At 63.5% G+C, this 57,671-nt stretch carries 50 protein-coding genes (2 of these 50 running past the window's edge); 36 read left to right on the top strand and 14 right to left on the bottom strand.

What is annotated here, in order from left to right; genetic code table 11:
- The 19 genes from U0O11_RS17465 to rluF all read left to right on the top strand — a co-directional run.
- Positions 1-572 carry the 3' portion of an amino acid ABC transporter ATP-binding protein gene (locus U0O11_RS17465; protein ID WP_324690935.1) on the top strand. 175 nt of this gene lie to the left of the window's left edge, so only the last 572 of its 747 coding nucleotides appear in the window; its start codon lies beyond the left edge, outside the window; its stop codon occupies positions 570-572.
- 1,074 nt (positions 573-1,646) lie between these two features.
- Complete coding sequence (locus U0O11_RS17460) at positions 1,647-1,931, top strand: hypothetical protein (RefSeq protein ID WP_324690933.1); 285 nt, start codon at positions 1,647-1,649, stop codon at positions 1,929-1,931.
- Positions 1,932-1,948: 17 nt separating this feature from the next.
- A complete protein-coding gene (gene mnmG / locus U0O11_RS17455; RefSeq protein ID WP_324690931.1) occupies positions 1,949-3,871 on the top strand; it encodes a tRNA uridine-5-carboxymethylaminomethyl(34) synthesis enzyme MnmG in 1,923 nt (640 codons plus the stop codon).
- Positions 3,868-4,518 (top strand): 16S rRNA (guanine(527)-N(7))-methyltransferase RsmG, encoded by a 651-nt coding sequence (rsmG, locus tag U0O11_RS17450; RefSeq protein ID WP_324690929.1) that lies wholly within the window; start codon positions 3,868-3,870, stop codon positions 4,516-4,518. Before mnmG ends, rsmG begins: the two co-directional genes overlap by 4 nt.
- Before the next feature lie 149 nt (positions 4,519-4,667).
- A complete protein-coding gene (locus U0O11_RS17445; protein WP_043331702.1) occupies positions 4,668-5,435 on the top strand; it encodes a ParA family protein in 768 nt (255 codons plus the stop codon).
- 18 nt (positions 5,436-5,453) lie between these two features.
- Positions 5,454-6,401, top strand: coding sequence for a ParB/RepB/Spo0J family partition protein (locus U0O11_RS17440; RefSeq protein WP_043331703.1), 948 nt, complete (start codon positions 5,454-5,456; stop codon positions 6,399-6,401).
- A 405-nt stretch (positions 6,402-6,806) separates the two neighbouring features.
- Positions 6,807-7,211 (top strand): ATP synthase subunit I, encoded by a 405-nt coding sequence (locus U0O11_RS17435; protein ID WP_043331819.1) that lies wholly within the window; start codon positions 6,807-6,809, stop codon positions 7,209-7,211.
- A 9-nt stretch (positions 7,212-7,220) separates the two neighbouring features.
- Positions 7,221-8,084 (top strand): F0F1 ATP synthase subunit A, encoded by an 864-nt coding sequence (gene atpB / locus U0O11_RS17430; protein ID WP_043331706.1) that lies wholly within the window; start codon positions 7,221-7,223, stop codon positions 8,082-8,084.
- Positions 8,085-8,185: 101 nt separating this feature from the next.
- Positions 8,186-8,434, top strand: coding sequence for a F0F1 ATP synthase subunit C (gene atpE / locus U0O11_RS17425; RefSeq protein WP_011508579.1), 249 nt, complete (start codon positions 8,186-8,188; stop codon positions 8,432-8,434).
- Positions 8,435-8,498: 64 nt separating this feature from the next.
- The gene (locus U0O11_RS17420) at positions 8,499-8,969 is read left to right on the top strand and encodes a F0F1 ATP synthase subunit B (protein WP_043331708.1); all 471 of its coding nucleotides are present in this window, start codon (positions 8,499-8,501) and stop codon (positions 8,967-8,969) included.
- A gap of 13 nt (positions 8,970-8,982) precedes the next feature.
- Positions 8,983-9,525 carry a F0F1 ATP synthase subunit delta gene (locus tag U0O11_RS17415; RefSeq protein WP_043331710.1) on the top strand — a complete coding sequence of 181 codons (543 nt, stop codon included), beginning with the start codon at positions 8,983-8,985 and terminating at the stop codon, positions 9,523-9,525.
- A 16-nt stretch (positions 9,526-9,541) separates the two neighbouring features.
- Entirely contained in the window at positions 9,542-11,086 is a 1,545-nt protein-coding gene (atpA, locus tag U0O11_RS17410; protein WP_043331712.1) for a F0F1 ATP synthase subunit alpha, read from the top strand.
- Positions 11,087-11,153: 67 nt separating this feature from the next.
- A complete protein-coding gene (gene atpG, locus U0O11_RS17405) occupies positions 11,154-12,020 on the top strand; it encodes a F0F1 ATP synthase subunit gamma (RefSeq protein WP_043331714.1) in 867 nt (288 codons plus the stop codon).
- 56 nt (positions 12,021-12,076) lie between these two features.
- Positions 12,077-13,450, top strand: a complete 1,374-nt coding sequence (gene atpD, locus U0O11_RS17400; RefSeq protein ID WP_043331716.1) for a F0F1 ATP synthase subunit beta — start codon at positions 12,077-12,079, stop codon at positions 13,448-13,450.
- A 29-nt stretch (positions 13,451-13,479) separates the two neighbouring features.
- On the top strand, positions 13,480-13,902 hold the full coding sequence (locus U0O11_RS17395) for a F0F1 ATP synthase subunit epsilon (RefSeq protein ID WP_054556360.1): 423 nt from the start codon (positions 13,480-13,482) through the stop codon (positions 13,900-13,902).
- A gap of 327 nt (positions 13,903-14,229) precedes the next feature.
- Positions 14,230-15,600, top strand: a complete 1,371-nt coding sequence (gene glmU / locus U0O11_RS17390) for a bifunctional UDP-N-acetylglucosamine diphosphorylase/glucosamine-1-phosphate N-acetyltransferase GlmU (protein ID WP_324690918.1) — start codon at positions 14,230-14,232, stop codon at positions 15,598-15,600.
- A gap of 221 nt (positions 15,601-15,821) precedes the next feature.
- Positions 15,822-16,601 carry a DeoR/GlpR family DNA-binding transcription regulator gene (locus U0O11_RS17385; protein ID WP_253063544.1) on the top strand — a complete coding sequence of 260 codons (780 nt, stop codon included), beginning with the start codon at positions 15,822-15,824 and terminating at the stop codon, positions 16,599-16,601.
- Positions 16,602-16,612: 11 nt separating this feature from the next.
- Entirely contained in the window at positions 16,613-18,460 is a 1,848-nt protein-coding gene (gene glmS, locus U0O11_RS17380; RefSeq protein WP_324690915.1) for a glutamine--fructose-6-phosphate transaminase (isomerizing), read from the top strand.
- Positions 18,461-18,629: 169 nt separating this feature from the next.
- Positions 18,630-19,910 (top strand): 23S rRNA pseudouridine(2604) synthase RluF, encoded by a 1,281-nt coding sequence (rluF, locus tag U0O11_RS17375; RefSeq protein ID WP_324690913.1) that lies wholly within the window; start codon positions 18,630-18,632, stop codon positions 19,908-19,910.
- Here rluF and U0O11_RS17370 read toward each other — a convergent pair.
- The gene (locus U0O11_RS17370) at positions 19,907-20,593 is read right to left on the bottom strand and encodes a YitT family protein (protein WP_082388683.1); all 687 of its coding nucleotides are present in this window, start codon (positions 20,591-20,593) and stop codon (positions 19,907-19,909) included. The genes rluF and U0O11_RS17370 overlap by 4 nt on opposite strands.
- A gap of 230 nt (positions 20,594-20,823) precedes the next feature.
- Between U0O11_RS17370 and U0O11_RS17365 the strand changes: the two genes are divergently transcribed.
- Entirely contained in the window at positions 20,824-21,726 is a 903-nt protein-coding gene (locus U0O11_RS17365; RefSeq protein WP_324690911.1) for a DUF72 domain-containing protein, read from the top strand.
- Between the two features lie 350 nt (positions 21,727-22,076).
- A complete protein-coding gene (locus U0O11_RS17360) occupies positions 22,077-23,444 on the top strand; it encodes a sodium-dependent transporter (RefSeq protein ID WP_043331727.1) in 1,368 nt (455 codons plus the stop codon).
- A 604-nt stretch (positions 23,445-24,048) separates the two neighbouring features.
- On the opposite strand, the gene U0O11_RS17355 is transcribed toward U0O11_RS17360, so the two are convergent.
- Positions 24,049-24,273 carry a PA3496 family putative envelope integrity protein gene (locus tag U0O11_RS17355; RefSeq protein WP_043331728.1) on the bottom strand — a complete coding sequence of 75 codons (225 nt, stop codon included), beginning with the start codon at positions 24,271-24,273 and terminating at the stop codon, positions 24,049-24,051.
- A 166-nt stretch (positions 24,274-24,439) separates the two neighbouring features.
- Between U0O11_RS17355 and hexR the strand changes: the two genes are divergently transcribed.
- From hexR to U0O11_RS17340, 3 genes are all read left to right on the top strand, one after another.
- Positions 24,440-25,306 carry a transcriptional regulator HexR gene (hexR, locus tag U0O11_RS17350; protein ID WP_043331730.1) on the top strand — a complete coding sequence of 289 codons (867 nt, stop codon included), beginning with the start codon at positions 24,440-24,442 and terminating at the stop codon, positions 25,304-25,306.
- A gap of 173 nt (positions 25,307-25,479) precedes the next feature.
- Positions 25,480-27,702 carry a DNA helicase II gene (gene uvrD, locus U0O11_RS17345; protein ID WP_043331731.1) on the top strand — a complete coding sequence of 741 codons (2,223 nt, stop codon included), beginning with the start codon at positions 25,480-25,482 and terminating at the stop codon, positions 27,700-27,702.
- A 203-nt stretch (positions 27,703-27,905) separates the two neighbouring features.
- Entirely contained in the window at positions 27,906-29,006 is a 1,101-nt protein-coding gene (locus tag U0O11_RS17340; protein ID WP_043331733.1) for a TRAP transporter substrate-binding protein, read from the top strand.
- A gap of 162 nt (positions 29,007-29,168) precedes the next feature.
- Here the strand turns inward: U0O11_RS17340 and U0O11_RS17335 are convergent, their stop codons facing one another.
- Positions 29,169-29,603: an acyl-CoA thioesterase gene (locus U0O11_RS17335; RefSeq protein ID WP_043331734.1), complete on the bottom strand. Its 435-nt coding sequence runs from the start codon at positions 29,601-29,603 to the stop codon at positions 29,169-29,171.
- A 440-nt stretch (positions 29,604-30,043) separates the two neighbouring features.
- Here U0O11_RS17335 and U0O11_RS17330 point away from each other — a divergent pair, with 440 nt between their 5' ends.
- The 6 genes from U0O11_RS17330 (at position 30,044) to cysZ (ending at position 38,048) form a co-directional block, all read left to right on the top strand.
- Positions 30,044-31,144 carry a PstS family phosphate ABC transporter substrate-binding protein gene (locus U0O11_RS17330; RefSeq protein WP_324690906.1) on the top strand — a complete coding sequence of 367 codons (1,101 nt, stop codon included), beginning with the start codon at positions 30,044-30,046 and terminating at the stop codon, positions 31,142-31,144.
- 113 nt (positions 31,145-31,257) lie between these two features.
- Positions 31,258-33,543: an ABC transporter permease subunit gene (locus U0O11_RS17325; protein ID WP_324690904.1), complete on the top strand. Its 2,286-nt coding sequence runs from the start codon at positions 31,258-31,260 to the stop codon at positions 33,541-33,543.
- Complete coding sequence (gene pstA, locus U0O11_RS17320) at positions 33,540-35,336, top strand: phosphate ABC transporter permease PstA (RefSeq protein ID WP_324690902.1); 1,797 nt, start codon at positions 33,540-33,542, stop codon at positions 35,334-35,336. The genes U0O11_RS17325 and pstA overlap by 4 nt, the downstream gene beginning before the upstream one ends.
- Positions 35,333-36,178 (top strand): phosphate ABC transporter ATP-binding protein PstB, encoded by an 846-nt coding sequence (gene pstB, locus U0O11_RS17315; RefSeq protein WP_084589238.1) that lies wholly within the window; start codon positions 35,333-35,335, stop codon positions 36,176-36,178. The genes pstA and pstB overlap by 4 nt, the downstream gene beginning before the upstream one ends.
- A gap of 219 nt (positions 36,179-36,397) precedes the next feature.
- Complete coding sequence (gene phoU, locus U0O11_RS17310; protein ID WP_043331737.1) at positions 36,398-37,123, top strand: phosphate signaling complex protein PhoU; 726 nt, start codon at positions 36,398-36,400, stop codon at positions 37,121-37,123.
- A 196-nt stretch (positions 37,124-37,319) separates the two neighbouring features.
- Positions 37,320-38,048, top strand: coding sequence for a sulfate transporter CysZ (gene cysZ, locus U0O11_RS17305; protein WP_043331739.1), 729 nt, complete (start codon positions 37,320-37,322; stop codon positions 38,046-38,048).
- A gap of 176 nt (positions 38,049-38,224) precedes the next feature.
- Here cysZ and phoR read toward each other — a convergent pair whose 3' ends face one another.
- The 4 genes from phoR to U0O11_RS17285 form a co-directional block, all read right to left on the bottom strand.
- On the bottom strand, positions 38,225-39,547 hold the full coding sequence (gene phoR / locus U0O11_RS17300; RefSeq protein WP_324690899.1) for a phosphate regulon sensor histidine kinase PhoR: 1,323 nt from the start codon (positions 39,545-39,547) through the stop codon (positions 38,225-38,227).
- A gap of 7 nt (positions 39,548-39,554) precedes the next feature.
- Positions 39,555-40,244, bottom strand: a complete 690-nt coding sequence (gene phoB / locus U0O11_RS17295) for a phosphate regulon transcriptional regulator PhoB (RefSeq protein ID WP_043331741.1) — start codon at positions 40,242-40,244, stop codon at positions 39,555-39,557.
- Positions 40,245-40,467: 223 nt separating this feature from the next.
- Entirely contained in the window at positions 40,468-41,358 is an 891-nt protein-coding gene (ubiA, locus tag U0O11_RS17290) for a 4-hydroxybenzoate octaprenyltransferase (RefSeq protein ID WP_279836526.1), read from the bottom strand.
- A 66-nt stretch (positions 41,359-41,424) separates the two neighbouring features.
- Complete coding sequence (locus U0O11_RS17285) at positions 41,425-41,982, bottom strand: chorismate--pyruvate lyase family protein (protein WP_324692532.1); 558 nt, start codon at positions 41,980-41,982, stop codon at positions 41,425-41,427.
- A gap of 339 nt (positions 41,983-42,321) precedes the next feature.
- Between U0O11_RS17285 and U0O11_RS17280 the strand changes: the two genes are divergently transcribed.
- From U0O11_RS17280 to U0O11_RS17270, 3 genes are all read left to right on the top strand, one after another.
- Complete coding sequence (locus U0O11_RS17280; RefSeq protein ID WP_324690896.1) at positions 42,322-43,521, top strand: NAD(P)/FAD-dependent oxidoreductase; 1,200 nt, start codon at positions 42,322-42,324, stop codon at positions 43,519-43,521.
- 250 nt (positions 43,522-43,771) lie between these two features.
- Positions 43,772-44,047: an HU family DNA-binding protein gene (locus U0O11_RS17275; RefSeq protein ID WP_024952843.1), complete on the top strand. Its 276-nt coding sequence runs from the start codon at positions 43,772-43,774 to the stop codon at positions 44,045-44,047.
- A 173-nt stretch (positions 44,048-44,220) separates the two neighbouring features.
- Complete coding sequence (locus U0O11_RS17270; RefSeq protein WP_324690893.1) at positions 44,221-44,577, top strand: hypothetical protein; 357 nt, start codon at positions 44,221-44,223, stop codon at positions 44,575-44,577.
- A gap of 155 nt (positions 44,578-44,732) precedes the next feature.
- Here the strand turns inward: U0O11_RS17270 and U0O11_RS17265 are convergent, their stop codons facing one another.
- Positions 44,733-45,149 (bottom strand): DUF2780 domain-containing protein, encoded by a 417-nt coding sequence (locus tag U0O11_RS17265; RefSeq protein WP_054556347.1) that lies wholly within the window; start codon positions 45,147-45,149, stop codon positions 44,733-44,735.
- Between the two features lie 190 nt (positions 45,150-45,339).
- Here U0O11_RS17265 and yccS point away from each other — a divergent pair, with 190 nt between their 5' ends.
- Positions 45,340-47,592 (top strand): YccS family putative transporter, encoded by a 2,253-nt coding sequence (yccS, locus tag U0O11_RS17260; protein ID WP_043331749.1) that lies wholly within the window; start codon positions 45,340-45,342, stop codon positions 47,590-47,592.
- 191 nt (positions 47,593-47,783) lie between these two features.
- On the opposite strand, the gene recG is transcribed toward yccS, so the two are convergent.
- Both recG and U0O11_RS17250 read right to left on the bottom strand, forming a co-directional pair.
- Positions 47,784-49,925: an ATP-dependent DNA helicase RecG gene (gene recG / locus U0O11_RS17255; protein WP_324690890.1), complete on the bottom strand. Its 2,142-nt coding sequence runs from the start codon at positions 49,923-49,925 to the stop codon at positions 47,784-47,786.
- Positions 49,922-50,887, bottom strand: a complete 966-nt coding sequence (locus tag U0O11_RS17250; protein ID WP_052384315.1) for a hydrogen peroxide-inducible genes activator — start codon at positions 50,885-50,887, stop codon at positions 49,922-49,924. The genes recG and U0O11_RS17250 overlap by 4 nt, the downstream gene beginning before the upstream one ends.
- A gap of 71 nt (positions 50,888-50,958) precedes the next feature.
- Here U0O11_RS17250 and U0O11_RS17245 point away from each other — a divergent pair, with 71 nt between their 5' ends.
- Positions 50,959-51,846, top strand: a complete 888-nt coding sequence (locus tag U0O11_RS17245; protein ID WP_043331750.1) for an SDR family oxidoreductase — start codon at positions 50,959-50,961, stop codon at positions 51,844-51,846.
- Between the two features lie 227 nt (positions 51,847-52,073).
- On the opposite strand, the gene U0O11_RS17240 is transcribed toward U0O11_RS17245, so the two are convergent.
- The 4 genes from U0O11_RS17240 to gmk form a co-directional block, all read right to left on the bottom strand.
- The gene (locus U0O11_RS17240) at positions 52,074-52,463 is read right to left on the bottom strand and encodes a RidA family protein (protein WP_043331752.1); all 390 of its coding nucleotides are present in this window, start codon (positions 52,461-52,463) and stop codon (positions 52,074-52,076) included.
- A gap of 261 nt (positions 52,464-52,724) precedes the next feature.
- The gene (locus tag U0O11_RS17235) at positions 52,725-54,890 is read right to left on the bottom strand and encodes a RelA/SpoT family protein (RefSeq protein WP_192838998.1); all 2,166 of its coding nucleotides are present in this window, start codon (positions 54,888-54,890) and stop codon (positions 52,725-52,727) included.
- 112 nt (positions 54,891-55,002) lie between these two features.
- Positions 55,003-55,254, bottom strand: coding sequence for a DNA-directed RNA polymerase subunit omega (gene rpoZ, locus U0O11_RS17230; RefSeq protein ID WP_043331755.1), 252 nt, complete (start codon positions 55,252-55,254; stop codon positions 55,003-55,005).
- Between the two features lie 409 nt (positions 55,255-55,663).
- Positions 55,664-56,320, bottom strand: coding sequence for a guanylate kinase (gene gmk / locus U0O11_RS17225; RefSeq protein ID WP_303568629.1), 657 nt, complete (start codon positions 56,318-56,320; stop codon positions 55,664-55,666).
- Between the two features lie 611 nt (positions 56,321-56,931).
- Here gmk and U0O11_RS17220 point away from each other — a divergent pair.
- Positions 56,932-57,671: the 5' portion of an MFS transporter gene (locus U0O11_RS17220; protein WP_043331757.1), read on the top strand. It continues 448 nt past the right edge of the window; 740 of the gene's 1,188 nt are visible here — the first part of the coding sequence; its start codon is at positions 56,932-56,934; the stop codon falls past the right edge of the window.

Here is a 57,671-nt window from a genome sequence, read left to right as displayed (position 1 = left end):
GCAACATCGAGGTGGATGGGCATTCGCTGATCCCCCACGGCAAGAGCCACCGGGCGCTCAAGGCGATACGCACCGAAGTCGGCATGGTCTTCCAGCAGTTCAACCTCTTCCCGCACATGAGGGTGCGTGACAACGTCAGCCTGGCCCCCATCAAGGTCCGCGGTACCTCGCGACCGGCGGCCGAGCAGCAAGCCGATACGCTGCTCGAGCGGGTCAATATCCTCGAGCAGGCCGACAAGTACCCGGGGCAACTCTCCGGTGGCCAGCAGCAACGCGTGGCCATTGCCCGCTCACTGGCGATGGAACCGCGCCTGATGCTGTTCGATGAGCCCACCTCGGCACTGGACCCGGAAATGATCGGCGAGGTGCTCGATGTCATGCGCAAGCTGGCCCGCGAAGGCATGACGATGATGATCGTCACCCATGAAATGAGTTTTGCCCGTGAAGTGGCAGACCGGGTGGTGTTCATCCATCAGGGCAGCATCGTCGAGGAAGGCACGCCAGAGCAGGTCTTCGATACGCCGCAACATCCACGTACCCAAAGCTTCCTGGCCCGCGTACTGTCCCACTGAGCGCCTTCCACAAGGCTCGCTGAGCCACTGGTCAGACAAGCGTTGAGCACGTGAAGACCCTACCCGCTGCCATGCGTACAGCGGGCATGCCCCGACCGTCAGGTCGGGGCATTTTTTTGTCCTCAGAGGCCCTCGCGAGCCCTGCGGATCGCCAAACGATGAAAAATCTTCTCCCTCCACGCCATCTGTCGGCATTTCGAGAAGAAAAAAACGAATTTTTTTGGCCCCGGCCACCCCCTTGCCAGGTCACGCAAACACGCCTTGGCGCTCGAAGGAATGACGCTTTCCCCGCCTGGCAGTCCTCGCTGAGGCGTCGCTTTAGCGTGTGAAAAACAGGGATAAATCAGGGGCCTAGCCGGAAAACCACACGAGGATAGCGCGCGCCGCCAGTCGCTGGAGCAGTGTTCAGGCAGTCTCAGCGGCCGACACGGGCAAAACAAGCGAAAAAGTATCCACAGGCTGGGTCGCGTCGCGTCATTGGCACCATTGGCGAGGGCTGTAGCCATTCACGCACCACTTATCCCATGACTGTCTACAGCCTTGGGCAGCGCAGGAAATCGACATTTGCCTCTGTGGACATTTTCCGGCATTATCCGCGGCCTTCTTGCCGTCAGGCCATGCAGCACTAGGGGTTGTGGGTAACAACGCCACTTGTGCACAGCAGGGCAGAAAAGTCGGGTACCAGCTCGGTATGAATCAGGGGATAATCGGTGCTGTGGACAAGGGCGCATTTCATCCACAGGAAGCGACCGGTGGCGTCCTCAGGTACTCCGCATTTTCTCCCCAACTATATCAACATCGTAAGCTTTTGATTTGTAACAGATAAAGTCGATTTCCCACTGATTTTGTCCACAACAGTAGTTACAACATCAACAGAACCCCTTTTTCTTTTCTTTATATAATCTTGTTATCCGGAAACCCGAAGGACGGACCGAGACCTCACGATCGACCTGACGTGAACTCGCCGAATCCGAAGTGTTCGGGATAACGAACGGCTGTCTGGGTAGCGCATCCCTCGCCGGAAAATCGACGCGTCGTCTCCGCAAGACTCGTGAATCGCCGCGGCGTGGATTGATGCCCCAGAAGAAACAACCCGGGCATTCGCTCATGGGCTGCCAGGGCAAGGCGCTGTGGAAAACTCCTGACGCTTACCCACAGGCGGTTTATACTGTGCGGCCCGGACGTCATCCTGCTGGCTTGCAAGCTCCCTCACCGGTCGAGCACATGCCTTCGGCGACGGACATCATTCGCCATACCGTCTGGCAGTTCTTGATTCATCCAGGCATCGATTCATCGCCCTGTCTGGCCGATTTGCCTGCTTCGCCAACCAGCGAACAGCGCTTCACCCAAGTTTCGTGATACCCCGAGGTGCCAACGTGGATTACCCGAACCGCTTTGACGTGATCGTCATCGGCGGCGGTCATGCCGGTACGGAAGCCGCACTGGCTGCTGCCCGCATGGGCCGTCAGACCCTGCTGCTGACCCATAACATCGAGACGCTGGGCCAGATGTCCTGCAATCCCGCCATCGGCGGGATCGGCAAGAGCCATCTGGTCAAGGAGATCGATGCGCTGGGCGGTGCCATGGGCCTGGCCACCGACATGGCGGGTATCCAGTTCCGCACCCTGAATGCCCGCAAGGGGCCGGCAGTGCGTGCCACTCGCGCACAGGCTGACCGGGCGCTGTACAAGGCCGCGATCCGCAACGTGCTGGAAAACCAGCCGAACCTGACGCTGTTCCAGCAGGGTGCGGAAGACCTGATCGTCGAAGGCGAGACCGTGCGGGGTGTCGTCACCCAGACCGGGATCCGCTTCCACGCCACCACGGTGGTGCTGGCGACCGGGACCTTCCTCGGCGGCGTGATCCACATCGGTCTGGACAACCATGCCGGTGGCCGTGCCGGTGATCCTCCCGCCAATGGCCTGGCATCGCGTCTGCGTGAACTGCCGTTCCGGGTCGATCGCCTCAAGACCGGCACCCCACCGCGCATCGATGCCAAGAGCGTCGACTTCAGCAAGATGGAAGCCCAGCCGGGTGACACGCCGCGTCCGGTGATGTCCTACATGGGCAGCCGTGAGATGCAGCCGGAGCAGGTCAACTGCTACATCACGCACACCAACGAGCGCACTCACGAGATCATCTTCGCCAATCTCGACCGCTCGCCGATGTACTCCGGCGTCATCGATGGCATCGGGCCGCGTTACTGCCCGTCCATCGAGGACAAGGTGCATCGCTTCGCCGACAAGAACAGCCACCAGGTCTTCATCGAGCCGGAAGGCCTGAATACCCATGAGCTGTATCCCAACGGCATCTCCACCTCGCTGCCCTTCGATACGCAGCTCGAGGTGGTGCGCTCGATCCGTGGCATGGAGAACGCGCATATCACGCGTCCCGGCTACGCCATCGAGTACGATTTCTTCAATCCCCAGGACCTGCATCACTCCCTGGAGACGCGTTTCATCAAGAACCTCTACTTCGCCGGTCAGATCAATGGCACCACCGGCTATGAAGAAGCCGGTGCCCAGGGGCTGCTGGCGGGCGTCAATGCCGCCTTGCGCGCCACTGACGACGAGTCCTGGCATCCGCTGCGTGACGAGGCCTACACCGGTGTGATGGTCGATGACCTGATCACCCTCGGCACGCGCGAGCCGTACCGCATGTTCACCTCGCGTGCCGAATATCGCCTGCTGCTGCGTGAGGACAATGCCGATCTGCGTCTGACCGCCAAGGGTCGCGAGCTGGGCCTGATCGATGACGCCCGCTGGGAAGCCTTCGATCGCAAGCGTGAAGCCATCGCCCGCGAGACCGCGCGTCTCGAGAGCACCTGGCTGACGCCGAAGAGCCCGGAGCTGGCCCCGTTGAGCGACAAGCTCAGCTCGCCGCTCAAGCGCGAAGCCAGCCTGATGGAGCTGCTCAAGCGCCCGGAGCTCGAGTATCCGGATGTGGCAGGCCTGAAAGGGGGAGGGGTCGACGACTGGCGCATCGCCGAACAGGTACAGATCACTGCCAAGTACGCAGGCTATATCCAGCGTCAGCAGGAAGAGATCGACCGCCTGCGTCGTCACGAGCACACCGAACTGCCGACCAGCCTCGACTATGATTCCGTCGATGGTCTCTCCAACGAGATCAAGCAGAAGCTCAACGAAGCGCGCCCGGCGACGCTGGCCCAGGCCGGTCGCATTTCCGGTGTCACGCCGGCAGCTGTCTCTATCCTGTTGATTCACTTGAAGAAGCGTCAGCTGATCAAGGCGGAGACACCCGCAGATGCCGCAACGGCTGACACGGGAGCCGCGCAATGAGCCAGACGCTCAACGAGACACAGAGTGAACGTTGCGCTCAGCTGCTCAGTCGTGGTGCCAGCGCCATGGGAGTGGCGCTGAGCGAGGAACAGCACGCCCAGCTGATGACGTTGCTGGTGCTGTTGCACAAGTGGAATCGCGCCTATAACCTCACCGCGGTACGTGAGCCGGAGGCGATGGTGACTCGTCATCTGCTCGACAGCCTCAGTGTGCTGCCTTATATCAGTGGGCCACGCCTTCTGGATGTCGGCGCCGGCCCGGGCCTGCCCAGCATCGTGATCGCGATCATGCGTCCCGACATCGCCGTCGTGCCGCTGGATTCGAATGGCAAGAAGGTGCGCTTCCAGATTCAGGCCGGCCATGAGCTGGGCCTCAAGAATCTGAGCCCGACCCAGGTCCGTATCGAAGCCTATGATGGCGCGCCGTTCGAACAGATCATCTCGCGTGCCTTCGCCGATACCGATGCCTTCGTCAATCTGTCGGCGGCCGTGCTCGCCGAGGGCGGCGAATGGCTGGCCATGAAAGGGCGCATCCCCAGTGATGAGATTGCCCGCCTGCCGATGGGTGTCTCGCTGGTCGAGACATTGGTGCTGGAAGTGCCGGGCGAGGAAGGGGAGCGTCACCTTCTGCGCCTCAAGCGCGACTGATAAAGCGCCTCAAGGCGTGCGCAGGGATTGTGCCGGGCGCAAAAGGCAGGCAGCCTGATGTTTTCACGAGGGCAGATCATTGATCTGTCCTCGTGAGCATGTGGCTGGTGCCAATGGCCCCGCTTCTCAAGGAACCAAGGAAGTCGCTCGTGACCAAGATCATCGCGCTGACCAACCAGAAGGGTGGCGTCGGCAAGACCACCACTGCCGTCAATCTGGCGGCGTCGCTGGCGGCACTCGATCGCCGCGTTCTGCTGATCGATCTCGACCCGCAGGGCCATGCCACCATGGGCAGCGGCATCGACAAGCACGACCTCGAAGGCAGCGTGCTGGATGTGCTGCTGGGTGAGCTGCGTGCCAGTGACGTGATTCTCGATTGTCCCGATGCCGGCTACGCCCTGTTGCCCGGCAATGGCGACCTTACCGCCGCCGAGGTCGATCTTCTCGGTGTCGAGGGGCGTGAGCGCCGCCTCACGGAAGCTCTGGCGCCGATCGCCGCGGAATATGACGTGGTACTGATCGACTGCCCGCCCTCGCTCAACATGTTGACCGTCAATGCCCTGACCGCCGCCCATGGCGTGCTGATCCCGCTGCAGTGCGAGTTCTACGCGCTGGAAGGTCTGTCAGCGCTGCTCGATACCGTCGAGCAGATTCAAGGCAACGTGAATCCGGCCCTCGACGTGTTCGGGATCGTGCGTACCATGTACGACGCTCGCAACAGTCTGACCCGCGATGTCAGCAAGCAACTTTCCGATTACTTTGGCGATACCCTGATCAAGGCGACCATTCCGCGCAACGTGCGTGTGGCGGAAGCGCCGAGCCACGGCCTGCCGGTGACCAAGTATGCGCGTCTGTCGCGTGGCAGCCAGGCCTATCGGGTGCTCGCCAAGGAATTGATTCGTCGTCTCTCGCTGTAACTTCACCGAGGAAGGTCCATGACGCGTAAGCGTGCCCTGGGAAGGGGCCTGGATGCCCTGATTGGCGCCGGAAACCGCCGCCGCCATGTCGAAGCCGATATAGAAGCTGTCGATGGCGACGCCATCGATGCGTCACCGGATGCCGCGCTGGCCGCGAATCCGGCCGCTGCCACGGCGGAATTGCCCAGCGAGCGCCTCGAGCGCCTGCCGCTCGGGCAGCTGCAGCGTGGCAAGTATCAGCCACGGCGTGACATTCAGCCGGAGGCGCTCGAGGAGCTGGCGGATTCCATCCGGGCTCAGGGCGTGATGCAGCCCATCGTGGTGCGGCCGGTGGGGGAGGGGCGCTACGAGATCATCGCCGGCGAGCGCCGCTGGCGTGCCTCGCAGCTGGCGGAGCTGGATACCATTCCTGCCGTCGTCCGCGAAGGCATCAGCGATGAGATCGCGCTCGCGCTGGCATTGATCGAGAATATCCAGCGCGAGAACCTCAATCCGGTCGAGGAAGCCCTGGCGCTCAAGCGCCTGCTCGAGGAATTCGAGCTGACCCAGCAGCAGGTGGGCGACGCCGTCGGGCGTTCACGCGCCCAGGTCACCAACCTGCTGCGACTGCTGACGCTGGAGCAGGAAGTGCAGACCCTGCTGGAGCGCGGTGAGCTCGATATGGGGCACGCCCGTGCCCTGATCGGCCTGACTCCGGCACGCCAGCGCAAGCTGGCCCATGAAGTGGTCGAGCGTGAGCTGACCGTGCGCCAGACCGAAGCGCTGGTGAAAAGCGTGCAGAAGGGTGAGCAGCCCAAGCCGGCACCGGCACGACCGGACGCCGACATCCAGCGTCTGGAAACGCGCCTCTCGGAGCAACTGGGCGCTGCCGTCAATATCCGTCACGGCAAGAGCGGCAAGGGCAAGGTCACCATCTCCTACACCAGTCTGGATGAGCTGGATGGCATTCTCGGCCATATCCACTAGTGGGTGAGCAGGGGAGGGCTGACCGTGCGTCACACCTTCCCTGACGGCAATTTTCCGCGTGACGGATCACGATCCTCTTTCGCGCCCCTGTGACTCATTGTCGCAGGGGCGCGAAATGCATCTGACATTCAAGATATTGAAGGATGTTGCTGACGTCAGGTTGTGATTCATGCAACCCTGTGTCGCTCGCACCGCAAGCGACTGTCAACGTAAGCAAACTGTCATCGGTTTCCCGCAAGATAGTGAGGCTTTGGTCGTAAGCTTGCGAAAGATCAAGGAATTTAGCTTGTCGTTTGGTTGATGGCGGTGAAGCGCTCCCCTATAATCCGGCGAGTTTGCTCCCGGGCTGTGTCCAGCGCAGCGCCAGAAATGGCGAAGGCCATCATTGCGAGACACAGGTCCAAGATGCACAAGACGACACCCGCTGCTCTACAACGCCCTCAGGTGGCTCGATTGCTCTGGGGCCAGGCGCTGGTCATCGTGATTGCCGTCTTGCTGGCGGGAGTGATGAAAGGCAGTGGTGCGGCGCTTTCCGCGCTGTGTGGTGGGCTGGTCTGCCTGCTGCCCAATCTGTTTTTCGCCTGGCGTTCACTGCGTGTGACCGGTGCACGCTACGCCCAGGCAATGGTCAAGGCCTTCTATCAGGCCGAGGCCGGTAAGTTCGGTTTGACGGCCGTATTGTTTGCGTTCTTCTTCATTGCAGTGCCGCCCTCAAACCCCGCTTTATTTTTTTGCGCTTACGTGGCGGCAATGGCGGTTCACTGGCTGGGCCCCTGGCTGGTGAAGCGAACACCGTACACACGAACCTGAGGCAGAGTCATGGCAGGCACCAACCCGAGTCCCTCCGAATATATTCAGCACCACCTGCAGAATCTGACGTACGGCAACCACCCGGAACACGGATGGTCACTGGCGCACAGCGCTCAGGAAGCGGCCGACATGGGATTCTGGGCCATCCACCTGGATACCATGGGCTGGTCGATCGGTCTGGGCCTGATCTTCCTGTGCCTGTTCCGCAAGGTCGCCAAGTCCGCCACCACTGGCGTTCCCAGCGGTCTGCAGAACTTCGTCGAATTGATGGTCGAGTTCGTCGATCAGTCCGTGCGTGAGACCTTCCACGGTCGTTCACGCCTGATCGCACCGCTGTCACTGACGATCTTCTGCTGGATCTTCCTGATGAACCTGATGGACTTGATCCCCGTCGACTGGCTGCCTGGCGTTGCTGCCAAGGTCGGTGAGATGTTCGGCGCCGATCCGGCTCACGTGTTCTTCAAGGTGGTGCCGTCCACTGACATCAATGCCACGCTGGGCATGTCACTGTCCGTGTTCGCGCTGATCATCTTCTATTCCATTCGCGTCAAGGGCCTCAAGGGCTTCCTGGCCGAACTGACGCTGCACCCGTTCAACACCCCGAACAAGCTGGCACAGATCGCGCTGATTCCGGTCAACTTCCTGCTTGAGTTCGTGACGCTGATCGCCAAGCCGATCTCTCTGGCGCTGCGTCTGTTCGGTAACATGTATGCAGGCGAGCTGATCTTCATCCTGATCTCGCTGGTCGGTATCTGGCAGCTGCCCCTGCACTTCCCGTGGGCGGTCTTCCATATCCTGGTCATCACCCTGCAGGCATTCATCTTCATGATGCTGACCATCGTCTACCTGAGCATGGCCAGCGAAGACCACTGATGTAATTCGCCCCACGCCATCCGTGGCGTGGGGCAAGATTTCCGAGCTCTGCTCACACCCTCAACCCTTGACTTAAACTTGACTAAAACTGGAGTTCCACAATGGAAGCACAAGTTCTTGGCATGACCGCTATCGCCGTCTCCCTGCTGATCGGCCTGGGCGCCCTGGGCACCGCCATCGGTTTCGGTATCCTCGGTGGCAAGTTCCTGGAAGGCGCAGCGCGTCAGCCGGAAATGATCCCGCAGCTGCAGGTCAAGATGTTCATCGTCGCTGGTCTGCTGGATGCCGTGACCATGATCGGTGTTGGTATCGCGCTGTTCTTCACCTTCGCCAACCCGTTTGTCGGTTAAACATCGGCTGGCCTCCGGCCTACCGTGTTTTTGACCCAACAATCGTGAAGCGAGAGGTGCTGGCGTGAATCTGAACTTAACCCTGATTGGTCAGGCCATCGCCTTTGCGGTCTTCGTTTATTTCTGCATGAAGTATGTCTGGCCGCCGGTCACACAGGCTCTGGCAGAACGTCAGAAGAAGATTGCAGATGGTCTGGATGCTGCCAGCCGTGCTACCCGTGACCTCGAACTGGCGCAGGAAAAAGCCACCGAGACTCTGCGGGAAAGCAAGGATGAAGCAGCACGCATCATTGAGCAGACCCATAAGCGCTCCAACCAGATGATCGAGGAAGCACGTGAAACTGCACGTGCGGAAGGCGAGCGTCTCGTTGCGCAGGCCCGTGCCGAAATCTCCCAGGAGATCAACCAGGCCAAGGACGAGCTCCGTGGTCAGGTCGCTGCTCTTGCAGTGGTCGGCGCCGAGCGCATCCTGGAATCCTCCATCGACGAAGCCAAGCACCGCGAGCTGATTGACAAGCTCGCTGCCGAGCTCTGAGGAGACTGATTCCATGGCTGAAACGTCTACCTCCACCGCGGCTCGCCCGTACGCCAAGGCGGCGTTCGAGTTTGCACGCGGCCAGCAGGCGCTAGAGGCCTGGTCCGGCATGTTGTCGACAGCGGCGCTCGTCGCTGTCGACGCAAACGTCAAGGCGGTGCTCGACAACCCCAAGCTCTCCACCGAGCACAAGGTTGGCACCTTCCTGGACGTGTGCGGTGAGGCGCTGGATGACAGCGCCCGCAACTTCATCCGGACTCTCGGTGAGCAGGACCGCCTTGCGGCCCTGCCCTCCGTGGCCGAATTGTTCGAGGCCCAGAAGGCCGAGCAGGAACAGCGTGTCGAGGTGACCCTGGTGTCTGCCTTTGCACTGGAGAGTGAGCAGGAAGAAAAGCTCGCCACTGCCCTGCGCAAGCGTCTGAACCGCGACATCTCCATTACCACTCAGGTGGATAGTACGCTGCTCGGCGGCGTCATCATCCGTGCCGGAGATACCGTCATTGACGGCTCCGTGCGCGGCAAGCTGGCCCGGCTTTCCGAAGCACTGAACTCCTGAGTCCGAGGGACATGGCATGCAGCAACTGAATCCTTCCGAGATCAGCGACATCATCAAGCAGCGTATCGAAAAGCTTGACGTCGCATCCGAAGCCCGTAATCAGGGCACCATCGTCAGCGTCTCCGACGGCATCGTGCAGATCCACGGCCTCGCAGACGTCATGTTCGGTGAGATGATTGAATTCCCGGGTGGCGTCTTTGGTATGGCGCTTAACCTTGAGCGCGACAGCGTCGGTGCTGTCGTTCTGGGTGACTACCTCCAGCTCGAAGAGGGCATGACCGCGCAGTGCACCGGTCGTATCCTCGAAGTGCCGGTAGGCCCGGAAATGGTCGGCCGTGTGGTCGACGCGCTGGGTAACCCGATTGACGGCAAAGGCCCGATCGACGCCAAGCTGACTGACGCGGTTGAGAAGGTCGCTCCGGGCGTCATCGCCCGTGAGCCGGTCGACCAGCCGGTGCAGACAGGTCTGAAGTCCATCGATGCCATGGTGCCGATCGGCCGTGGTCAGCGCGAGCTGATCATCGGTGACCGTCAGATTGGTAAGTCCGCCATCGCGATTGATGCCATCATCAATCAGAAGGGCAAGGGCATTACCTGCGTCTACGTCGCCGTCGGCCAGAAGCAGTCCACCATTGCCAACGTCGTGCGCAAGCTCGAAGAGCACGGCGCGATGGAACACACCATCATCGTCGCTGCTGGCGCTTCCGATCCGGCTGCCATGCTGTTCCTGGCACCGTACGCCGGTTGCACCATGGGTGAGTACTTCCGCGACCGCGGTGAAGACGCGATGATCGTCTATGACGATCTGACTAAGCAGGCATGGGCGTATCGTCAGATCTCCCTGCTGCTCAAGCGTCCGCCGGGCCGTGAAGCCTACCCGGGTGACGTCTTCTATCTCCACTCCCGTCTGCTTGAGCGTTCCGCACGCGTCAACGCCGATTATGTCGAGCAGTTCACCAAGGGTGAAGTGAAAGGCAAGACCGGCTCCCTGACTGCGCTGCCGATCATCGAGACCCAGGGTGGCGACGTGTCTGCGTTCGTTCCGACCAACGTGATCTCCATCACCGACGGTCAGATCTTCCTCGAGACCAGCCTGTTCAACTCCGGCATCCGTCCGTCCATCAACGCGGGTCTGTCTGTTTCCCGTGTCGGTGGTGCTGCTCAGACCAAGATCATCAAGAAGTTGGGTGGTGGTGTGCGTCTGGCACTGGCTCAGTACCGTGAGCTGGCAGCTTTCTCCCAGTTCGCCTCTGATCTGGACGAAGCGACCCGCAAGCAGCTCGAGCATGGTCAGCGTGTCACCGAGCTGATGAAGCAGAAGCAGTACTCTCCGATGTCCGTGGCCGACATGGCGATCTCGCTGTTCGCGGCCAACGAAGGCTACCTGGACGACGTCGACGTCGCCAAGGTGCTGGGCTTCGAGAAGGCGCTGCTGGACTTCATGCGCTCCGAGCACGCGGATCTTCTGGACAAGATCAATCAGTCCGGCGGCTACGATGACGAGATCAAGAATGGTCTCAAGGCTGGCGTCGAGAAGTTCAAGGCGACTCAAAGCTGGTAAGTGGCATGGCCCGGCCAGTCCGGGCCCTGTCGTTTCCCTTCGGGTGGCATGAATAAGGCAGATCGCTATGGCAGCTGCAAAAGAGATTCGCTCCCAGATCGGGAGCATCAAAAATACGCAAAAGATCACCAGCGCCATGGAAATGGTGGCTGCGTCCAAGATGCGTAAAGCGCAGGATCGCATGGCGGCCAGCCAGCCTTATGCTCATCAGATCCGCAAGGTTGTAGGACACATCGCCCGGGCCAACCCGGAATATCGCCATCCGTATCTGATGGAACGCGATGTGAAGCGTGTCGGTTATATCGTGGTCTCCAGTGATCGCGGCCTGTGTGGTGGCCTGAACGCCAATCTGTTCAAGGCTGTCACCAAGCATGCGAAGAGCTGGCGCGACCAGGGTGTCGAGGTGGACTTCTGTGCCCTCGGCTCCAAGGCCGGTACCTTCTTCCGCAACTACGGTGGCAACCTGCTTGCCGCCAAGTCCGGTCTCGGGGATTCCCCGGGTACCCAGGATCTGATCGGTAGCGTCAAGGCCATGCTGGACGCATTCGACGAGGGCAGCCTCGACCGTCTGTACGTGGTGTTCAACGAGTTCGTCAACACCATGACGCAGAAGCCGGTCGTGCGTCAGCTGCTTCCTCTCGAAGCTGATCTGAATGACGAAGAAACCGGTCCCACTACATGGGACTACCTGTATGAGCCGGATGCCGTCTCGTTGCTCGACAAGCTGCTCAAGCGCTATGTCGAGGCCCAGGTCTACCAGGCCGTGGTCGAGAACATCGCCTGCGAACAGGCAGCGCGAATGATCGCAATGAAGAGTGCGACCGATAACGCCGGCGACCTGATCGACGACCTTCAGCTGGTCTACAACAAGGCCCGCCAGGCAGCGATCACTCAGGAAATCTCCGAGATCGTATCCGGTGCCGCCGCCGTCTGATGACAGCGTGGCAACAGGCAAGCAGGTTTCAATCGCAGGTTTAAGAGGAACCAGGAATGAGCGGACGTATCGTACAAATCATCGGCGCGGTGATTGACGTCGAGTTTCCGCGGGACGCAGTGCCCAAGGTCTACGACGCCCTGAACGTCGCCGATAGCGAGACCGTACTCGAAGTCCAGCAGCAGCTGGGCGACGGCGTGGTCCGTACTATCGCAATGGGTTCGACCGAAGGCCTCAAGCGCAGTCTCGCAGTTGAGAGCACCGGTGCTCCGATCTCCGTGCCGGTCGGCACGGCGACTCTGGGTCGCATCATGAACGTGCTGGGTCAGCCGATCGACGAAGCTGGCGACGTGGGTGCTGAAGAGCACATGCCGATTCACCGTGCAGCCCCGAGCTTCGCGGAACAGGCAGCGTCCAACGAGCTTCTGGAAACCGGCATCAAGGTCATCGACCTGGTCTGCCCGTTCGCCAAGGGCGGCAAGGTCGGTCTGTTCGGCGGCGCCGGTGTCGGCAAGACCGTCAACATGATGGAGCTGATCCGCAACATCGCCACCGAGCACAGCGGTTATTCCGTGTTCGCGGGCGTGGGTGAGCGTACTCGTGAAGGTAACGATTTCTTCCACGAAATGAAGGAATCCAACGTTCTCGACAAGGTTGCCCTGGTCTATGGCCAGATGAACGAGCCGCCGGGTAACCGTCTGCGCGTGGCGCTGACCGGTCTGACCATCGCCGAGAAGTTCCGTGACGAAGGTCGTGACGTTCTGCTGTTCGTCGACAACATCTATCGTTACACCCTGGCGGGGACCGAAGTGTCCGCACTGCTGGGTCGTATGCCGTCCGCGGTAGGTTATCAGCCGACTCTGGCGGAAGAGATGGGCGTCCTGCAGGAACGCATCACTTCTACCAAGACTGGCTCGATCACTTCCGTGCAGGCCGTCTACGTCCCCGCGGATGACTTGACCGATCCGTCTCCGGCGACCACCTTCTCGCACCTTGACGCGACTGTCGTACTGTCCCGTCAGATTGCCGAGCTGGGTATCTATCCGGCCGTTGACCCGCTCGACTCCACCTCTCGTCAGCTCGACCCGCTGGTCGTTGGCGAAGAGCACTACAACACTGCCCGTAACGTTCAGGGTGTGTTGCAGCGCTACAAGGAGCTGAAAGACATCATCGCCATCCTCGGGATGGACGAGCTGTCTGACGAAGACAAGCAGACCGTGGCACGTGCGCGCAAGATCCAGCGCTTCCTGTCACAGCCGTTCTTCGTTGCGGAAATCTTCACCGGCGCGCCGGGCAAGTACGTGTCCCTCAAGGACACCATCCGCGGCTTCCAGGGTATCCTGGACGGCGAATATGACGCACTGCCGGAGCAGGCGTTCTACATGGTCGGCACCATCGACGAAGCTGTCGAGAAAGCCAAGGGCATGTAATTTCCCTGTTCAGGCATGAGGAAACAGGTATGGCTATGAGCGTCCATTGCGACATCGTCAGCGCTGAGAAAGGCATCTTTTCCGGCCTGGTCGAACGTCTCGTGGCTGCCGGCAGCGAAGGTGACCTCGGCATCATGCCGGGTCACGCTCCGCTGCTGACCGAGCTGCAACCCGGCCCGATTCGCGTTCAGCGTCAGGGTGGGGCCGAGGAAATCTACTACGTCAGTGGCGGATTCCTCGAAGTGCAGCCGAACCTCGTTTCAGTCCTCGCCGACACCGCAGTACGTGCCGACGATCTGGATGAGGCGGCAGCCCAGGAAGCCAAGGAAGTGGCCTTGAAGGCCATGAACGACCAGGCTTCCGAACTGGAATACTCACGCGCCACGGCCGAACTGGCCGAGGCGATGGCCAAGCTGCGCACCGTGCAGCAGATGCGTCGTCACACGCGCTGAGATGCACTGGGCCATGACGGCCAGTGACAGGAAAGAGGCGACCTTCGGGTCGCCTTTTTTTGTGCTCGTCACCAGAGGATTACCCGTCTTGCCGCTGGGGTAGCCTGGCGCGATTCAAGGTTGAGCGAGCTCATCCGTCAGCACCTTGAGCGCTGAGCCGGTTGGCTGAGAGCCCTTGCGGGAGCACTGCTACTTTATCGGGTCTGTTCTCGGCGACAGTCCCGTGGGTAAACCTCGTCACTGGCAGGTCACGGATCAGCTGCTATCATGGCGCCACTATTTTCAGGGCTTCAGGTATGAAGACCCGCTTTCTACAGGAGTTCACCGATGAGCAGCGCAGAGCGTACCGACGTCGTCATTCTTGCCGCAGGCCAGGGCACCCGCATGCGTTCCAAATTGCCGAAGGTGCTGCACCCGTTGGCAGGCAAGGCGATGGTGCGTCATGTGGCTGACACCGCTGCAGGCCTGGACGGTGCGCATCTGAATGTCGTCATCGGTCATGGTGGTGAGCGCGTCCAGCAGCAGCTGGCCGATACCGGCGCCAGCTTCGCGGTGCAGGCAGAGCAGAAGGGCACCGGCCACGCCGTGGCCCAGTCACTGGACGCCATCGGTGATGGCAAGGTGCTGATCCTGTATGGCGATGTGCCGCTGATTCGTCGCGAGACCCTCGAGGCGCTGCTGGCCGAAGTCAGTGAGCAGACTCTGGGCCTGCTGACGGTGATTCTGGAAGACCCGACAGGCTATGGCCGTATCGTGCGTGACGCCGAAGGTCGCGTCAGCGCCATCGTAGAGCACAAGGATGCCACGCCGGAGCAGCTGGCCATCCAGGAAGGCAACACCGGTATCCTCGCCACCACTGGTGCCCAGCTCAAGCGCTGGCTGCCGGCGCTGTCCGCCGACAATGCCCAGGGCGAGTACTACCTGACCGACATCATCGCCATGGCAGCCAGCGAAGGCGTCAACATTGCCACCGCCCAGCCGGCGGCGGTCGAGGAAGTGCAGGGCGTCAACAACCGCCTGCAGCTGGCCGATCTCGAGCGTGCCTTCCAGCGTCGTGAGGCCAACCGCCTGATGACCGAAGGCGCCAGCCTGGCCGATCCGGCACGCATCGACGTGCGCGGCAAGCTGATCATCGGCACTGACATCAGCATCGATGTCGGCTGCATCTTCGAAGGCGACGTCACCCTGGCGGATGATGTGGTCATCGGTGCCCACTGCGTGATCCGCAATGCCACCATCGGTGCCGGCGCCAACATCGCGCCGCACAGCGTCATCGACGGCGCCGTGCTGGAAGGCGACAACAACGTCGGTCCGTTCGCGCGTCTGCGCCCGGGCACCGAGCTTGCGCGTGGCGCACGCATCGGCAACTTCGTCGAGACCAAGAATGCCCAAGTCGGTGTCGATGCCAAGATCAATCACCTGAGCTATGTCGGCGATGCCACCCTCGGTGAGGCCGTCAATGTCGGCGCCGGCACCATCACCTGCAACTACGATGGTGCCAACAAGTTCCGCACCGAAATCGGCGCCAATGCCTTCATCGGCTCCAACTCGGCGCTGGTGGCACCGCTCAAGATCGGTGCCGGTGCCACCGTGGGTGCCGGCTCTACCCTGAGCCGCGATGTCGCCGAGGGCGCGCTGAGCGTGGCGCGTGGCAAGCGTATCGACAAGCCTGAATGGCCGCGTCCGACCAAGAAGTGATCGGCAGTTGTGATCGGCAGTTGTGGTAGCGATGCTTGCCCCTGAGGGGAGATGAGCATCACCGGCGGGGAGGCACCGACAGGTGTCTCCCCGTTTTTCGTCACGGCTGATTGTGCTGGACGACCTGCCGGGAGTGAATCGTCTCATCCTCTAGCGTCTTTCACTTGATGTTTCGATTCATCTCTCTTATCTTTCGGTTCGAAACTTTATGGGAGTCCCCGATGTCAAAGCGACTGACACCACAACGGCGTCACCAGATCCTTGATCAGCTGGCGCGTGACGGTGAGGTCAGTGTCGAGGCACTGGCGCGGGAGCTTGCCACCTCGGAGGTCACCATCCGCAAGGACCTGGCCTTCCTCGAGAAGAGTGGCCTGCTGCTCAGACGCTATGGCGGCGCCGTGGCCATGCCGCGTGAGCTGCTGGTGCATGACGAGCCGGTCAGCGCCGCCAAGCAGGCCATCGCCCGCCTCGCCGCGAGCCGTATCCGTGCGCATCAGCGCATCATCATCGACAGTGGCACCACCACGGTGGTGTTGATTCCCGAGCTCAAGGGCCGGGATGACCTGATCGTGATGACCAACTCGCTGAGCGTGGCCAATGCCATCCGCGAGCTGGAAAACGAGCCGGTGCTGCTGATGACCGGTGGCACCTGGGACCCGCACTCCGATTCCTTCCAGGGGCAGGTGGCGGAGCAGGTGCTGCGCAGCTATGACTTTGATCAGGTGTTTCTCGGCGCGGATGGTCTCGATCTCGAGCGTGGCACCACCACCTTCAACGAGCTGATCGGCCTGTCGCGCGTGATGGCCGAGGTGTCGCGTGAAGTGGTGGTGATGGCGGAATCCCACAAGCTGGGCCGCCGCATTCCCAACCTGGAGCTGGCCTGGTCCAGCGTCAGTACCCTGATAACCGATGACGCGTTGCCTGATGCTGCGCGTGACCAGATTTGTGCTCATGGCGTCGAGGTGTTGATCGCCCCGCTCATCGAGCCAGCAACTGCATAAGGAGATCGCTCATGTGTGGCATCGTCGGCGCCGTCGCCAGTCGTAACGTCCAGAACATCCTGCTCGAGGGCCTGCATCGCCTCGAATACCGTGGCTACGACAGCGCGGGCATGGCCGTCCTCTCCGAAGAAGGCCGCCTGAACCGCGTGCGTGCGCTGGGCAAGGTCGGGGCGCTGCAGAGCCGCCTCGAGGAAGCCCCGCTCAAGGGCCGTGTCGGCATCGCGCACACCCGTTGGGCCACCCATGGCGCGCCGAGTGAAGCCAATGCCCACCCGCACCAGTCCGGCGATAGCCTGGCCGTGGTCCACAACGGCATCATCGAGAATTACGAGACCCTCAAGCGCGAGCTGGAAGGTCAGGGCTACGTCTTCACCTCCGAGACGGACACCGAGGTTGTCGCCCACCTGCTGGCGCGGGAATACACCCTGAGTCAGGACCTTCTGACCGCGGTGCAGAAGGCCGTGGCGCTGCTCGATGGCGCCTTCGCGCTGGGCGTGGTGCATCGTGCCCAGCCGGACGTGCTGATCGGCGCGCGTCAGGGCAGCCCGCTGGTGATCGGTGTCGGGATCGACGAGCACTTCCTGGCCTCCGATCAGCTGGCGCTGCTGCAGGTCACCGATCGCTTCATCTACCTGAAGGAAGGCGATCTGGTGCGCATGACCGCCGAGCAGATCGAGATCTTCGAGCAGGGCGAGCGTCTGGTCACCGAGGCCAGCGAGCGTCCGGTGCAGACCTTCGAGCACGCGCAGGATGCCGCTTCCAAGGGCGATTATCGTCACTTCATGCTCAAGGAAATCCACGAGCAGTCGCGTGTGCTGGCCGCCACGCTGGAAGGCCGCCTGAACGGTGATCACGTGCTGGTGCGCAGCTTCGGCAGCGAGGCGGAAAACCTCTTCCGCCAGGTCAAGCAGGTACAGATCGTCGCCTGTGGTACCAGCTACCACGCCGGCATGGTCGCGCGTTACTGGATCGAGCGTCTGGCCGGCATTCCGGCGGCGGTCGAGGTTGCCTCCGAGTTCCGCTACCGTCCGGTGGTGGTCGCCGATGGCACCCTGTTCGTCACCCTGTCCCAGTCCGGCGAGACCGCCGATACGCTGTCCGCGCTGCGTTATGCCCAGTCGCTGGGTGGCTTCCTCGGCAGCCTGGCGATCTGCAACGTCCCGGGCAGCTCGCTGGTGCGGGAATCAGACCTCAGCCTGATGACCATGGCCGGCCCGGAAATCGGCGTCGCCTCCACCAAGGCCTTCACCACCCAGCTGGTCGGCCTGATGCTGCTGACACTGTCGCTGCGTCGTGTGCGTGGCGGTGATGAGGCGGGTGAAGCCGAGGTGGTGCGCGAGCTGCGTCAGCTGCCGTCGCTGGTCACCAAGGCACTGGCCATGGACAGCGAGATCGAGCGTCTCTCCGAGGCCTTCGCCGACAAGCACAATGCGCTGTTCCTCGGGCGTGGCACCCAGTTCCCCATCGCACTGGAAGGCGCGCTCAAGCTCAAGGAAATCTCCTACATCCACGCCGAGGCCTATCCGGCGGGTGAGCTGAAACATGGCCCGCTGGCACTGGTCGATGCTGACATGCCGGTAGTGGCGGTGGCGCCGAACGACGAGCTGCTCGAGAAGCTCAAGTCGAACCTGCAGGAAGTGCGCGCGCGTGGCGGCGAGCTTTACGTGTTCGCTGACGAGAACATCAGCCTTGAAGAGAGCGAAGGCGTGCGCGTGCTGCGCATGCCGCATGTCAGCGAAGTGCTGGCGCCGATTCTCTACACCCTGCCGCTGCAGCTGCTGTCCTATCACGTCGCCGTGCTCAAGGGCACCGATGTCGATCAGCCGCGCAACCTGGCCAAGAGTGTCACGGTCGAGTAATTTGCGATGCAAGACGGCTGCGCCATATCTGGCGCAGCAGTAGATGAGCCCAGTCTCATTGTGCCAACGGCAGCCTCAGGGCTGCCGTTTTTGGTATCCTGTGCGCCTGCCTTCTTATCCCCTTCCGTCCGCTGCGCGTTCATCGCCCGGCGCACGCACGTGACCTGCCATGACTGATCGCGACGCATCGCTTACCCGCCTCAACAAGTTCATCAGCGAAACGGGCTTCTGCTCGCGGCGCGAGGCGGACCGCTACATCGCCGAAGGACGAGTGACCATCAATGGTGTCGTGCCCGAAATGGGCACCAAGGTCGCGCCGGGCGATGAGGTGCTGGTCAATGGCAAGCCATTGAAAGCCAAGCAGGAAGCGGTCTACCTGGCCTTCAACAAGCCGGTGGGCATCACCTGTACCACCGAGCGCCATGTCGATGGCAACATCATCGATTACATCGGTCATCCCAAGCGCATCTTTCCGATCGGTCGCCTCGACAAGCCCTCCGATGGCCTGATCTTCCTGACCAGTGACGGCGATATCGTCAACAAGATCCTGCGTGCCGGCAATGCCCACGAGAAGGAATACGTGGTGCGGGTCGACAAGCCGATCAACGGCGACTTCCTCAAGCGCATGGCCGCTGGCGTGCCGATTCTGGACACCATCACCCAGCCGTGTCGCATCGAGCAGATCTCGACCTATGTGTTCCGCATCATCCTGACCCAGGGCCTCAACCGTCAGATCCGTCGCATGTGTGAGGCGCTGGGCTATGAGGTCTTCAAGCTCAAGCGGGTGCGCATCATGAATGTCAGCCTGGACGGGCTGGGAGTCGGCGAATGGCGGTATCTCACCCAGCGCGAGATGGCGGATATCCAGCAGATGATCGAGGGCTCCAGCGGCACTGAGGAAGCCTCGCGCCTGGCGGCGGCACCGCCTCCTTCCCAGCATGCGACGGCCGCGCGCCATCAGCGCGCCGCCCAGGATACGGATGCTGGCCGGCGTAGCGGGACTCGGCGCCAGGAAGGCGGCAAGAGCGGATCCGGCCAGCGCGACACACGTCAGCGCAGTTCAGATCAGCGCAGCCCTGATAAACGCGAGACACGTCAGCGCGGCGCTGATCAACGCCATCCGGGCCATCGTTCAGGAGCCAAGCAGGAGGGTGCAGGGCGTCGCGAGCGTTCTGACGAGCGCACCACGGGGCGTGGCAATCAGGAAGGCAGAAGCGACGGCAAGCTTGCCAGCGGACTCAAGCCGCGCACGCGTGGCAATGCCAGTGATGGCCGCAATGAGCGTGGCGCGGGCAACAGCAAGGCCTCTGCCAACAGCAAGACCTCTGCCAACAAGGGCGGCAGCAGCAAGAGTTACGGCAACACGAGCTCGGGGAAAAACAGCTCGGCCGGCAAGGGCGCCTCGTACAAGGGTGGCGGTTCTTCCAACGGGGGACGCGGTCGCCGCTAGTGAGCCGTCTGCACCTGCTTGTCATGCGCCGGTGAGGCAGGCTGTGCGGTCTGAGGCGTGCGGCGATGATAGCGGCCCAGCACGAAGGACAGTGTCGCGAATGCCAGCGCCGAACAGATGACCTGTGGCCAGGGGTAGACTAGCGCGGCGATCGCGATCAGCAGCAGGTCGAAGGCGAAGGTGGTGCGACCGGCATGGATGCCGAAGCGTCGCTCCAGATGCAGCGCCAGAATGTTCAGGCCGCCCAGCGAGGCGTTCTCGCGAAACAGCAGCGTGATGCCCAGGCCGATCAACAGGCCTGCGGCAATTGCCGCGACCGGCAGGCTGACGGCACCCAGCGGCAAGCTGACCGCCAGCACATCGGACAGCACGGAGAGCAGGCTGACGCAGCCCAGCGTGCGCAGGGTGAAATTCAGCCCCAGCTGTTTCCAGGCCAGGCCGTAGAAGGGCAGGTTGATCAGGAAGAACAGGCTGCCGAAGCTCAGTGCTGTCAGGTCGGCACCCAGCAACGACATGCCGGCAGTGCCACTGACCAGCAGGCCACCGGCCTGCAACAGGCGTACGCCGAGCGCCACCAGCAGGCAGCCCTCGATGAGCGTGATCAGGCTGCGCAGGGTGATGGCATTTGCCGCGCGAGAGCGGCTGCCGCTGGCGCGCAGAATGAGTCGTTGGAAAGCAGTCATGACAGGCTCCGGGGTATGGGCAGTCAACAAGAGTGTCTTCCGGCCCGGCTTGTGGCTGGCAGGAAGCGGAGTCAGGGCGGTGGGTGGACCGCCTGCTGACGTGTCATGCAGGATGCGGACCATAGCACGCCGTGATGACAGTTTTTATTGTGCTTACGTCGCTCTGGCAGACGATATTCTTCGGCTTGTTGGCTATTTGACCCTTATATTCCTCTAGTTCTGGCCTCTTCATGCACCATTTTCATGCAGCCTCCGCACCGTCGGATGCCTCGCACTCGGCGGGGCATCTTCATCTCGGGCTCGCGATGTGGGCCAATGACGACTGGCGCGGCAGCCTGTTGCCGGGCAGCGGCCCGCGGGAACATCTGGCGGATTACGCCCGGGTCTTCGATAGCGTCGAGGGCAATACCAGCTTCTATGCCCAACCCACGCCTGCTGCCATCGCCAGCTGGGCACGTCAGGCGCCGGCCAATTTTCGCTTCTGCTTCAAGTTGCCGGGCCGACTGACTCATGAATGGCGCCTGCAGGGTATCGAGCACGAGCTGGCGGCGTTTCTCGATTGCCTGGCGCCGATAAAGGACCGCCTCGGTCCGCTCATGATTCAACTGCCGCGTGACCTCGGGGCGGAAGTCCTGCCACGCCTCGAGCAATTCCTGCAGTCGGTGAAGGGAGCAGGGCTCGCCTGGTCGGTGGAGCCCCGCGACCCGGTATTCTTCGCCAAGGGCGAGGCGGAACGACAGTTGAATCGCTTGTTGATAACTCACGCAGTCGATCGCGTGATGCTGGATGTGCGTCCACTCTTCAGTGGCCCTACCACCGCACATCCGGGCCTTGCGGTGGCGCGCTCGGAAAAGCCTCACCGCCCATTGCATGTGTTCTCCAGCGGACAACATCCCGTGGTGCGTTTCATCGGTCATTACGATGAAGCCACCAACCGGGCACTGTTCGCTCCTTGGGTAGAGCGACTTTTCTTGTGGATAAGTCAGGGGAAAAGCCCGTTTCTCTTTGTGCATACACCGGACAACAAGGCAGCGCCCGCGCTGGCACGCCTGTTGGCCAATCAGGTGCTGGCGAAACTGGACCGCCCCTTGATCGGGGCCTTTCCGGGAGAGGGGCAGGGCAGCCTGTTCTGACGCTCCACCTGGCCGTGAGGTTTCTCCTGTGAGGCCATGGTCTGATGGTGGCTTGCTGGCAGATGGCCCCTCAATCGAGTAGCTTTAGCCACATGTTGCCGTTACCGCGGCGATATTTACCGGAGATGGGCAGTCTGCCCGTTTCAGCGTGCCTATCGGCACTTGCCTGTCATTCCCCACGACCTACCCGGTCAGCGTGAATGCCGGGAGCACTACAGCAGTGATCCTGCGACGCCATCGTGTTGGCCACGGATGATCCGTCCGCATTGGCAGCATGATGCAACAAGCACAACAAGGTGCCCGAAGTCGCTACCAGCGACTGGCACCCTCGCGACGAATCAGGGATTCACATGTCATCCAAACCGCATTCCCACGCACAGTGGTCTTCTCGCCTGGCCTTTACCCTGGCTGCCGTCGGTTCATCCGTCGGTCTGGGCAATATCTGGAAATTCCCCTACATGACAGGTGAGAGCGGCGGCGGTGCCTTCGTCCTCGTCTATCTGATCTGCATCCTGCTGATCGGTCTGCCGATCCTGATGTCGGAATGGCTGCTGGGTCGTCTGGGGCAGAAGAACCCCATCTCGACCATGAGCCACATCAGTGCCCGGCTCAAACGCAGTCCCGCCTGGGTCTTGATCGGGGTGGCCGGCGTGCTCGGCGCCTACCTGATCCTGTCCTTCTACAGCGTCATCGGCGGCTGGGCGCTGGCCTTCATCGCCGACGCGGCCAGTGGCAGTTTCGAAACCCTGACCTCTGACACGGCCGGTAGCCTGTTCGGCGGTCTGCTGGGGGACCCGACCACACTGCTGGCCTGGCACAGTGCCTTCATGCTGATGGTGATCCTGGTCGTGGCCGGCGGGGTCGCCGGTGGCCTGGAGCGTGCCGCCAAGATCCTGATGCCGCTGCTGGCGGTGATGTTGATCGTGCTGGTCGGCTACGCCGCCACCACCGATGGCTTCGCTGATGCCGCCGCCTGGCTGCTGACGCCGGACTTCTCCAAGCTCGACAAGGATGGCGTGCTGGCGGCCATGGGGCATGCCTTCTTCACCCTGTCACTGGGCATGGGCATCATGATGGCCTACGGCTCCTACCTGTCCGATGACGTCAATATCGGGCGTACCGCGCTGGTCGTGGTGGTGCTGGATACCGTCATCGCCTTGCTGGCCGGTCTGGCCATCTTCCCGGTGGTGTTCTCCAACGGCCTTGACGCCGCCGCGGGCCCGGGCCTGATCTTCCAGACCCTGCCGCTGGCCTTCGGCCACATGCCGGGCGGTGAAGTCTTCGGCGTGGTGTTCTTCGTGCTGCTGGTATTCGCGGCCTGGACCTCAGGCATCTCGCTGCTGGAGCCCATCGTCGAATGGCTGGAAGAGAAGACGCCGATGTCTCGCGTCGGCTCGGCCTGGGTCGCGGGTATCGCCACCTGGCTGCTGGGCATCGCCACCATCCTGTCCTTCAACCTGTGGAGTGACGTGGCGCCGCTGGGCATGTTCGCCAAGTTCGAAGGCATGACCATCTTCGACCTGCTCGACTACGCGACCAGCAAGCTGATGCTGCCGCTGACCGGTCTGGCGACCATCGTCTTCGTCGGCTGGTTCATGGGCCGTGACGAGGTGCGCAGCCAGCTCAACATGAGCGACTCGGCCTTCTCGCTGTGGAGCTTCGTGGCGCGCTATATCGCCCCGATCGGTGTGGTCGTGGTGTTCGCGTCCAGCCTGTAGGTCTCGAGAGATCTCGAGAGATCTCGTGAAACACTTGCCATGACATGTCTCAGGCCTGTCATGGCAGAAACAGGAAAGGCCCGCCATCCGGCGGGCCTTTCCTGTTTCTGAGCCTGGAGAATCTCAACCCGGTCGCGTGCTTGCCTGGCAGGTGTCATGGCTGGGTAGCGCTGCGCTGCGTGGCCGTCGTCTGTCATGCGTTTGACGTAGAAGATTCATCCTTCCTGAGAGGAAAAGTCGCCAGCAGGCGTGAGCCTGGTTTCAGGTATTGAGAGGCGCATGGCGGCGTATGTGCACTGAAATGGTGCGTTACAAGCGATGGCGGCACGCGATAGAGGAGAAATGTGACAAACAGAAGAAGAGCGGTGGGGCGGAAAATGAGGTGAGAAAAAACGAATATTTCGGGATTGATGAGCAGGGCATCGGGCATGACAGCGCAGAAGACACTTCAGTCAGGGGTGATGATGCTGAAATTGCGCGAGAGGGGGGTACGACCATGCTCGAAAGAGATGGTGGAGGGTGTCGCATGGAGCCCGAACCCTGGCGGATCAGAGCGTGAAAACATCACTGATCGGCGGGGAGCGTATCGCCTCCCCGCCTGGAATCAGTGGGTGTCGATATCGCTTTCAGTATCCATTTCCAGCACTTCGATGTCGCTTAAATCCTCGCTTAGGCGCTTGATTTCGTTGTGCAATTCTATTCCACGACGGGCGCGGAGATGGCGGACTGCGCTTTGTTTCTTGCGGGCCTGATGTTCGTCGGCACCGAGAGTCATGAAAATATCGAGAAGCTCTTTCTTGAGCGTATCTACCTGCTCTGAATTACGCATGATTCGACCTCCATGGCATCCAAAGGATGTGGGCTTTCACTGGCGCCACACCGTTTTACTATAGCTCACTTGACAAAATTGTGACTATCGCCTGCCTGTGCAGGCGACACCCCTGGGGGGATGACGTAAGCTCAGGCATGCCCATGAAGTCTGCAAGGAGTGTGCCGTGAGCCATGCCATCTTCGACGACCTGAGGAGCCGGATGGAGAATTTCCGCCGCTCTGAACAAAAGGTCGCACGCTATGTCCTTCGCCATCCGGAGGAAGTGATTCACATGCGGATCGTCGATCTGGCCAGCGAGTCATCGGTCAGTGAGCCGACGGTCGTGCGTTTCTGTCGGGCAATGGGCTTTGCCGGCTTCCAGGATTTCAAGCTGCAGCTGGCGCAACGCCTCGCCACCGGCACCCAGTTCGCCCAGTTCTCCATGAATGACTCCGACAGCGTGGCCGAGTTCTCGCACTCGCTGTTCGATTCCACCATCGGCACCCTGCTGTCGGTGCGTGACCGTCTGGATGCCGAAGCCGTCGCGCGCGCCATCCACTCGCTGGCCTCCGCCAGCCGGGTCGAGTTCTACGGCTATGGTGCCTCGGGCGCCGTGGCTCACGATGCCCAGCACAAGTTCTTCCGCCTGCAGATCTCCACCGCCGCCTACACCGACCCGCACATGCAGAACATGTCAGCGGTGACGCTGGGGCCGCGCGACGTGGTGGTGGCCATCTCCCAGACCGGCCGCACCAAGGCGCTGATCGCCAGCGTGCGTCTGGCGCGGGACGCCGGTGCGACCGTCATCGGGCTGTGCCCGAGTGGCTCGCCACTGGCGGATGAAGTCACGCTGCCGCTGCACATCGATGTGCACGAAGACACCGAGATCTACACCCCGATGAGCTCGCGTATCGCGCACCTGGTGATCGTCGATACGCTGGCGGTCGGGGTCGCCAAGGCGCGCGGACCCAAGCTCAAGGAGCAGCTGGAGGCGGTCAAGAAGAGCCTCGCCACCCTGCGCATCGACGACCACGACTTCGATACCCACTGAGCACCGCCCGGGCGTCATCTGTCTTGAAGGCAAGTGCAAGGCACGTATGTGCAAGGAAGGCCGGCGCGGGGAAGAGCAGGGCAGGCCGCTGTGATAAGGTGGATGCCTGAACAGGGGCAGCGAATCTCACGCTGCTCCGCTCCTCGACTCCTCTGCCCTGTGGTGAGCCCTGCATGTCCGAATCGCCCCTCCTCGATCACCTCAACACGCATCAGCGTGAGGCCGTGTCCGCGCCGCCGGGCAACATGCTGGTACTGGCGGGGGCCGGTTCCGGCAAGACCCGCGTGCTGGTTCACCGCATCGCCTGGTTGATGGACCAATACCAGTTCTCGCCCTACGCCATCCTGTCGGTGACCTTCACCAACAAGGCCTCGCGAGAGATGCGCACGCGTCTCGAGGCGCTCAATGGCAGCAGCCTGCGCCACATGTGGGTCGGCACCTTCCACTCCATCAGTCACCGTCTGCTGCGCACCCACTGGCAGGAGGCGCGCCTGCCCGAGCACTTCCAGATCATCGACAGCGATGACCAGCTGCGCATGGTCAAGCGGCTGCTCAAGGAGCACAACGTCGATGACGAGCGCTGGCCGCCCAAGCAGGTCCAGTACTTCATCGCCGGCTGCAAGGAGGAAGGTCTGCGCGCCCATCAGGTGCAGACCCACGGCGATGCCTACATGGGCAAGATGGTCGAGATGTATGAGCTCTATCAGCTCGCCTGTGAACGCGGCGGCCTGGTCGATTTCGGTGAGCTGCTGCTGCGCTCGCTGGAGCTGCTGCGCGATACGCCGCATCTGCTGGCGCATTACCGCGAGCGCTTCGCCCACCTGCTGGTCGACGAGTTCCAGGATACCAACACCCTGCAGTACGCCTGGCTGAAGCTGTTGGCCGGTGATCGCGAGTGCATGACCGTGGTCGGCGATGATGACCAGTCCATCTACGGCTGGCGTGGCGCGCGGGTCGAGAACATCCAGCGCTTCACCGAGGAATTCGCCAACACCCGCGTGGTGCGTCTGGAGCAGAACTATCGCTCCTCCAGCGCCATTCTGGAGGCCGCCAACGCCCTGATCAGCCACAACGGCGGGCGCATGGGCAAGGAGCTGTGGACCGACAGCGGTCGCGGCGAGCGCATTCGTGTCTATGCCGGCTTCAATGACATCGATGAGTCGCGCTACATCGCCGATACCATCCGTGAACTGGTCAATGAGCATGGCTACAGCCGCGACGAGATCGCGATCCTGTATCGCTCCAACGCCCAGTCACGCGTGCTGGAGGAGACGCTGATCCGCCAGGGCATGCCGTATCGCATCTATGGCGGCCAGCGCTTCTACGAGCGTCTCGAGATCAAGAACGCGCTCGCCTATCTGCGTCTGATGAACAACCGCGAGGACGATGCCGCCCTGGAGCGCGTGATCAACGTGCCGGCGCGTGGCATCGGCATGCGCACCGTCGAGCAGCTGCGCGAGCGCGCACGCTACGGCAACCTGACCATGTGGCAGGCGATGAGCGATGCGGTCTCCGATGGCGCCCTCAAGGGACGCGCCGCCACCGCCGTGCGAGCCTTCGCCGACATCATCGATGGCCTCGACAACGACACCGCCGGCATGGCGCTGCATGAGCTGGTCGAGCACGTCATCCACGTCTCCGGCCTGCGTGAGCATCACGCCGCGGAGAAGGGCGAGAAGGGCCAGGCGCGCCTCGAGAACCTCTCGGAGCTGGTCAACGCCTGCCGCGCCTTCAGTCAAGGCGAGCGCATGGACCCGGAAGCCCCCAGCGAAGGGGCCGAGGCGCTGGAGCCTTTCCTCGCCGAAGCCGCGCTGGATGCCGGCGATCACGAAGCCGCCGAAGGCGAGGAATGCGTGCAGATGATGACGCTGCACTCTGCCAAGGGGCTCGAATTCCCGGTGGTATTCGTCGCCGGGGTCGAGGAGGGGTTGTTCCCGCACAAGATGTCGCTGGAAGAGCCGGGGCGTCTCGAGGAAGAGCGTCGCCTGTGCTACGTCGGTGTCACCCGCGCCATGCAGCGCCTCTACCTGACCTACGCCGAGCTGCGTCGCATGCACGGCAAGGAGACCTTCCAGCGGCCGTCGCGCTTCCTGCGTGAATTGCCGGAAGAGCTGATGGAAGAGGTGCGTCTGCGTGGCCAGGTCTCGCGTCCGGTCTCGACCCAGCGCGCCACGCCGAATCGCCGTCCTTCCGGTCCGCGTCAGGAGAGTGTCGAGGCCAATGGCGACATGCCGGCACTCTCGCTCGGTAGCCTGGTGCGCCATCCGCTGTTCGGGGAAGGCGTGGTCATCAATGCCGAAGGCCAGGGCGAGCGCGCGCGCGTGCAGATCAGCTTCGAGGGCGAAGGCGACAAGTGGCTGGTGCTGGGCTTTGCCAAGCTGGAAGTGCTGAGCTGATCCTGCATTGATGGCAGACGCAGCCATGAGGCGCTGACAGCAGGCGCTGGCAAGAGGTGTAGCGCGGGGCAGGGGGCGCGGTATTCGTTCGCCATTACGGCCTTGGTGCAGTTGTGGGCCATCCATGGGTCGCGGCATAGTGGCAGACATGCTGTCTTGATGCCGCGTCATGCATTGCCCACAACTCGAACAAGGAAAGTCCCATGCAACGCCGCCGTTTTCTCTCTGCTCTGGGGGCCGGTGCTGCCGGCCTCGCCGCCGCGCCTTTCGTGTCCACCGCCAATGCCGCCGAGGGCGAGACCATCCACTGGAAGATGGTCACCTCCTGGCCGAAGAACTTCCCGGCACTGGGCACCGGTGCCAATGAATTCGCCAGCCTGATCGGTCAGCTCTCCGGTGGTCGCCTGCAGGTCAAGGTCTATGGCGCCGGCGAGATGGTACCGGCGCTGGAAGTCTTCGATGCCGTGTCCTCCGGTACCGCCCAGATGGGCCACTCGGCCTCCTACTACTGGAAGGGCAAGGTGCCCGCGGCCCAGTTCTTCACCGCCGTGCCCTTCGGCATGAACACCACCGAGACCAACGCCTGGCTGTATCACGGCGATGGCATGAAGCTGTGGGACGAGATCTACTCGCGCCACAACCTCAAGCCGCTGGCGGTGGGCAACACCGGCACCCAGATGGCCGGCTGGTTCAACAAGGAAGTGAACAGTCTCGAGGACATGAAGGGCCTGAAGATCCGCCTGCCGGGGCTGGCGGGCGAAGTGATGAATCGCATCGGCGCCAGCGCGGTCAATCTGCCGGGCAGCGAGATATTCACCGCGATGGAAACCGGCGTGATCGATGCCACCGACTGGGTCGGCCCCTACAATGATCTGGCCTTCGGCCTGCATCAGGTGGCCAAGTATTACTACTCGCCGGCCTGGAACGAGCCTTCCGCGATCCTCGAAGGCACCGTCAATCTCGAGGCCTGGCAGGCATTGCCGGAAGACCTGCAGCAGGTGGTGATCCAGGCGGCCAGAATCGCCAATCACGCCATGGTGGATGAATTCGCGTTGCGCAACGCCACCGCGCTGACCTCGCTGGTCGAGGAACACGGTGTGGAGCTGCGTGAATTCCCTCAGGATGTCTATGCGGCGCTGTTCGATGCCTCCAACGAGGTGCTGGACGAGTTCATCGCCAAGGATGAGGACGCCAGGCGCGTCTATGAGTCCTACCGCGCCTTCCAGCAGCAGGTCGCGCCCTGGTCGCGTATCGGTGAGCAGGCCTATCTGGATGCGCGTGGTCGGGTGCTGGGCGAAGCCTGAGCGTGCCTCTTTCCGACTGCCTGCCGCACTGTCTGCCTGACTGTCTGACTGTCTGAGCGCGTGACTGATTGTTGACGAAAAAGCCGCCCCTGAGGGCGGCTTTTTCTTGGCGTGTGGCTGACAGGAAGAGAGGCGAGGCGCCTGGCTCAGTCCTGCTCAGGATCAGTCCTGCTCCTCGATGATGGCGGTGCTGGCCTGCTCCGGTACGGCGCGGATGCGGCCATTGTCATCGAGTGCCACCATCACGTAGCAGGCTTCGGTCACCTTGGTCAGCGCGTGTTGATTGCGCTCCTGCGGCGGGCGGATCCAGACCTCGACGGAGAGCCTGATCGAACTGCGCCCGACCTCGGCCACCTGAGTGAAGATATTGACCACCGAGCCGATACGCACCGGCGACAGGAAATCGAGGCCTTCGACGGCCACGGTGGCAGTGCGACCGTGGGCGACGCGCCCGGCGGCCAGCTCGCAGGCCTCGTCCATGCGGTGCATCAGCCAGCCGCCGCTGATGTCGCCATAGAGATTGGTGTCCTGGCGTTGGGCGATCAATTTGAGCGTCAGTGTGCCGTTCGGCGTCGGGATATCATCCAGAGCTTGCATGTCATGACTCGCTATCTTGTTGTTATAAAATGGTCATTTCATTTCTGCACCCTTGCGTCTGAAAAGGTGCGTCTTTTGGCGCAGGGCGCTGCCTTGCATAGGGCACTTCGGCAATTGCCGAAGAAAGTCACCGGGTGCCATTGATAGCATCAGCGCGACGCAGGCCATGGCGGATGAGCCGCAGCGGCTTCATCATCTCCTGTATCCTACTCCGGCGGACAAAGCACTGTCCTCACTGACAAGGGACTGTCAGGAGATTTTTTGCGCTGCAGCATGGAGTATCGTTACTCAACGCAGCAATGACGGATACTCGCTGTCTTTCGCCATGCTGCACGGGCCGCCCTGAGGCACCGTCGCGTGCCCGTCGCCACGGGCGTGGCAAGCCGTGGCCAGCTCCGTGTCGCATCGTCATCTTGTTCATTCTCTGGTGGGAAGTCGCCATGTCAGTTTCCGTCGGGTCGCTTGTTCGTTCAGGCTTTCGCGCCGTGTTCGCGTCGCGTCGCTGGTCATCCGCGTCCTCCTCATATGTGCCTTCCTCCTGCGCGCCCCGCCTGCGCTCAGGGCTGCCGTCGCTGCGGCTGATGTCGCTTGCCTGCCTGCTGGGGCTCTCGACGCTCTCGGCTCCGGCGCTGGCCGACAAGGTGCCCGAATATCGCCCGGTGTCCGGGGTGGTGGGCAACCTGACGGCGGTGGGCTCGGATACCCTGTCGGTGCTGGTGACACGCTGGGCTGCCCAGCTTCGCCGCTATCATCCGGGGGTGCGCGTGCAGCTGCAGGCCGCGGGCTCCTCGACGGCGCCGCCGGCATTGATCGCCGGCACCACCCGCATCGGCCTGATGTCGCGTCCGATGAGCGATCAGGAGCGTCAGGACTTCACGCGTGAATTCGGCTATCCGCCGCTGGGTGTGCCCGTGGCGCTGGATGCGATGGGCATCATCGTGCATCGCAGCAATCCGCTGGAGGAGATCAGCATCGCGCAGCTGGATGCCATCTTCTCCGCCACGCACAACTGTGGTGGCCAGGCGGCCAATCGCTGGGGCCAGCTCGGGCTGAGCGATGAGTGGAATGACCGCCAGATCACGCGCTTCGGGCGCAGTGCCACCTCGGGCACCTACGGCGCCTTCCGCCGTATCGCGCTGTGCGATGGTGACTTCCGCCTCGATGTCAGCGAACAGCCGGGCTCGGCCTCCATCATCGGTGCGGTGGGCTCCTCACCCAATGGCATCGGCTATGCCAGCTTCAGCACCTCTTCGCCGCTGGTGAAGCAGCTGTCCGTCAGCCGTGAGGCGGGTGGCCACGCCGTCTTCCCGAGCCGGGCCAGCATTCGCGATGGCCGTTATCCGCTGACCCGCGCGCTGTACATCTACGTCAATCGCGTGCCTGACGAGCCGCTCCCGGCGCTGGAGCAGGCCTTCCTGTCATTGATCATGTCGCGCCAGGGCCAGCAGGCCATCCTGCGCGGTGGCTATGTGCCACTGCCGGAAAAGCAGCTGCTGCACTGGCGTCAGCAATTGGGGCTGGAGGATGTGGATGCCCTTTGATTCGCCTTTGTCATCTCTCTGTCATCACTTGGACATAATCTCGGTGCCATACCCGCTTCATGCGTCTGCGGAGTCGACACTCCAGGGCGCACATCCTTTCGTGGTGATATTTCATGTCGGCAGTTGATGCCTCCCGAATGCAGCGTCGTCGTCTGCGGCATGACCGTCTTGCCAGTCTGTGGCTGACAGCGGCCGGGCTGGGCGTGATGGTCATCGTCGTCGTGATGCTGGCCTATCTGGTCAGCGTGTCGTGGCCGCTGCTCAAGCCAGCCAGCGTCACGTCGCTTCCTCAGCAGGCGCTCGAACAGCAAGCGAGCGACCAGCAGATGCCTGCCGCGCAGACCGATCCTGACTGGCTAAGCGACCCTGACTGGCTGTCCGATCCTGACTGGCTGAGCGCCTTGCCTGACATGCCGCTTGCCGCGCGTGACGGGCTGCCTCCCGTGCTGGCCAGTGATGATTCGACGGCGGATTCGCGCATCTCGCCGCTGGCGGGTGTCTGGCTCGCGGATGATCGCCTGCAGGTGGTTCAGCAGTCCGCCGCTGGCGTGCGCCTGCGCGGCAGTGCCATCGAGGTTCCCGCAGGGCTTGAGCGCCGCCAGGCAAGCCTGGTGCTCAGCCGTGACCAGCTGTGGCTGCGCATTCCGTTCGAGGAGGGCGATGGCCTGTGGCTGGCGCGCCTGGCCTTGTCTGCGTCGCACGTCACCGCAGGCGCGCTGGATGACGATGCAGCCAGTCAGCCCCCGCACTCCGAGTGGCAGCAGCAGTGGTTGCCGGGCACGGCCAGGCTGTCTTCGCAGCAGGGGCGTCTGCTGGTCACCGCTGACCGCGATGGCTTCACCCAGTGGCAACTGAGCGAGGCCTCCACCGGAACCAAGCCGCTGGCGCGCAAGCTGGCACATCACGCTATGGCCTCTTCTGCCTCCGCGTCATCGCCGGCGATCACCGCGATCAGCGTCCTGCGTGGCGGCAGAAGCCTGATCGTCGGAGACGCCGCCGGTGGCCTGACCCATTACCTGTTGCCGGCGCATGCGCAGCCGCTGGTCAAGGCCGGCGTCTTTGACAGTGGCCTGTCGGCGCCGGTGGTTATGATGGCTGCCGCCCATCACAGCCTCGGCTTTGCCGCGCTGGACGCCAACGGCCGCCTTGGCCTCTATCTGGCCACCAGCGAGCGTCGCCGTCAGGTGCTGGACTGGCTGGATGCCTCTCGGGTCGCGGCAGGCGTGGCGCTGGAATTTGACAATGATGACCGCCGCTTGCTGGCATCGGCGACCCGGGAGGCAAGGCTGCCCGCTCAGGACGCGCCGCTGGGGGCGCTCGGCAAGGCCTATGCGGGGCTTGCGATACACGACCCGCATCAGGCCGTCGGGCTCGACGCCATCTTCGGCAAGGTCTGGTATGAGGGGCGCGCTGCGCCGGAGTGGATCTGGCAGCTGGAGAGCACCGGCACCCACGAACCCCGTCTGTCGCTGGTGCCCATCATGTGGGGCACGCTCAAGGCGGCGCTGGTCGGGCTGCTGTTTGCCGTGCCGTTGGGCCTCGGCTGTGCCATCCATGTCGCCTGCTTCATGGCGCCGCGCCAGCGTTCCCGCATCAAGCCGCTGCTGGAGATGATGGAGGCGCTGCCGACCGTGGTGATCGGCTTCATCGCCGCCCTGGTGGTCGCACCCTTCATCGAGCGTGAGCTGATGGCGGTGTTGCTGGGGCTGATCCTGATTCCGCTGGGCACCATGGTGGCCGGCTTCCTGTGGACCCTGTCGCCGCGCGTATGGCGCAATCTGCTGCCGGAAAACATGGCGGCCTTCGGGCTGTTGCCGCTGCTGTTCGTGCTGCTGTGGCTGGATGTGACCATCGCCGGCCAGGTCGAGCAGTGGTGGTTCGACGGCGACCTCCGTCAGTGGCTGTTCAGCCACTACGGCATCGATTACGCCCAGCGCAATACCCTGGTGACCGGCATGGCGCTGGGGCTGGCGGTGATGCCGACCCTGTTCACGCTCAGCGAGGATGCCCTCTCGTCGGTGCCGCGCGGTCTGGCCGCAGGCTCCGCGGCACTTGGCGCGACGCCATGGCAGAGCCTGCGTCGCGTCATCCTGCCTGCCGCCGCCGTCGGGCTGTTCTCGGCGATGATGATCGGCATGGGGCGCGCCGTCGGTGAGACGATGATCGTGCTGATGGTGGCCGGCAATACGCCGCTGGTGGATGCCAGCCTGTTCGAGGGCCTGCGTTCACTGGCCGCGACCCTGGCCATCGAGCTGCCGGAGGCCGAGATCGGCAGCAGTCACTACCGCTTGCTGTTCCTCGCTGCCCTGGCATTGTTCGTCTTCACCTTCGTGGTCAATACGCTGGCGGAAGTGCTGCGACAGCGCTTCACGCCGCCCAATCAGGGGAGCTGGGGATGAGTCACCCTGACACCAATCGCGCCAGCTCCTCATTGTTGCGCCCGCGCGAGCCGCTGGTCGGGCGCCTGCAGCGCTACTGGCGCGACGGCGGCCCGTGGGGCTGGCTGAATGCCATGGCGGTCAGTGTCTCGCTGGTGCTGGTGCTGGGCCTGCTCAGCCTGCTGGTGGTGGGCTCCTTCAGTCACTTCTGGCCCTCACGGCTGGTCGAGGTGGAGCTGACGGCACAGCCGGGCCAGAGTCCCACGGCCCTGACCACCACGCGCGGTGAGCCGGCGGCCGACAATCGCCATCTGCTCGGCGAGCTGATGCACGAGGAAATGCGCCGTGTCGCCTCGGGCGAGGGGGATGACGCTCGCCAGCAATGGTGGTTGCTGCAGACATCCTCGCGTGACGGGGCCGCGGCCAGCTGGCAGTGGCTGCCGGAGACGCTGCTCGACAGGATGACCTTCCCCAGCCAGGCGCTGATGCTGGAAATGCGCGACGGTCGCACTCTCTACGGCATGCCACGGGCGCTGAGTGACCCGATGACGGGGGAGATGGACCACACGCCCGATGTCGGCGACGGGCCTGGCCGGCCCTTGTCCGAGGACGCCGAGCCACTGTTTGCCCGCCTGAAGATGATCGAGAGCGAGCGCCGTCAGCTGCAGGCGCTACGCCTGGACAGTGAAGTCTTGAGCAGTCGCTATCAGGCGTTGCAGCAGTCGCTCGAATCCCGGCGCAGCGCCACTGCTGACGGTGACGCGGCGCAGACTCAAGAGGACGCTGAGCTCGAGCTGGAGATGCAGGAGGAGTTGGAGGAGGTACGCAGCGCCTTCATCGAGCGTGAAGGTCAGCTGAGTGCCCTGCGGGATGCCCTGGCGGGCGGTCAGTTGCTGCTGGGCGGCAATGGCGGCTACGAAGGCCGCATCGCGCTCGATGATATCCGCAATGCCTGGCGGCCCAATGCGATGGGCTTCAGCGGCCGGCTGATGATGACGTTCAAGCGTTTCCGTGACTTCGTGGCCGGCGCGCCTACCGAGGGCTTCGGTGGCGTCTGGCCCGCCATCTTCGGCACCGTGCTGATGGTGGTGCTGATGTCGATCATGGTGATGCCCTTCGGCGTGATGGCGGCGCTCTATCTGCACGAGGTGGCCCATCAGGGGCGCCTGACGCGCCTGACGCGCATCGCGCTGCGCAACCTGGCCGGGGTGCCCTCCATCGTCTACGGCGTATTCGGCCTCGGTTTCTTCGTCTATGGACTGGGCGCCGGAATCGATGAGCTGTTCTACTCCGAGCGGCTGCCGACGCCGACCTTCGGGACCGGCGGCATTCTGTGGGCCTCGCTGACGCTGGCCCTGCTGACCTTGCCGGTGGTGATCGTCGCCACGGAAGAGGGGCTGGCGCGCGTGCCGCGTCGTCTGCGCGAAGGCGCGCTGGCGCTGGGGGCAACACGCCTGGAAACGCTCAAGCGCGTGGTGATCCCGGCGGCCTCGCCGGCGCTGATGACGGGGCTGATTCTGGCCGTGGCGCGTGCGGCGGGTGAAGTCGCGCCGCTGATGCTGGTCGGAGTGGTCAAGCTGGCCCCGGACCTGCCGCTGGATGACAGCTTCCCGTGGCTGCATCTGGACCGCAAATTCATGCATCTGGGGCATCAGGTCTATGATCTGGCCTTCCAGAGCAGCGATGCCTTCAGCAGTCGGCCGCTGGTCTACGCGACCGCGCTGGTGCTGGTGGTCGTGATTCTATGCCTCAATCTGAGTGCCATTCGCCTGCGTCACATGCTGGCACAACGTTACAAGGGAGCCACCGAATGAGGCGTGACTCTGAACAGCCCAAGCCCCAGTTGTTTCTTCAGGAGACGCCTGCGCGGCCGGCTGAGGACATCTGCCTGGAAACCCGCCACCTGAGCCTCGATTATCAGGCACGTGTCGGCAAGGAGAACCAGACGCGACGCGCACTGGAGGATGTCAGCCTGCAGATCGCACGCAAGCGCGTGACGGCCTTCATCGGCCCTTCCGGCTGCGGCAAGTCGAGTCTGTTGCGTACCTTCAATCGCATGACCGATCTCGACGAACAGTCACGTCTTTCCGGCAAGGTGCTGCTCGAGGGCGAGGACATTCATGCGCGCGGCGTGGACGTGCCGATGCTGCGCCGCCGGATAGGCATGGTCTTCCAGACGCCCAATCCCTTTCCGATGTCGGTCTACGAGAACGTGGCCTTCGGGCTGCGGCTGGTCGGCGAGAATGACAAGCGCCACCTCGATGACAAGGTCGAATCCTGCCTGCGCTCCGCGGCGCTGTGGGAAGAAGTGAAGGATCGCCTGCACGACAGCGCGCTGGGGCTCTCGGGAGGCCAGCAACAGCGGCTGGTGATCGCGCGGACGCTGGCGGTCGAGCCGGAGGTGCTGCTGCTGGATGAACCGGCCTCGGCGCTGGACCCCATCTCGACGCTCAAGATCGAGGAGCTGATCCGTTCGCTGCGCTCGCGCCTGACGCTGATCATCGTCACGCACAACATGCAGCAGGCCGCGCGGGTCTCAGACGATACCGCCTTCCTGCATGAGGGCCGCCTGGTGGAATTCGCCCCGACGGATCAGCTGTTCACCAACCCGCGGCGCCGCCAGACGGAAGACTACATCACGGGGCGTTTCGGTTAGCGCGCTCATGCGCGAACGTGCAGCCGGGTAGCCTTTTCGCCCTGATATTGCTGACGATGGCGGCCAGATACCGCCTTTGCGCCATGGGTGAAACATAACTGCAATCAAGTGTCGGCATGCTGAGGGGGAGCCCGCTGTGTCAGTCAGTAGTGGGCCATACTTGTCACGTCATTCATGTCACGCCCCCTGACTCGGTGGGCGACTTTCCGGGAGAGGGAAATGGATATCACCAGCGATTCGCACGGCAAGCATATCTCAGAGCAGTTCAATCACGAGCTGGATGCACTGAAGACACACCTGCTGGCCATGGGCGGACTGGTAGAGAAGCAGCTGCAGGATGCCGTCACGGCATTGCTGGAAGGCGACAGTGAAACCGCCACGCGGGTGCGCGACAACGACAAGGCTGTCAACGACATGCAGCTCAAGATCGATGACGAGTGCACCCGGGTGCTGGCCCGCCGTCAGCCGGCGGCTTCCGACCTGCGCCTGGTGCTGGCCGTCATCCGCGCCACCTCCGATCTCGAGCGTATCGGCGATGAATCGAGCAAGATCGCACGCAACGCCATCTCGCTGGTCGAGAATGGCCAGAGCCCGCGCGGCATGGTCGAGGTGCGTCATCTCAGCCAGCACGTGCGCAGCATGGTGCGTGACTCCCTGACGGCCTTCGCGCGCTTCGATACCGACCTTGCCCTCAAGGTGCTGCGTGAAGATGCCTCGGTGGATCTGGAATATCAGAGCGCGATGCGCTCGCTGATGACCTTCATGATGGAAGATGCGCGCCAGATCACGCCGGTGCTCAACGTGATGTGGATTCTGCGTGCGCTGGAGCGCATCGGTGACCACGCCGACAACCTGGCCGAGTACGTCATCTTCCTGGTCAAGGGCGTGGACGTGCGTCACACCGATACCCATGATCTGAAGCCGCAGGACCTGGACAAGAAGTGAGCTGACGCGCTTCCCTGCCCCTGTGTCGCCTCTTTCGCCCCGCACCTGCCCACCGGCAGGCCGCGGGGCGATTGCGTCGTGGGAGCGCGAGCGGTGTCAGGCGGCCGACAGCTGCGCCGCGCAGGCGGGAGTGCTAGGGTGTGGCTCCGGTCAGCCCGCTGGCTGGCCGGTTCTTTTGAGATGACGAGGACGTCGCATGATTGATGCCGTATCGGCGCTGGTCCGCGGGACCCGCATGGTCTATACCCCCGGGCTGCGCCGCTTCGTATTCGTACCGCTGGCGATCAACCTGGTGCTCTACAGCATCACGCTGTGGGTGTTGTTCAACCAGTTCGGTGGCTGGATCGATTACTGGATGCTCAAGGTACCGGCGTGGCTGGAGTGGCTCAGCTGGTTGATCTGGCCGGTGCTGGTGGTGAGTCTGTTGCTGGTGGTGTTCTTCACCTTCAGCCTGGTGACCAACCTGATCGCCGCGCCCTTCTACGGCATTCTGGCCGAGAAGGTCGAGCATCGTCTGGATGGCACCCTGATCGACGATGATCGTGGCCTGATGAAGATCGGCGTCGACTCGCTGGGGCGTGAAATGGCCAAGCTGGGCTACTTCATCCCGCGCATGATCGCGCTGTTCATCATCGGCTTCATCCCGGGCCTGAACCTGCTCTCGCCGCTGTTGTGGGGACTGTTCTCGGCCTGGAGCATGTCGATCCAGTACCTCGACTACCCGATGGACAACCATCAGGTCAGCTTCGGTGACATGAAGCAGCGCCTCAAGGCGCGCTGGTGGCCCTCACTGACCTTCGGCGCCGCGGTGTTCGTCATGACGCTGGTGCCGCTGGCCAATCTGCTGTTCATCCCGGGCGCCGTCGCCGGGGCGGTACTGATGTGGCAGAGCCACTACCGTCAGTTGCCGGCGCCGCGTCGTTGAGACAGCCTGTCGCAGAGCTGGCTTGTCGCTGAACTGACTCGTCGCTAAGTTGGCACGTCGCTGAAATAGCCGCAGCGTCGTCTGATTGACCAAACGAAACGCCCCGCAGTCGCCTCCTTTCGAGGTGGCTGCGGGGCGTTCTGCGTTGGGCTGGCGTCCATCACTGAATCAGCCCATCACTGGGCTAGCTCACTGCTGGCCTGGGGAGCTCTCGCCTGACAGGCTCGCTCGTCGGGGAAGTGACAGCGGAAGCGCGCACCCTCGCCGGGGTGGCTGTCGATCTCCAGATGGCCCTGATGACGAATCAGCACATGCTTGACGATGGCAAGCCCGAGGCCGGTGCCTCCCGTGGCGGTGCTGCGGCCCTTGTCGATGCGGTAGAAGCGCTCGGTCAGACGCGGCAGGTGCACCGGGTCGATGCCGTCCCCGTCATCTTCCACCTCGACCAGCAGGCCCTGGTCATCCGCCTTCCAGCGCAGGGTGATGTGACAGTCTTCGGGGGTGTAGCGCACCGCATTGAAGACCAGATTCGAGATCGCGCTGCGCAGCTCCTGCTCCTCACCGCGCAGTGACAGGCTGGCATCGGCCTCGATGGAGAAGGTGTGGCGCCCCTGGGACAGGCCTTCGGCGTCGTCGCGGATATGGCCGAGCAGGGCGCTCATGTCGATGCAGCGACCATTGTCGGACAGCTCGTCGGTTTCCAGGCGTGACAGGGTCAGCAGGTCCTCGACCAGGTGCTGCATGCGATCGGTCTGGCTCTGCATCTGGCCCAGTCCACGCTGCCAGCGCGGTGGCAGGTCATCGGCGTAATCGGAGTAGGTCTCGAGATAGCCGGCCAGTACCGTCAGCGGCGTGCGCAGCTCATGGGAGACATTGGCCACGAAGTCGCGGCGCATCTCTTCAAGACGATAGAGGCGGGTGACGTCACGCAGCATGACCAGACGCTCGTTGTCACCGAACAGGGTGATGGAGATCTGCAGCGTCAGGTTGTCAGACAGCGGCGACTGGAGTGTCAGCGGCTCGCGGTAGGCCAGCCGATTGAAGTAGTCGATGAAGACGGGGTCACGCAGATAGTTGGTGATGTGCTGGCCACGGTCGTGGCTGGCCTTGAGACCGACCAGCTGCTCGGCAGCGCTGTTCCACCATTCCATGTCACCGTGGTTGTCCAGCATCACCAGGCCGTCGCGCATGGCCTCGGAGGATTCCTGGATACGGTTGAGGATGCTGCGCAGTCGCTCCTGAGCCTGACGCTGGCCCTTCTGGTAGCGGTAAAGGCGATCGAGCAGGTCTCCCCAGACGCCATCGCCGGGCGGCGGCTCTTCATGGGGATTGGTGATCAGCCAGGTGTAGAGGCTCTTCAAGTGCTTGAGATGGACGAACAGATACAGCGAAAGGCCCAGCGCCAGGCCCCAGCCCAGATGGCCCAGCAGGCCACCGATCAGGCCGAAGCCACCGGCAAGGTAGCCGAGGCGCCATAGCTCGTTGGTCCAATAGCGCATGAATCCCTCAGGCCTGAGCGCTGAAGCGGTAACCGGTGCCGCGGACGGTCTGGATCAGATGCTGATGGCCTGTGCCCAGCGCCTTGCGCAGGCGACGGATGTGCACGTCCACGGTGCGCTCCTCGACATAGACGTTGCCGCCCCATACCTGATCGAGCAGCTGGCTGCGCGTGTAGGCACGCTCCTGATGCGTCATGAAGAACTGCAGCAGGCGATATTCGGTCGGGCCGACATCCAGCGAGTTGCCGTGGGCGGTGACGCGGTGGCTGGCCGGGTCGAGCATCAGGCCTTCGACTTCCACCGCCTCCTCGACCCCCTTGGGAGTGGTGCGACGCAGCACGGCCTTGAGACGGGCGACCAGCTCGCGCGGCGAGAAGGGCTTGGTGATGTAGTCGTCGGCACCGGCTTCCAGGCCTTGAATCTTGTTGTCTTCCTCGCCCTTGGCGGTCAACAGGATGATCGGCAGCTCCGAGGTGGTCTCGTCACGCTTGAGACGCCGCGCGAGCTCCAGGCCACTGGTGCCCGGCATCATCCAGTCCAGCAACAGCAGATCGGGCTTTTCATCGACGACGATGGCGTGGGCGTCCTGGGCATTGTCTGCCTCCAGCACGCGGTAATCCGCCATTTCGAGGGCAACGGCGATCATCTCGCGAATCGAGGATTCATCGTCGACAATCAGTACGGTCTTGGAGCTCATCGCTAGATCCCATGCAGCAGTCGGCGCACGCGCCAGAATGACAAGTCGATGACGATTACAACCCGCTTATATGACAACGAGATGACAACTGCCAGCATGGCAGCTTGCACGCAAGCCTGCCAGCCACCTTGGAGGCGCGGCAGGCAGGCATGATCCGTGGGCTGGGAAGCAACAGAGGGCAGGGGTCGCTTTAATTTAAATAATACTAATGTTTATGCAGGAGTCAGCTCATCGGCCAGGTCGCCAGGGCGATACCGGCGAAGATCAGCAGCCCCGTCCAATGATTGTTGAGGAACGCCTGGAAGCAGGGCGCACGCTCACGCTCACGGATCAGACGTTGCTGCCAGACGAAGGTGACGGCGGCGGCAGCCAGCCCCAGCCAGTAGAAGATGCCCAGCGCCAGGTGCAGGCCGATGCCGATCAACATCACCAGCATGCCCAGCTGCAACAGGCCGATCATCAGCTTGTCGGCACGCCCGAACAGCACGGCGGTGGACTTGATGCCCACCTTGAGGTCGTCGTTGCGATCGACCATCGCATAGGCGGTGTCGTAGGCCACCGTCCACATCAGGTTGGCCGCGAACAGCCACCAGCCGTAGGTTGGCACCTCCTCCAGCGTCGCGGCGAACGCCATCGGAATCGCCCAGCCGAAGGCGGCGCCCAGCACCACCTGAGGCAGATGATGGAAGCGCTTCATGAACGGGTAGCTGGCCGCCAGCAGCACGGCGACGATCGACAGCAGCACCGTGGTCAGGTTGGTGAAGCACACCAGCACGAAGGCGGCCGCGACCAGCCCCCCGAACAGCGTCAGCGCCTCGCGCTCCGAAATGCGACCCGAGGTCAGCGGCCGATCTCGCGTGCGCTCGACATGCTTGTCCCAATGGCGGTCGGCGTAGTCGTTGATCACGCAGCCGGCGGCGCGCATCAGATAGACCCCGGCGATGAAGATCAGTAGGGTCGTGCGCTCGGGAATGCCATCTGCCGCCAGCCACAGTGCCCACAGGGTCGGCCACATCAGCAGCCAGGTGCCGATGGGGCGGTCCAGCCGTGTCAGGGCGAGGTAGTCGGCCAGTCTGGAAGGACGCGAAGCGGCGGAAGTGGATGACGCGGTCATCGGGGCTCCTGGGCGGGTGGTAGTGGGCAAGGGAAGAGAGAAATGAGGCCAGTCGGCCAGCAAGGCTCAGGCCAGCTGCAGCGCGTGCTGGAAGGCCGGCGTGAAGCCCTCCTGCACCAGCACCTTGAAGCGACCATGCGAGAACATCGACCGGCGCATCCACAGGCTGGTGGTGCGGGCCAGCGGCCTGGGGCTCGAAAGCACCAGCGGGGCGCGGCTGACATCGATGGCGCTGCGGGTCAGGTCGGGCTGGCGAAACAGCCAATGGCCCAGCGAGCGTTCGCCCAGCGTCGAGAGGCGATGACCGTGGGCCAGGTCCAGCGCCGCCAGCGAGCGTGCGATCACCCATGGCGTATCGCCATGACAGAGTGCCACTTCGCGCCGCCAGACATGCCGGCGTGGGCCGATGCCCAGCAGGCGTGCCTCATCCAGCCGCGCGGGGCCGGTGTCCTGCAGCAGCAGGCGCACGCGCAGGCCCTGAATGGACTGGCCATCGCGTTCATCCTGCTGTTGCATGGCGCTGGCAAGACGCTGGGTCAGCGAGTCCGTCGAGGAGAGCCACGCCCACCAGCCGGCCGGCATGACCCCTTGCAGCGCGGCAGCCGGCTGCCAATGACGGCGCACCGCCGCCGAAGCAGCGGGTGCCGCGCGCGTGGGCGAAGGCCAGCGAGGCGCAGGCTGGCACAGGGACTCGGTTGACGGATGAGGCGCCTCACAGGTGGAGGTCTGTGGCGTGAGCGCTGCGCGATGAGGCTCGCCTGCTGGGCATCGGACCACGGTGAATTCCCTGTCAGGATGACGAAATGGCGAGTCTAGCATGGCCGGGCGGCAAGGCCTCCCGCTCAGGCATGCCTGCACTGCTGGCGGGCTGGTATGCTGGGCGCATTCATCGGCGTTCATGACGGACGCTGCTGGCGCTCTTTCATCAGCGCTTCCCTCGGATCGATCTCAGGAGATGGTGCCATGCGCGACCCTCGCACCCTTGTCATCATTGGTACCGGCATGGCGGGCATTGGTCTGGCGCGCGCGCTGCGTGCGCGTGACAAGGACAGCCGGCTGATCCTCATCAGCCAGGACAGCGGCCACGATTACGCCAAGCCGATGCTGTCCACCGCCTTTGCCAAGAAGATGTCGGCCACCGACCTGTCGCGTCAGGCGCCGGTGGCGCTGGTGGACGAGCTGAATGCCGAGCTGCGTACCCAACAACGCGTCACCGCCATCGACGGTGATGCCTGCCAGCTATGGCTGGGCGAGGAGTGTCTGGCCTATGACGAGCTGGTGCTGGCACTCGGCGCCGCGCCGCGTCGTCCCTTCCCCGTCGCCGCGGAAGTGGCTTCGCGCGTGCAGAGCATCAATGACCTCGACGACTATGCGGCCTTCTGCGCGACGCTGGCGAAGGCCCGCGAGCGCGGGGAAGACGGGCATGTGGTGATTGTCGGTGCCGGACTGGTCGGCTGTGAATACGCCAATGATCTGACGGCCGCCGGCCACCGCGTCACGCTGGTCGCGCCGGAGGAAACTCCGCTGGATGGGCTGCTGCCGCAAGCACTGGGGCAGCGTCTGGGCGCGGCGCTGGATGGGCTCGGTGTGACGCGTCGCCAGGGCGAGATGGTCGAGACCATCGCCGCCAGCTCAGGCGAGGAGGCCGAACGTCAGGCCGCGCCGGTCGAGGTGCGTCTGCAGAGCGGTCGTCGCCTGACGGGCTCCGTGGTTCTGCTGGCCACCGGGCTGGCGCCGCGCATTCGTCTGGCGCGGGCCGCGGGCCTGAGCGCCGGCGGCGACGGCATCCGTGTCGACCGCCACCTGGCCACCTCACAGCCGCATATCTGGGCGCTGGGCGATTGCGCCAGTGTCGAGGGCGTCAATGCCATGTATGTCCAGCCGCTGCAGATGGCCGCGCGCACCCTGGCGGCCAACCTGTGTGGTGAGCCGAGCGTGCTCGACTGGAAGGCGTGGCCGGTGCTGGTCAAGACACCGGCCTTGCCGGTGGTGGCCTATCCGCCGCGTTCGGCCGTGGCGCGCTGGGAAATCAACGGTGAAGGCGATGACCTCGAAGCGCGTGCACTGGATATGAACGAACGCTTGATTGGATATGCGTTGACAGGCGCCGCCGTTCGCAGGAAAGTCGAGCTAGCGCGGCAGGCGCCGCCGTTGCTAGGCTAGGCGATGCCATGATCGATGGTCGTAAATCCCTTGCTGCCAGCGCGGTCAGGCACGATAGTGAATGCTCCGTCAGACATGCTGCTCAGCGGGCGGAGTCTGACAGAATGCTGTCATCGACAGGTTTGATACGGCAAAGCTTGCCGGGAGCGGATTGCGTCGCCGCCATACGCCACCGCTAGCAAGTGCAAGAACAACAATGGAAACGGCGGCTTGGCCGCCCGTGCAGAATGCCAAACCAGGAGGGCTTTTCATGCGCAAGCCAGAACTCGCTGCGGCCATCGCCGAGCGTGCGGATCTATCCAAGGACAAGGCCAGTCAGGTACTGAACGTGATTCTCGACGAGATCACTCATACCGTGGCCAAAGGCAATGACGTCTCACTGATCGGCTTCGGGTCATTCACCGTGCGCCAGCGTGCGGCGCGTACCGGCAAGAACCCTCAGACAGGCAAGCCGCTGACCATCCCGGCCAGCAAGACCGTTGCCTTCAAACCCGGCAAGTCGTTGAAGGATGCAGTGACCAAGTAACCTCGGCTCGTGCTTCAGCGCAGACCCGGGGTGGCTGTCGCCATGGCTTTCAATCGTCGTCATCAAAAGCCCTGTCGGCTGTCATGCTGATGCCACCGGTTCCGCCCTGCGGGGCCGGTGGCATTTTCATATGGCCTGCGTGACCGACGCTTCGCGATTCAAGGAATGACACCATGAAGCTCAAGATATTGCTGTGGGTGCTGGGTCTGCTGCTCAAGCGGGCCTTCAAGCGTGACCCCGAATTTCGTGCCGAGCTGGAAAAGCGTCCGCTGGACTGGGGTGTCGCGACCGAAGACATGAGCATCGCGCGTCACTACCGCATGTCCCACGCGGGCGTCACCACCGGCAGTGGCCTGCCGGTGGATACCGAGCTTGAGCTGCGCTTCGCCGATAGCGACAGTGCGGTGACCTTTCTGCTCAAGCCCTCGCCGCGTGCCTTCCTGCAAGGTCTGATGGACCAGCGCGTGCGGCTGGTCGGCGATTCGGCCCAGCTCAACCGCTTGCAGTCATTGCTCAAGCGCATTCGCTGAATGACCCTGTGCCGTGCCTGCATGAACGAAAGACGCCCCGCTGAGAGAATCAGCGGGGCGTTCTGTTTTGTCACGAGCTGTTGTCACGAGCAGTTGTCGCGAGCCTTTACTTGCGAGGGGCTGTTCGAGAAGACCCTCTCAACGCCCTCGAGGCGTCACAGCAACTGCTTGAGGCCCGGAATGCCTTCGAGCACCTGGTCGACCACGCCATCGCCGGCTTCTTCGCGGGCATAGCTCAGCGTCTCATCGGCCACGCCGCGCGCCTGGTCCATGTTCAGGTCCAGCCCCATCAGCTTCTGGCCCAGTTCCAGCGCACCGCCACCGCTGCCGCCGGTGAAGGCGCTGACGGCGCCCATCAGGCCGCCCATGAGGCCACCGCCACCGGACTCGGCGGCTTCCTCGCCTGCGCTGCCGATCAGGCCTTCCGCCCCCGGAATGGCGCCCAGCAGTGAGGCGGCCGGGCCATCCGGCCCCTGCTCGCGCACGAACTTGAGAACCATGCCGACCGCCTGCTCGGCGATTTCCGGTGACAGCCCGAGGGAGCCAGTGACGCGTTCGATAAGAGGATGCATCGGTATTCTCCATGAAAGCCAATGAGGTCAGGAGTCTTCAGAGTGGCACGTCGCGGCGATTCGACATTCGACGCGCCTGCCAACGCTTGCATGCGCCATGGCTCTCGGACACGGCAGAACGGGGTGATATGCTAGCGATATAAATCTAAAGTCTAATGCGCTGCCCGGCGCCCTGGTCACGGAACACTTCATGACACGCTCTCTCCTGGACTCCCTCATGCACTCCCTGCGTCGTCTGTGGACGCTGGATGCCTTCAGTTATTCGCTGCGCATGTTGATCGCGCTGGGCGGCGTGATGGCGGTGGGGTTCTGGCTCGACGAGATGGCGGTGGTGATTCCGCTGTTTCTGGGCGTGATCGCCTCGGGGCTGGCGGAAACCGATGATCACTGGCGCGGCCGACTGCGCGCGCTGGGCATGACGCTGGCCTGCTTCAGCATCGCCGCCGTCTCGGTGGAGCTGTTATTCGGCATGCCGCTGCCCTTCGTGATCGGGCTGGCGCTGGCCACCTTCGCGATGCCTATGCTGGGCGCCATCGATGCCCGCTACGGCGCCATCGCGCGCGCCTCGTTGATTCTGGCCGTCTACACCATGATCAGCCTCGAGCAGCAGCATGGAGATGGTCAGATCGCGGTACTGGAGCGCAGCCTGCCCGAGTGGCTGCGGGAGCCGGGGCTGGGCATCAATCTGGTTCAGCCGTTGCTGCTGGTGGTGGGGGCGTCCTGGTATGGCCTGCTCTCGGTCGTGTGGTGTGCGCTGTTCTCGCGCCAGCCGCTCAAGCACAGCATGGCGACGCTCTACCGTGAGCTGGGGCGCTACCTGATTCTCAAGGCGCAGCTGTTCGAGCCGCTGCGCAATGTCGACCAGTCTGCCCGGCGTCTGGCGCTGGCCGAGCAGAACGGCCGAGTGGTGGTGGCGCTCAACCAGACCAAGGAGATGGTCTTCCGGCGCCTCGCCGGGCGGCGCGATACCACCAAGCTCGACCGCTACCTGCGCCTCTACTTCATCGCCCAGGACCTCCACGAGCGCGCCAGCTCCAGCCATTATCCCTACGGCCAGCTCACCGACGCCTTCTTCCATCACGACATCCTGTTCCGCTGTCAGCGCCTGCTGGAGCAGCAGGGGCGCGCCTGTCGCGGGCTTGGCAAGGCGCTGTTGATGCGCCAGCCCTTCGATGCCAGTGACAGCCAGCAGGCGCTGGAAGACCTCAACGCCTCGCTCGTCTATCTCAAGCAACAACAGCGGCCCGAGTGGCATCATCTGATGCAGGCGCTGGAAGCCCTCGCCAGCAACCTGCGCCTGATCGAAGGCCAGATCGCGCGCCTGAATGATCTCGAAGCCGTCAGCAATGAAAGCGACAACAGCCTGCTGGACCGCTCGCCCCACGGCACGCGCGACATGTTCGAGCGTATCCGCAGCCACCTGACGCCGCGCTCGCCGATCTTCCGCCATGCACTGCGCCTGACCGCGACGCTGGTGGCCGGCTATGGCGTGCTGCTGGCGGTACACCCGACCCAGGGCTACTGGATTCTGCTGACCGGGCTGTTCGTGTGTCGTCCCAGCTACGGCGATACGCGCCGCACGCTGGCGCAGCGGATTCTGGGCACGCTGATCGGTCTGGTCGCCGGCTGGGCACTGATCAGTCTGTTCCCGGCGCCCACTATCCAGGCCGGGATCGCCGTGGTCGCGGGGGTGCTGTTCTTCGCCACCCGTGGCTCGCGCTATACCCTGGCCACCGCCGCCATCACGCTGATGGTGCTGGCGTGCTTCAACCAGGTCGGCGATGGCTTCGATCTCATCTGGCCGCGGCTGTTCGATACGCTGGTCGGTGGCCTGCTGGCCGGGCTTTCGGTGGTGTTGATCCTGCCGGACTGGCAGGGCCGCAAGCTCTACCGTCAGGCCGGCGTCAGCCTCAAGACCAGCGGTCGCTATCTGGGCGAGGTGCTGTCCCAGTATCGTCACGGCAAGCGCGATGATCTGGCCTACCGCCTGGCACGCCGCAATGCCCACAACGCCGACGCGGCCTTCTCCAATCTGCTGGCCACGGCCCGCAAGGAGCCCGGCCACTTCCGGCGCGATGTCGAGCCGGGCTTCGGCTTCCTGCTCCACGCGCACACCGTGCTCGGCTATCTCTCGGCGCTGGCAGCGCATCGTGGTGAGCTGGAATCGACCGCCTCGGCCAGCAGCGGCATCGAGACGCTGCTGCGCCATGGCGAGCGCCTGAGTCAGCAGCTGACGGCGTTGGGAGAGCAATTGGAGGCGGGCGGTGAGATCGCCGTCACGCTGGACAGCGAAGATGAGATCGCGGCACTGGAAGCCGAGGTCGAGCAGGTCGAATCCACCACCGGACGCCTGGCGCTGTCACAGCTGATTCTGGTGCTGCGGCTGTTGCAGCCGCTGGAAAGCGCCGGCACCCAGCTGATCAAGGCCAGCCGCGCCAGCTGACCTGTACTGACTGACCTGTACTATAAGACAAGTGCTGTAAGACAAGTGCTGTAAGACAAGTGCTGTAAGACAAGTGCTGTAAGACAAGTGCTGTAAGACAAGTGCTGTCTGAGCGACTGGCGCGGCGGGCCGAGTGATCGAGTGTCCGGGCTGAATAGTTGAGGGCGCCAGGTGAGCAGCGGGCGGCGCACTCAGACGGCGCCGTATTGCCCGGCCGCCTCGCCCAGCCAGCGGCGAATCAGGGGCTCCGCGGCCTGCGGGGCCTCGCTGAGGATGGCATCGGCCAGCGTGGTGGTCGGGGCGATCAGGTCACTGTCACGCTCGAGATCGGCGATCTTCATCCCCGCCAGCCCCGTCTGACGCGTGCCCAGCACTTCGCCTGGCCCGCGTAGCTCCAGGTCCTTCTCGGCGATCTTGAAGCCGTCGGTGGTCTCGCGCATCACCGCCAGGCGCTGCTTGGAGTGCTGCGACAGCGGCGGATGATAGAGCAGCACACAGAAGCTCTCGGTGCTGCCACGCCCGACACGGCCACGCAGCTGGTGCAGCTGCGACAGGCCGAGACGCTCGGGATTGTCGATTACCATCAGGCTGGCATTCGGCACATCGACCCCGACCTCGATCACCGTGGTCGCCACCAGCAGGTCATGCTCGCCGTCCTTGAACGCCGCCATCACCTCGGCCTTCTCGGCTGCCTTCATGCGGCCATGGACCAGGCCGATGGACAGCTCCGGCAGCGCCTCGGTCAGCTCGTCACGCGTCACCTCGGCGGCCTGGCAGGTCATCACCTCGGATTCCTCGATCAGCGTACACACCCAATAGGCCTGACGACCCTCGGAGCAGGCGGCGCGGATGCGCTCGACCACCTCGGGTCGGCGCGGGTCGGCCACCGCGACGGTCTGCACCGGGGTGCGCCCCGGCGGCAGCTCGTCGATCACCGACAGGTCGAGGTCGGCGTAGGCGCTCATCGCCAGGGTGCGCGGAATCGGCGTCGCGGTCATGATCAGCTGATGCGGTGTCAGGCCACCGGCTTCCCCCTTCGCCCGCAATGCGAGGCGCTGATGCACGCCAAAACGGTGCTGCTCATCGACGATCGCCAGCCCCAGGCGCTGGAAGGTCACATCGGCCTGAAACAGTGCATGCGTGCCGACCACCATGCGTGCCCGGCCATCGGCGATGGCGGCCTTGGCATCCAGCCGCGCCTTGCCCTTGAGCTTGCCGGCCAGCCACGCCACCTCGATGCCCAATGGCTCCAGCCATTCGCGGAAGTTGCGATAGTGCTGCTCGGCGAGAATCTCGGTAGGCGCCATCAAGGCCGCCTGACAGCCGCCGCCGATCGCGATCAGTGCCGCCAGTGCGGCGACCACCGTCTTGCCCGACCCCACATCGCCCTGCACCAGACGCAGCATCGGCACTTCGCGCGCCAGGTCACGGCGCACATCTTCCAGCACGCGATGCTGGGCGCCGGTCAGCGAGAAGGGCAGCTGGGCGAGAAAGCGCGTGCTGAGGCCGCCACTGGCGCTCAGCGAGGGCGCGCCATCCTGCTGGATACGCGCGCGCACCTGACGCAGGCTCAGCTGGTGGGCGAGCAATTCTTCCTGGGCGAGGCGGCGCTGACTCGGGTGCACGCCATCGCTCATCTGGTCGACGGGCGCATTCGGCGGTGGCTCGTGCAGAAAGCGCAGGCACTCGATCACGCCGGGCAGGCGAAAGCGCGTGCGCAGCGCCTCGGGGATCAGGTCCGGCAGCTCATGGGGCGTCTCCTCGAGCTGCTTGAGCGCCTGGGCGATCAGGGCACGCAGGCGCGCCTGATTGAGGCCTTCGGTGGCCGGATAGATGGGCGTGAGGTGGTCTTCCACCGGCGCGGCCCCCTGGCCGAGCAGGCGGTATTCCGGATGGTAGATCTCGAGACCGGTGGCCCCGGCACGTGCCTCGCCGAAGCAGCGCACGCTATGGCCACGCTGGAATTGCTGCTGCTGGGCGGGGGAGAAATGGAAGAAGCGCAGGCTGAGGATGCCGCTGCCATCGCGCAGGCGCACCAGCAGGCTGCGGCGACGGCCCTTGACGATGTCACAGGCCGTCACCTCGCCTTCGACCACCGCCTCCATGCCACTCTTGAGCGTGCCGATGGGCGTGACGCGGGTCCGGTCCTGATAGCGCAGCGGCAGATGGAACAGCAGGTCTGCTACGCGCTCCAGCCCGAGGCGCGACAGCTTCTCGCTCAGCGCGGGGCCGACGCCGCTCAGGCTGTCCAGCGGTTGGGCCAGCGCGCCGGTGGCGAAGACACCGGCGCTGGCGGGCCCGGCAGATGAGGCTTCCGTGCCCGCCCTGCTCATGCCGGTTCGTGGCTCTGGGAAGCGGAGCCCTGCATGCCGTTCTCATTGCTCTGGCGCGCACGATTGGAGCACTCGGCGATCGCCTGACTGATCACGTCGATGGCCTTGGGGCGCGGGAAGCTGGCACGCCATGCCAGCGCCACGCTGCGACTGGGTGCCGGGTCCTTGAAGGGACGCGTCTCGAGCACGCCGCTCTCGTAATGACCGGTACCGGTCGCCGAGTAGGGCAGCACGGTGATACCGAGGCCGGAGGCGACCATGTGGCGGATGGTTTCCAGCGAGCCGCCTTCGGCGATCAGCGTATTCTCGGGGTTGTTGATCTGATTGCCGATGGCCGGGCAGGCCTCGAGAATCTGATCACGGAAGCAGTGGCCCTCGCCGAGCATCAAAAGACGCTCGTTGATCAGCTGCTCCTTGGCGATGCTGTCCTGCTCGAGCAGGGGGTGGCCGGCCGGCAGCAGGACTTCGAAGGGCTCTTCGTAGAGGATCTTGGTCAGCACGTCGGTCTCGGTGAACGGCAGTGCGACGATGATCACGTCCAGCTCGCCATTGCGCAGCTTGCGACGCAGGTCGCCGGTCATGCCTTCCTCGATGTAGAGCGGCATCTTCGGCGCACGCCGCGTCAGTTCCGGCACCAGGTGCGGGAAAAGATACGGTCCAATGGTATAGATGGCGCCGATGCGCAACGGGCTGGAGAGCTGATCCTTGCCGGAATTGGCCAGTTCCTTGATCACGCTGGACTGCTCCAGCACGCGCTGAGCCTGCTGAACGATCTTCTCGCCGAGCGGTGTGACCTGTACGGTGGACTTGGAACGCTCGAACAGTGCGACTCCCAGCTCTTCCTCAAGCTTCTTGACGGCCACCGACAGGGTGGGCTGCGAGACGAAGCAGCGCTCTGCGGCGCGTCCGAAATGACGCTCCTGGGCCAAGGTTACGATGTAGCGGAGTTCTGTTAGAGTCATGATTCCTGCCCGGAACTGGCATCCTGGGATGCGGTGGGTACCGATTCGTTTTACCAAGGAGCACGGCAAAGGTGAAGAAGACGAGTCTCATCCTCGGTTGTGGCGACGTTGGCAGCGCGCTGGCGCGCGAACTGCTCAAGGCCGGTCAGCATGTCATTGGTGTCAGGCGCGATGTGTCCAAGCTTGCGGATCTCGGCATCGAGACGCTGGCATTGGACATCACTGCCGAAGGTGCACTGGCCAGCTTGCCAGATGCCGACACGGTGGTACATGTGCTGAGCGCCGACCGTTTCGACGAAGAGGCCTATCGCGCCGCTTACGTCGACGGCATTCGGGCGCTGGTGACGGAGCTCGAGTCGCGCGCCAAACCGCCGACCCGCGTGCTGTTCGTGTCCTCGACCTCCGTCTACGCCCAGAAGGATGGCGAGGAAGTCGACGAGCAGTCGCCCACCGATGCCACCAGCTTCTCGGGCCAGTTGATGCGCGAAGGCGAGCAGGCACTGCTCGATTCCTCGCTCAACGGCACCGTGGTGCGCTTCTCCGGCATCTACGGGCCGGGCCGCGACATGCTGATCCGCCAGGCGCGTGATGGTCGCATCGCCGCCAGCAACCCGCCACTCTACTCCAACCGCATCCACCGTGACGACTGCGCGGGCGTGCTGGCGCACCTGATCGCGCTGAGCCTCGAGGGCAAGCCGGTCGAGCCGATCTATCTGGCCACCGACTGCGATGGCGCACCGCTGCACGAAGTGATGGCCTGGTTGGCGCGTCAGCTCAAGGTCGAGTCCACCGAGGTGATCCAGTCACCGCTGCGGCGGCGTTCCAGCAAGCGCTGCGGCAATGCCCTGTTGCTCGAGAGTGGCTACACCTTCCGTTACCCGACCTTCCGCGAAGGCTATGCCGAGGTGCTCAAGGAGCACGGCGTGACGGTGCCGAAGAGCGAATTGTCGGGCCGCTGATCACCGCCGCTTTCACTTATCCACATGTGGTTGCGCGCCGAGCCGCTCAACCGGGTGTGGATAAGTTGCTTGCCGAGACTGGCTGACGAGCGGCCAGTTATTGAGTGACGCAGTGCCCAGGCGAAGCGCCAACTGACAGTGCCCGCCCCGGAATCCCGGGGCGGGCACTGTCGTCTCTGCGTCAGTCACTTCTCGCGGGTGACCTGCCATCGTCAGTGAGCGGGTGCTCAGTCACCGATGACCATCACGCCTTCGGCTTCGAAGGCCACGCCCTTGGGCAGCGCCTTGACGCCAACCGCGGCACGCGCCGGGAAGGGCGCGGTGAAGAACTCTTCCATCACCGCGTTGACGCGCGCGAAGTCGTCCAGATCGGTCAGGTAGAGGTTGAGCTTGACGATGTCGCCCAGGCTGCCGGCGGCTTCTTCGCACACGGCATTCAGGTTGGTGAAGACCTGACGCGCCTGCGCCTCGATACCGCCTTCGACGACTTCCATCGTCTGCGGGTCCAGCGGAATCTGGCCGGACAGATAGACGGTGTTGCCCGCCTTGATCGCCTGGGAATACGGACCGATGGCAGCAGGGGCCTTGTCGGTGTTGATGATCGCGCGATTGCTCATGACATGCTCCTTGTGACTGCGCTCAAGCCTTGCCGGTTGCGAGTGTTGTGCGGTGGCGGCCTTCAGCAGCGGGTTGCGATTGTGGTTATAGGGCCTCGCCGTCCACGGCGAGTTCGGTCGCGGTCAAGGTCCTGCACTGCAGTCAGCCTTGACCGCGACACGGGTGTTCAGAAGAACGTGTCCGATGGCCGCTCTGCGGCAGCCTTGAAAACAAAAACCGCGCCGCCCGCCAGTGGCGGACGACGCGGCCAGTACGGTAGATCAGCTGAGGACGCGGGTGATTCGCTCCACGTGCAACAGGTTGCGCATGCGCTTGATGATGCGCGCCAGATGAATGCGATCACGCACGGCCAGCGTCAGATTGACGATGGCCAGATGGGCGTCGCGTTCCTCGATACCGATGCGCTCGATATTGGCTTCGGCATCGGTGACCAGTTCTGCAAGCTCGGCGATCAGGCCGCGCTGGGTCTGTGCCTCAATACGCAGCGCCACCGTGAAGTCGCCTTCGACCTGATCGGCCCAGGTCAGCGGGAAGACGCGTTCCGGGTCGCTGGCCAGTTCGGTGATGTTGCTGCATTCCTGACGATGGACCACCAGCCCCTTGCCGGCCGACAGATGGCCCATGATCGGCTCGCCGGGCAGCGGGTGACAGCAGCGCGCGTAGCTGGTGACCATGCTGTTGCCACCGCTGACCTGCATCGGGCTGTTGCCACTGTTCTCCGCCTGGACGTTGCCGTCCTTGGCCGAGAACTTGGGCTGCTGCGCCGTGGCGCTGGTCGTGTCGCTTAGAAGGCTCTGGGCCACGCTGTAGGCGGCGCGGGTGCCGAGCCCGATGGACTCGAGCAGATCATCACGCCCACCTTCCAGCTCCAGCTCCGCGGCCAGCGTATCGAGACGCCTGGGCGGCAGTTGCTCGAGGGAAGAGTCCAGCCCGGAGAGCGCCTTGTTGAGCAGACGCTGGCCCAGGGTCACGGATTCGCTGCGCTGCTGATGCTTGAGGTAATGGCGCACGGCAGAGCGCGCCTTGGCCGTGGTGACGAAGTTGAGCCACGCCAGATTGGGCTTGGCGCCCGGCGCGGTGATGACTTCGACGGTCTGGCCACTCTCCAGCGGCGAGGATAGCGGTGCCAGATGACGATCGATGCGGCAGGCGATACAGCTGTTGCCGACATCGGTGTGCACCGCATAGGCAAAATCGACCGCCGTCGCACCGCGCGGCAATTCCATGATGTCGCCCTTGGGGGTGAACACGTAGGTATCGTCGGGGAAGAGGTCGTTCTTGACGTGCTCGATGAACTCGAGCGAGTTGCCGGCATGGCGCTGCATCTCGAGCAGACCCCGCACCCATTCGCGGGCACGCGCATGGCTGCCGGCGCCGATGGGACGGTCGGTCTGGCCGGCCTTGTACAGCCAGTGCGCCGCGATGCCGTTGTTGGCCATCGCTTCCATCTCGCGGGTACGGATCTGTACCTCGATGGGCATGCCGTTCATGCCGAACAGCGTGGTGTGCAGACTCTGGTAGCCGTTGGCCTTGGGGATCGCGATGTAATCCTTGAAGCGACCCGGCACCGGCTTGTAGAGATTGTGCACCACGCCGAGGATGCGATAGCAGCTGTCTACGTCATCGGTGATGATGCGGAAGCCGAACACGTCCATCAATTCATTGAAGGGCTTCTGCTGGTCACGCATCTTGCGATAGATGGACAGCAGATGCTTCTGACGGCCGATCACCGAACCGGGCAGCTGATCGCGCTCCAGCGCGTTCTGCAGACTGGCCTGGATCTCGCGCATCAGGGTGCGACGATTGCCACGCGCGGCGGTGACGGCACGCTTGATGCGTTCGGAACGCATCGGGTGCAGCGCCTGGAAGGAGAGGTCTTCCAGCTCGACGCGAATGGTGTTGATACCGAGACGGTTGGCGACGCGGGCGTAGATCTCGAGCGTCTCACGGGCGATGCGACGCTTCTTCTCGGGGCGCAGGGCACCGAGGGTACGCATGTTGTGGAGACGGTCGGCCAGTTTGACGATGATGACGCGGATGTCCTGGGACATCGCCAGCACCATCTTCTGGAAGTTCTCGGCCTGGGCGACGGCCTTGTCCTCGAAGGTGATCTGGGTCAGCTTCGAGACGCCATCCACCAGCAGGGCGACGGGTTCGCCGAACTGGCCTGCCAGTGCCTCGAAGGTCACGCTGGTGTCTTCGATGACATCGTGCAGCATGGCGGCCATCAGGCTCTGATGGTCCATGTGCATATTGGCGAGAATGTTCGCCACCGCCAGCGGGTGGGTCACATAGGGCTCACCGGAACGCCGGCGCTGGCCATCGTGGGCCTGCTCGGCGTAGTAGAAGGCGCGCCTAACCTGACGGATCTCTTCCTCGGGAAGATAACCGCCCAGGCGGTCTGCCAGGTCATCGATCGTGAACATTCAGCGGCCTTGGCTCAGAGTGATTCCGGGCCCGCACCCCGTGCTCCGGCCGCGAGGGCGGGAGTGGCAGAGGTGCGGAAGCACACATGCAGTCGGCAGGTTGAGCGTGGGCTCAGTCTTCGATCTGCGGCATTACCGGCTTGCGCTGGATCGGAGCTTCGACCGGCTCGTTCAGGATGTCACGACCGACCAGACCGGCCGCCACTTCGCGCAGGGCGAGGACGGTGGGCTTGTCGTTTTCCCACGGCAGTTGGGCGTTGCGGCTGCCGCGTGACAGCTGACGGGCACGACGAGTGGAGATCATCACCAGCTGGAAGCGGTTGTCGACGTTCTCGAGGCAATCTTCTACGGTTACGCGAGCCATGGCGGTGCACCTATCAATAGCGGGATATTCGGGGTTCGCTGTCGGCGTGTAATCAGCGCAGAGTGCCGCGACCGCTAGGGGTCACTTACCCTGATCATCTGACAGTATCTCGCACACGACGCAAGCACAATGCCGCTGAGCCGGCCCGCCAGGGGCGAGACGGCTCAGCGGCCAATGATTCTGAAAGGGAATCGAGTCTACTCGACGCCGTTGTTGCATGACAAGTCAGGCGCGATCAACTCCTTCGCCTGGCGCGTCTGTCGGCGGCGTACGCGACCACAGCGCGCATGATCAGGACGAAAGCCGGCAAGTCCTGCCCGACTGTCAGGCTGTCCGAACTGCTGTCAGAACGGCCGGCCGCGCGGCTGACTGAGCGTCTGACCGAGCAGCCGGATTCCCGCCGCCGTCATCAGTCGGCCAGCAGGGAATCGAGCAGTGCCGCGTGGCGATGCTGCACGCGCGGCAGACGCGCACGCTGGGCATTGACGAGTCCGCACAGCTCGTCGAGAGCCTGCTCGAAGTCATCATTGATGACGATCAGGTCGTATTCGTCGTAGTGGGACATCTCGCTGACCGCATCGCGCATGCGACGCGCGATCACGTCCTCGCCATCGGTACCACGGCCGGACAGACGCTGGAGCAGCGCTTCACGCGACGGCGGCAGGATGAAGATGGAGACGGCTTCCGGCACCTGGGCGCGCACTTGCTGGGCGCCTTGCCAATCGATCTCGAGGATGACGTCCTCGCCCTTGCTCAGGCGAGCTTCGACCGCCGGACGCGAGGTGCCATAGAAGTTGTCGAAGACCTGGGCGTGCTCGAAGAAGTCGCCCTGCTCGATCATGGTCTTGAAGTGATCGACATCCACGAAGTGGTAGTTGACGGCATCCTGCTCGCCCGGGCGCTGGCCGCGGGTGGTGTGCGAGACGGACACGCCGATACCGTCCATGCGCTCCAGCAGTGCCTTGACCAGGGTGGTCTTGCCGGCGCCGGACGGCGCGGAAATGATGTAGAGCGTGCCACGTGCGTTGCTGGCCGCCGAGGAAGATGCTGAAGAAGTCGAAGACATGGAAGTGATCCGCTTGCTGTCGCTGAATCGCGGCATTATCGCATAATCCACCCCGCTTCCGCTGCACGCGCGCATGACAGTCCCGTGATGCAATGTTGCAGCTCGGGCATCACAGTTGTCGTCGCGAAGTGGCTGGGTTGGCGTGGCGTTATCTGCAACAATGGTCGTATATTTCAGTTATCACTCAAGCGTCGGCCAGTTCTCGCGTCAGCAAGTTCTCGCGCCGGCCTGGGGTCTTGAAGGGACACAGGGTTTGCCGCCGCCTCGCCACGCTGGCCTGAGCTTGCGCACTCCCGTGATTCCCCTCGCGCCTTGCCAGACGAGGTTCGTGAACCGTCCTTCGCAAGCCGCGTACATAAGTCGATAGAGCAGCGCCAGACGTGCCGCAGGCCTCCGCCAGAGAGGCCGCGCACGAGCGCATCACCCGTTACCTGTCCCGCGCGCCATTCATTCCCGCCCTCCGGCTGATGATGAATGGCGCGCGGTCTTTTGCCCTGCGTAGCGCCAGCCATGCGCGGGCAATGTCAGCCGTGGCCTGCCCCTGACAGCGGCGCCATGGCTGAGTACGGCCACGGGTGATACCCCCTTTTCAAGTTTCAGGAGACCCGGACATGTCTGCCTCCCCCGTTGCGCGCCATCCGCGCATCGCCGAACTGGCGCTGGCGCTCGGTGCCTTTGCCATCGGCACTACCGAATTCGTGATCATGGGCCTGATGCCCAATATCGCGGCGGACTTCAATGTGTCCTCGCAGCAGGTCGGCTACGCCATCAGTGCCTATGCGATGGGCGTGGTGGTCGGTGCGCCCCTGATCTCGGCGCTGGGCGCACGCCTGCCGCGTCGCGGGCTGCTGATCGGCCTGATGCTGCTGTTCGCGGTCAGCAACGTGGCCAGCCTGCTGGCACCGTCGCTGACCAGCTTTGCCGCGCTGCGCTTCATCGCCGGCCTGCCGCATGGTGTCTATCTGGGCGTCGCGGCCCTGGTGGCGGCGGATGCTGCCCCCGCCGGTGAGCGCGGACGGGCCGTCGGTCGCGTGATGATGGGCCTGACGGTGGCGATTCTGATCGGGGCGCCAGCGGCGACCTGGTTCGGCAGCCTGTTCGGTTGGCATTCCGCCTTCCTCGTCGTCGGCCTGCTGGCGCTGGCCACGGCGGTGTTGGTGCGCGGCTTCGTGCCCTATCAGGCCGGCAATCAGGACGCGACCCCGCTCACCGAGCTGGCAGCGCTGATCAAGCCGCGGGTGCTCTATACCCTCGGCATCGCCTGCATCGGTTTCGGCGGCATGTTCAGTGTCTACAGCTATGCGGTGGAGACGCTCAACGTCCAGGCCGGGCTGTCCCAGAACCTGGTGCC

This window comes from Cobetia sp. D5 (assembly GCF_035666195.1).
Lineage (GTDB): Bacteria > Pseudomonadota > Gammaproteobacteria > Pseudomonadales > Halomonadaceae > Cobetia > Cobetia amphilecti.
The sequence above is the reverse complement of the archived record's forward strand: the minus strand, read 5'-3'. Positions and strand labels throughout refer to the sequence as shown.

Bases quoted from the DNA above. Each gene is read 5' to 3' on its own strand.
- U0O11_RS17435 (WP_043331819.1), top strand. From the start codon at position 6,807: ATGCACAAGACGACACCCGCTGCTCTACAACGCCCTCAGGTGGCTCGA.
- U0O11_RS17265 (WP_054556347.1), bottom strand. From the start codon at position 45,149: ATGCATCCTCTTATCGAACGCGTCACTGGCTCCCTCGGGCTGTCACCG.
- U0O11_RS17440 (WP_043331703.1), top strand. From the start codon at position 5,454: ATGACGCGTAAGCGTGCCCTGGGAAGGGGCCTGGATGCCCTGATTGGC.
- glmS (WP_324690915.1), top strand. From the start codon at position 16,613: ATGTGTGGCATCGTCGGCGCCGTCGCCAGTCGTAACGTCCAGAACATC.
- U0O11_RS17460 (WP_324690933.1), top strand. From the start codon at position 1,647: ATGCCCCAGAAGAAACAACCCGGGCATTCGCTCATGGGCTGCCAGGGC.
- U0O11_RS17365 (WP_324690911.1), top strand. From the start codon at position 20,824: ATGCACCATTTTCATGCAGCCTCCGCACCGTCGGATGCCTCGCACTCG.
- U0O11_RS17275 (WP_024952843.1), top strand. From the start codon at position 43,772: ATGCGCAAGCCAGAACTCGCTGCGGCCATCGCCGAGCGTGCGGATCTA.
- U0O11_RS17340 (WP_043331733.1), top strand. From the start codon at position 27,906: ATGCAACGCCGCCGTTTTCTCTCTGCTCTGGGGGCCGGTGCTGCCGGC.
- yccS (WP_043331749.1), top strand. From the start codon at position 45,340: ATGACACGCTCTCTCCTGGACTCCCTCATGCACTCCCTGCGTCGTCTG.
- U0O11_RS17415 (WP_043331710.1), top strand. From the start codon at position 8,983: ATGGCTGAAACGTCTACCTCCACCGCGGCTCGCCCGTACGCCAAGGCG.
- rsmG (WP_324690929.1), top strand. From the start codon at position 3,868: ATGAGCCAGACGCTCAACGAGACACAGAGTGAACGTTGCGCTCAGCTG.
- U0O11_RS17360 (WP_043331727.1), top strand. From the start codon at position 22,077: ATGTCATCCAAACCGCATTCCCACGCACAGTGGTCTTCTCGCCTGGCC.
- U0O11_RS17270 (WP_324690893.1), top strand. From the start codon at position 44,221: ATGAAGCTCAAGATATTGCTGTGGGTGCTGGGTCTGCTGCTCAAGCGG.
- U0O11_RS17395 (WP_054556360.1), top strand. From the start codon at position 13,480: ATGGCTATGAGCGTCCATTGCGACATCGTCAGCGCTGAGAAAGGCATC.
- U0O11_RS17385 (WP_253063544.1), top strand. From the start codon at position 15,822: ATGTCAAAGCGACTGACACCACAACGGCGTCACCAGATCCTTGATCAG.
- rluF (WP_324690913.1), top strand. From the start codon at position 18,630: ATGACTGATCGCGACGCATCGCTTACCCGCCTCAACAAGTTCATCAGC.
- U0O11_RS17250 (WP_052384315.1), bottom strand. From the start codon at position 50,887: ATGACTCTAACAGAACTCCGCTACATCGTAACCTTGGCCCAGGAGCGT.
- U0O11_RS17325 (WP_324690904.1), top strand. From the start codon at position 31,258: ATGTCGGCAGTTGATGCCTCCCGAATGCAGCGTCGTCGTCTGCGGCAT.
- phoR (WP_324690899.1), bottom strand. From the start codon at position 39,547: ATGCGCTATTGGACCAACGAGCTATGGCGCCTCGGCTACCTTGCCGGT.
- U0O11_RS17335 (WP_043331734.1), bottom strand. From the start codon at position 29,603: ATGCAAGCTCTGGATGATATCCCGACGCCGAACGGCACACTGACGCTC.
- atpG (WP_043331714.1), top strand. From the start codon at position 11,154: ATGGCAGCTGCAAAAGAGATTCGCTCCCAGATCGGGAGCATCAAAAAT.
- U0O11_RS17370 (WP_082388683.1), bottom strand. From the start codon at position 20,593: ATGACTGCTTTCCAACGACTCATTCTGCGCGCCAGCGGCAGCCGCTCT.
- phoU (WP_043331737.1), top strand. From the start codon at position 36,398: ATGGATATCACCAGCGATTCGCACGGCAAGCATATCTCAGAGCAGTTC.
- U0O11_RS17330 (WP_324690906.1), top strand. From the start codon at position 30,044: ATGTCAGTTTCCGTCGGGTCGCTTGTTCGTTCAGGCTTTCGCGCCGTG.
- U0O11_RS17280 (WP_324690896.1), top strand. From the start codon at position 42,322: ATGCGCGACCCTCGCACCCTTGTCATCATTGGTACCGGCATGGCGGGC.
- atpD (WP_043331716.1), top strand. From the start codon at position 12,077: ATGAGCGGACGTATCGTACAAATCATCGGCGCGGTGATTGACGTCGAG.
- phoB (WP_043331741.1), bottom strand. From the start codon at position 40,244: ATGAGCTCCAAGACCGTACTGATTGTCGACGATGAATCCTCGATTCGC.
- U0O11_RS17240 (WP_043331752.1), bottom strand. From the start codon at position 52,463: ATGAGCAATCGCGCGATCATCAACACCGACAAGGCCCCTGCTGCCATC.
- recG (WP_324690890.1), bottom strand. From the start codon at position 49,925: ATGAGCAGGGCGGGCACGGAAGCCTCATCTGCCGGGCCCGCCAGCGCC.
- atpA (WP_043331712.1), top strand. From the start codon at position 9,542: ATGCAGCAACTGAATCCTTCCGAGATCAGCGACATCATCAAGCAGCGT.
- glmU (WP_324690918.1), top strand. From the start codon at position 14,230: ATGAGCAGCGCAGAGCGTACCGACGTCGTCATTCTTGCCGCAGGCCAG.
- pstA (WP_324690902.1), top strand. From the start codon at position 33,540: ATGAGTCACCCTGACACCAATCGCGCCAGCTCCTCATTGTTGCGCCCG.
- cysZ (WP_043331739.1), top strand. From the start codon at position 37,320: ATGATTGATGCCGTATCGGCGCTGGTCCGCGGGACCCGCATGGTCTAT.
- pstB (WP_084589238.1), top strand. From the start codon at position 35,333: ATGAGGCGTGACTCTGAACAGCCCAAGCCCCAGTTGTTTCTTCAGGAG.
- U0O11_RS17355 (WP_043331728.1), bottom strand. From the start codon at position 24,273: ATGCGTAATTCAGAGCAGGTAGATACGCTCAAGAAAGAGCTTCTCGAT.
- atpE (WP_011508579.1), top strand. From the start codon at position 8,186: ATGGAAGCACAAGTTCTTGGCATGACCGCTATCGCCGTCTCCCTGCTG.
- atpB (WP_043331706.1), top strand. From the start codon at position 7,221: ATGGCAGGCACCAACCCGAGTCCCTCCGAATATATTCAGCACCACCTG.
- ubiA (WP_279836526.1), bottom strand. From the start codon at position 41,358: ATGACCGCGTCATCCACTTCCGCCGCTTCGCGTCCTTCCAGACTGGCC.
- U0O11_RS17235 (WP_192838998.1), bottom strand. From the start codon at position 54,890: ATGTTCACGATCGATGACCTGGCAGACCGCCTGGGCGGTTATCTTCCC.
- gmk (WP_303568629.1), bottom strand. From the start codon at position 56,320: ATGTCTTCGACTTCTTCAGCATCTTCCTCGGCGGCCAGCAACGCACGT.
- rpoZ (WP_043331755.1), bottom strand. From the start codon at position 55,254: ATGGCTCGCGTAACCGTAGAAGATTGCCTCGAGAACGTCGACAACCGC.
- uvrD (WP_043331731.1), top strand. From the start codon at position 25,480: ATGTCCGAATCGCCCCTCCTCGATCACCTCAACACGCATCAGCGTGAG.